Source organism: Synechococcus sp. SYN20 (assembly GCF_014279555.1).
Lineage (GTDB): Bacteria > Cyanobacteriota > Cyanobacteriia > PCC-6307 > Cyanobiaceae > Synechococcus_C.
The window spans coordinates 1,521,124-1,576,682 of sequence record NZ_CP047959.1 but is presented as its reverse complement, the minus strand read 5'-3'; the positions used below and the strand labels follow the sequence as shown (position 1 = coordinate 1,576,682).

Sequence of the window (55,559 nt, the reverse complement as noted above, 5' to 3'; positions counted from 1 at the left end):
CTGTTGATTGTGGATCACGATGCAGAAACCCGTGATCTCATCTGTGGCGTTCTTTCGGAAGAAGACTTTGACGTTAAAGCTCTGGACAATGGACTACTTGCATGGGAGCTGCTACAGGATGAAGAGTTTGAATTGATTGTTCTTGATCGAAAGCTTCCTGGGGTTAGTGGCTTTGATCTTTGCAGAAAACTCAGAATGCAAAATAATCAATCTCTTGTTTTAATGATTAGTCGTTTGGATACAGAAGCTGATCGTGTCATGGGCCTTGAAGTTGGTGCCGATGACTACTTAGTGAAGCCATTTGGGAGTCGAGAGTTTTTGGCTCGTTGTAGAGCCCTTTTGCGGCGTCACCCATTAAGTGGAGCGGCACCTGTTTTTGAAAAATTTGAGTGTTGCGATTTGAAGCTCTTTTCTGATGAATGTAGAGCTTCTCGTGATGGCTTTGATATTAAATTATCGCCTAAGGAGTTTAAACTCCTTGAGCTATTTATGCAACATCCTAAGAGAGTCTGGAGCAGAGACGAGTTGCTAGATCAGATATGGGGAGTCGACTATATCGGCGACAAAAAAACTGTTGATGTTCATATTCGTTGGTTACGTGAAAAAATTGAAGTCAATCCTTCTACTCCAACAAAAATATTCACTGTTCGCGGATTTGGCTACCGATTCTGTTGATAGGTTCCTGTATTAGACGCAATTGATAGTCATCTTTATGGTTATATATTTGCTCCGTATCTGCGTTAAGGACTTCGTTTAAGCCAAGATCTTTTTGTTTTCGATTGTATTTCTACTCGGAAGGTGGCTTACGATGATCTTTTGTTTGCTGTCATATTGAAGCCAACCACTCTCTTTGAGTTGTCCTAGCACCTTTGTGATTGTGACTCGGGTTGTGCTTACAGCACTTGCGATTTCTTGATGGGTTAGGCGTAAATTTAGTTTGAGGCCTTGATCGCAAGGTTGACCATAATCTTCTGCCATCAGCTCCAAAAAGCTTTTTACACGATTTTCAACACCACGCAGGCCCAATAGGGCGATCAGAGCTTCCGACTGACGGGTTCTATGCATCATTGCCTTCATCAAATTGTTGCTCAGATGAGGCGTAGTATTCACATCTTGAATGGACAAACCCAGCAAGTCGCAGTGATCAAGAGTTGTGGCCTCGAACAGGTCCAAATGCGTTAATGGCTCTCCAAAGGGCTCATTGGGTCCTGCAATTGCAAGCAAAACATCATCACCTTGCTCGTTGAGGCAACTTAATTTAACAATGCCTCGTACAACGATCCAAATGTGATCTGGGAGTAAGGGTACCTTCACTCCTGAATCGAAATGAATGGAGCGACGTCGATAACTGTTTTCTAGATCTCCGAGGAATCCGCTGGAGCTGCTAGGCGTGCAAACCATTTCTCGATATACGAGTGGTATGTGGTAACCCTATGGAGCCTGATTCAGCACTGAGCAAAGAGCTGGTAATGGTTTGTTTAAGGATTTTTGTCTTCAGCGCTGATGTCTCGCTTTTTGCCATCTCGACGTGTTGTGCTGGATATCTTTACCTATCCTGTCGAATGCTTTAACCCTTTCTAAACACAGCGCCTCCAACTGTTGAGTATTAGTAGTGTCATCTATTGCTCAACTTCGATGCGCATTGGCATCAATGGTTTTGGCCGGATTGGTCGGCTCGTTTTTCGTGCTCTATGGGGCCGACCCGGAATTGATATCGTTCATGTGAACGATTGCGCTGGTGATGCTGCAGCTGCAGCCCATCTGCTTCACTTCGATTCTGTTCATGGACGCTGGCAACATGAGGTTCGCCCCCATGCAACGGGCTTCCTCGTTGGCGACCAGGAGGTGCGATTCAGCTCAGAGAGTGATCCTACAAAAGCAGGCTGGAGTGACTCTGGCGTGGAGATGTTGCTTGAGTGCAGTGGGAAGTTCAAATCATCAGAATTGCTTCAATCATTTTTAAATATCCTTAACCTAAAAAGAATACTTGTTGCATGTCCAGTTAAGGGGTCTGTTGATGATGTCGAAATCCTTAATATCGTTTATGGGATTAATCATCATCTCTATGATCCCAGTCGGAATAGGGTCGTAACGGCTGCATCTTGTACAACCAATTGTCTTGCACCCATTGTGCAGGTTATTCATAATAGCTTTGGGATTAAGCATGGTTCGATTACTACATTGCACGATGTCACCAATACTCAGGTTGTTGTAGATGGGTTTCACAACGACTTGCGACGTGCTCGATCCTGTCTCCAAAGCGTGATCCCAACCACGACAGGATCAGCAAAAGCTATCGGTCTTATCTTTCCTGAATTAGAGGGAAAGTTGAATGGTCATGCGGTGAGGATTCCACTCTTGAATGCATCGCTCACTGATGCAGTGTTTGAGCTTGAGAAGGAAGTATGCGTTGAGGATGTTAATGGAGCCTTTGAGGCTGCTGCCAATGGAGACCTTCATGGCATTCTTGGCTATGAAACTCGACCGTTGGTGTCAGTGGATTATGTCAATGACAATCGCAGCACCATTGTTGATGCGTTGTCGACCATGGTTATCAACGGCACTCAAGTCAAGATTTATGCCTGGTATGACAATGAGTGGGGGTACAGCTCACGAATGGCAGATCTGGCATGCCATGTGGTCTCCCTCGAGGAATGAGGCTCTCTTCGCTGCAGCAATACAGCGTCGTGACCGCCAATTACTGGGCGTTCACGCTTACCGATGGTGCCTTGCGCATGTTGGTGTTGTTTCACTTCCATGAACTTGGTTATTCCACCCTTGAGATTGCGTTTCTATTTCTCTTTTATGAATTTTTTGGCATCCTGACCAATCTCTATGGTGGTTTGATAGGTGCTCGTTATGGGTTACGTCTTACGCTTTGGGTTGGCACGTTGCTGCAGATCTTTGCGTTGTTGATGTTGATACCTGTGGCTGCTAGTTGGCCCAAGTTGTTGAGTGTGAGCTATGTGATGGTGGCTCAGGCAATCAGTGGCATTGCAAAGGACCTCAATAAAATGAGCGCCAAAAGTGCAATTAAGGTGGTTGTTCCCGTGAATGCAGATGAGGCAGAAACGGGTGAATCACAACTATTTAAATGGGTTGCGATTCTTACTGGCTCTAAAAATGCACTGAAGGGAGTCGGTTTTTTTCTGGGAGGGGTTCTTCTCACATCCTTTGGATTCAATCTTGCAGTTGGCTGGATGGCGGCAGGTTTGGCATTTGCATTTCTGCCAACGTTGGTTTTGCCAGCTGATTTCGGCAAGATGAAGGACAAGCCTTCGATCTCGTCACTGTTCTCTAAATCTGAGGGGATCAACGTTTTGTCCTTGGCTCGTTTCTTCTTGTTTGGGGCTAGGGATGTCTGGTTTGTGGTGGCTCTGCCTGTTTTTCTAGAGGCGTCTTTGGGTTGGAGCTTCTGGGAGATCGGTGGTTTTCTGGGCCTTTGGGTGATTGGATACGGCCTCGTCCAGGGGGCAGCCCCTGCTTTACGTCGTCTTTGGGGTAAGACCACTCCACCTGGGGTTTCATCCCTGCAGTTTTGGAGTGCCTTGTTAACTGCGGTCCCTGCCCTCATCGCTGTTGCCCTATGGCGAGAAGTCGATGTGTCGATTGCGATCACTGCAGGACTGGCTGTTTTTGGAGTGGTGTTTGCAATGAACTCCTCTATTCATTCCTACATGGTTCTGTCGTACACCGATTCCGAGAACGTTAGTCTTAACGTTGGTTTTTATTACATGGCGAATGCTGCTGGCCGTTTAACGGGCACCTTGTTGTCTGGAGCTATTTTCTTTGTAGGGGGAATGGAGGCTTGTTTGTGGATGTCCTCCGTTCTTGTAGGTTTGGCATTTTTGAGCAGTTGTCAATTACCGCCACCTCCTAGACATTGCGTTAATACCATCCAGTCTGTGTGATTCTCTATATTAATTTTTCTCTATAGATTTTTTTGTGTGTGTACTATTTAGGCGAGTTTTTTTTGCGCTTCTATGATGTATTTGCGATGACTTTGTAGCGGGCAGGGCGTCCTGCGGCTCTTCATGTGGCTAACTTTTACTCATAAAAATAGGGGGGAGAATTTGTTCTCCCCCCTGTCTGTTTTACCTTTTGTCGTTATTCGACGAAGGATTACTCTTTGATTGTGTTGACAGCTTCTTTGGCTTTGCTAACCACTTCCGGCGGAAGTGAAACGTAGCCAAGTTCTGGAGCTATGGACTGGGCCTCGTCAGAGAGCATGTAGTTGAAGGTCTTCTGAAGCAGAGGCAGCTTTTCAGCATTGCCGTTGGCGTAGGCCAGCACCCACGTGAACGTCACGATTGGATATCCACCCATAGGATTGGGGTTCCCACCGATCAGATCTGGTCCAAGATCGATGGATCCCAATGCTTCACTGGCAGTTTTGTTGGTGGGAACAACTTGCTTCCCTGAGCCGTTTTGAACAGCTGCTGCTTGCAAGTCTCCTTTCACATAGGCCAGTTCGACGTAGCCAATGCCGCCATCGATTTGTTGAAGTTGAGCAGAAACACCTTCGTTTCCTTTGGCTCCAATTCCAGATGGCCACTGCACAGATTTGTCTGCGCCCACATTATCTTTCCATTCAGGACTAATTGCTGAAAGGTGCTTGGTGAAGTTGTATGTGGTTCCAGATCCATCGGATCGATGCACAATCTTGATGGCTTTTGGATCGCAACCCAGTTCGCTGTAGTTTTTAATCGTGCCTAAAAAGATGCCGGATAATTGATCTTGCGTTAGCTTCAGTTCACAGTCTGAGTTGTTGTAAGCAACGGCGATTGCACCAGCTGTCATCGGGATCTGAACAACACCTCGACTTACTTTGTCAATGGCTTCGGGTTTCATTGGCTTGTCAGAAGCCCCGAAGTCGACCGTTCCTGCAGTGAATTGGCGTACTCCTGCTCCAGAACCTACAGATTGATAATTGACTTCCATCCCTTGTGGCGCTAGATCCGAAAACCAGCGTTGATAAATCGCAGCGGGAAAGGATGCACCTGCTGCAGAGAGTGTCCCTTCAATGTTTTTGTTGCTGTTTTCTGTACTTGTACACGCTGCAAGGCTGAGGCCTGCAGCCACACCCATGAGAGTGAGGGATGAGCGAATCATGAAAGGACGACGCATGCTGCGAAATCACTGCTCGCTTGTTTTAAGAGCTGATCTTCATAAGCAATTAAAGTGAGCATTAAGAAATGGTTATCAGTTTGGTTTCCCCAGCCTCTCAGGATCTTTGGGATCTCCATATCTGAATCGTCTGATCATGTGCTGTGGCTGTCTTGTAGGGGGTCGGGTTTGTAGTTTTGAGTGCAAATCAAACGCGTTGCAACGGCATAGCGATTGAGCCAGCGGTTCACTCGGGTGCGCTGGATGGGAGGAACCTCCTCCACCAATTGTGAAAGTTCAATCGCCCCGAGCCGTCTTAACTCGCGAACATCCACGTGCCAAAGGGATTCTGCTTCTCGGATTAAACGCGCCCAAGTGCGCGCTTGTTGCCAGCGCCTCAAACGACGCCGTAGGGGGTCAAAGGTCCTGAATTCGCAGTGGCTGAGTGGTCTCTGCACGCTGGGACGAAGGTAGAGAACAACCGTACTGACAGCCTGATGCCGCGGACCTTCTCCGTGAAAAATCCCCTACCTGCCTTCGGATTGCTGAAACAAAACCAGGTGGTTGACGTCAAATTTCCTCTTGTTGCACGACTGGAAATGGCAGTTCTTCCACTTCACGGGTGCTGAGACGCCTTGTCCAGGCTCCTTTCACAGGATCATTCCAGCGGAAGCCTGCATCTCGAGCAAGCTGGCGATCGTCGTAGGAGACCTGAGCTCGCATGAGGGAACGGGGTTCGCGCCCATGTTCAATGAGTTGTTCCAATTGACTGCAACGGCGGAACACTTCGGCCAAATAAATGCAATCGCTGAGAGCGCGATGGGCTGCCCAAACCGGAATCTCGTAGGCCAATGCCAAATCTCGGACGGAAGGGCGTGACCGCAGTTGTTTTTCTTTCGGCCAACGCATGTCCTCCATGCTGCAGAGCCAGGGCAGATCTGTTGCAGGAAGATGGCCCCTGCCAAACCATTGCCGATCGAAGGCCGCATTGTGTGCCACTAAAAGATCAGCAGCGTTCAGCAGCTCTTGGAAGTAATCCAATCCTGGTTTCCAGGGTTGCGGCAAGCGCGTCACTGCTGCGGGGATGCGATTGATGGCCTCAGCTCCATTGGTCGCAACGGGTAACAAGCAAGACATCTGGGCCAGGATCTGCCGGCTTGGGACATCGAACAAAATCGCCCCAATCTCAAGGCAGTGATGCGCTTCAGGTTCGAGGCCAGAGGTTTCGGTATCAATGATCAGCAGGGTGCGCGCTGCCGATGTGTTGCGCTCTTGCTTTGCTTGCTTCGGTAAAGGTTGCGGCTCTTCAACCTGGAATTCACCCAGAAGATTCAATTGACCAGGAACAGCGCCTGACTCCATCACTCCAGCTCGCTCGTTCTTAAAACCATTCTCCCGTCTCGCCCTAGGTGCTTCCTAGGGTGCCGCCAATTCTTGATTTCCTTTATGGCTCTCACGATCGGAGACCGGGCACCAGAGATTGCCCTCGAAGATCAAGACGGCGTGCTGCGTCGTCGTGATGAGCTGCAAGACAAGGTGTTGGTGCTGTTTTTTTACCCTAAGGACGACACTCCCGGCTGCACTGCTGAAGCGTGTGCCTTCCGCGATACCTATTCCTCTTTCGAGGCTCTCGGTGCTGTTGTGTGGGGTGTGAGTAGCGACGATGCTGTGAGCCATCGAAAATTTGCCCAGCGTTATCAATTGCCCTTTCCTCTCCTCAGTGATCGAGGGCAACGCCTACGTACAAGTTTTGGCGTTCCCAAAGTTCTTGGCTTGCTTCCAGGACGGGTGACCTATGTGATTGATGCCGAAGGCACCATTCGCCATATCTTCAACAACATGCTCGATGGGCCAGCGCACGTGCGTGAAGCGGAACGGATCGTGAAGGAGTTGTCCAAAGGATGAGCCGCTGGCAGCGACAACACGGCTGTTGGTGCCTCTGGCCTGCTTCAGCGCAAGGTCTCGTTGAATTTATTGGCGGGAGCTATTTAGCAACTAATCCCCAGATCAGTTACCGACGCCTATTGGAAGGTTTGGCTGCCCGTCAGCTTGCGGTTCACGCTTGGAGCTATGTGCCAGGTTTCGACCATCAGCTGCAGGCCAGAGAAGCTTGGCAGGCCTTACGCGCCTGTCGTTCAGTCCTCAACCAACGCTTGGGTAAGGATCTCGTTCCGGTGCGTGTGGGTCACAGCTTGGGCTGCAAGTTGCATTTGCTGGCCCCGGATGGAGGTCGCAACAGTCTTGCGATGGCCGCCTTGAGCTTCAACAACTTCACCGCTGAACGCTCGATTCCCCTACTGGGCACATTGGCGCCAAGCCTTGGTGTGGTCACGGAATTCAGCCCTGGACCTGAGGAAACACTGCGCTTGATCGAACGCTATTACCTCCAGCCTCACAACCTGGTGATTCGTTTTGGCTCTGATCAGCTCGATCAAAGCCAGGATTTGATGCAGGCGCTCAGCAAGCGCTCCGGCGACCAAAGTCAGTTTGTTCCTATGAAGGGAGATCACCTCACCCCTGCGAGTGCTGGACTTAGACAAGGGCTCTTAGGAGATTGGGCCGATGATCCATCAAGAGCCAGGGTGATCGGCAACTTGATTGAATCCATTCGCAATCTTGGACTCGGCCTTGAACGTCAGCGATGATTGAAGAAGCCCTGTTTAGACCGTTGTGAGCGCCAACCCACAAAAAGTACTTCTGCAGATTGCAAGGTGTATCGCGCTGAGTGATGGCACCATCTCAGACGAGGAAGATCGTTTGCTCAAAGACTTGCCTGAGCGCTTATATCTCGAGGAGAGCACACCTGATGACAGGCCCAATCAGCCTCAAAGTTTGACTGAGCTCGCCAAATTGCTCACCAATCACACCGATCAATGCACAGCGGTCAGGGTGGCTTGTTTGGTGGCGGGTGTGTCGCGGAATCCAGGCGATAACGCTGATATCAATGCAAAAGAACGAACGGCTTATCGAGAGTTAATCGCTGCGCTTCAAGTTTCGGATGAGGAATTAAACGAAATCCAATGGGCTGCCAAAGAGGAGCTTCAGCAGAAACCCTCTCTTCTCAACATGATTTTGGATGCCATTTATGGCAAAGATGGCTGGCCCGATCAAGCGCTGCTCCCACCCGACTTTCCAATGATTTGAGATCGACCGATGCAGCAGCAGCTCTCGCCGCTGATGCTGCATCGGATGTCTGGACTTAGCCGCGTAGACGATCAAGAACGGAGCGGTCTTCCAGCGTGCTGGTATCGCCTGTGACCTCTTCACCGGCAGCAAGAGCGCGGAGAATCCGGCGCATGATCTTGCCACTACGCGTTTTTGGCAACGCATCGCTGCAGCGAATCTCGTCGGGCCTGGCGATCGGTCCGATCTCCTTGCCGACATGGGCGCGCAGTTCGGCAACGAGGGCGTCGTTGGACTCTCGTCCCAGTTCCAGCGTCACGAAGGCAACGATGCCCTCACCTTTGAGATCATCGGGTCGACCGACGACAGCCGCTTCGGCTACGGCGGGATGGCTCACCAAGGCCGACTCGATTTCCATCGTGCCAAGACGATGACCCGAGACATTGATCACGTCATCCACTCGCCCCATCACCCAGAAATATCCGTCGGTATCACGGCGTGCCCCATCACCTGCAAAGTAGAGGTATGAGCCATCTGCAGGGCGAATGGCTTCCCAGTAGCTCTCCCGGTACCGCTGCGGATTTCCATGAACGGTGCGCATCATTCCTGGCCAAGGGGCTCGCACCGCTAGGTATCCGCCCTCGTTTGGTCCGCAGCTCTTGCCTTCGGCATCGATGATGTCGGCTTGGATTCCAGGCAAGGGCAAGGTGGCAGAGCCTGGCTTGGTGGGGGTCGCTCCAGGGAGGGGGCTGATCATCACGCCACCGGTTTCGGTTTGCCACCAGGTGTCAACGATTGGGCAGCGTTCACCGCCCACCACATCGCGATACCACATCCAGGCTTCAGGGTTGATCGGCTCACCGACGGTGCCGAGCAGGCGCAGGCTGCTCATGTCGTACTGATCAGGCACCGCACGTCCACTCCTCATAAAGGCACGAATGGCTGTTGGAGCGGTGTAGAAAATGCTCACTTTGTGCTTCTGGATCATTTCCCAGAACGCCCCTGGCTTGGAGGGTCGAGGAGCTCCCTCGTACATCACTGTGGTGGCGCCGTTCGACAGAGGCCCATAGACGATGTAGCTGTGTCCGGTGATCCAGCCCACATCGGCCGTGCACCAAAACACATCGTCGTCACGGATGTCGAAGATCCATTGAAAGGTCAAATGGGCCCAGAGGTTGTACCCCGCGGTGGTGTGGACCACACCTTTGGGTTTTCCTGTTGATCCAGAGGTGTAAAGCACAAACAAGCGGTCTTCGCTCGCCATGGGCTCAGCGACGCATGCATCCTCTTGATTGGCGACAAGGTCATGCCACCACTGATCTCTCCCATCCACCATCTCCACCGGTTGATCGGTGCGCTTCACAACCAGCACGGAGTGCACCGTTGGGCATGCACCATCGGCAAGCGCTGCATTTACAGCCGGCTTTAGCGACACAGGCTTGTCCTTGCGGAAACCGCCATCGGCGGTGATCACCGCTTTCACTTCACCGTCGATCAGGCGATCACGCAGGGCTTCTGCAGAGAACCCACCAAACACCACAGAGTGAGGAGCGCCAATGCGCGCACAGGCGAGCATCGCGATGGCGGCCTCAGGCACCATCGGCATGTACAGAGCGACAAGGTCACCTTTGCCAATTCCGATGGCCTTGAGGGCGTTGGCGGCACGGCATACCTCGGCATGCAGCTCTTGGTAGGTGAAGGTGCGCACATCCCCGGGTTCTCCCTCCCAGATCAGGGCTGTCTTGTTGGCCTTGGGGCCATTCAGATGACGGTCAAGACAGTTGTAGGAGAGGTTGGTTGTTCCCCCTTCAAACCAGCGCGCAAAGGGTGGGTTGTCCCAGTCGAGAACGGTGTGAAACGGTTCGAACCAATGCAATTCACGACGGGCTGCTTCTCCCCAGAACGTGTCTGGATCGGATTTCGCTGCTTCAGCTAGAGCGCGATAAGACTCCATCCCAGAAATACGCGCATCCCTGGCGAGGTCCGCTGGTGGATCAAAGACACGCTGTTCTTGAAGCACGCTCTCAATGGTGGAACCCTCACTCATCGCTTGCTGCTCAAATGCACTGATAGGACAACACTATCGATGCTTTCAGCATCCTGACCAGTCGCGTTGTCAGAATCCACAGAAGAGTGATGCGGCAACGATGCCAAAGGCAGGATCCTTGTCAGCGCCAAAAGCATGCCTGTTTGATCTTGATGGTCTCCTGCTTGATACCGAACCTTTACAGGCAAAGGCTTGGAAGGAAGCGGCAGCATGCTTCAACGGATCCTTGTCGCGTCAGCAACTTCAACAGCTCAAGGGACGTCGCCGGGAGGACAATGCCAACTTGGTTTGCTCATGGTTGCAGCAGTCCGTTTCAGCGGAGCAACTCCTGAAAGCGCGGGAGCCCATTGCCAAGCGTTTAGTCGCTGAGGCTCCAGCGGTTCCGGGCGCTGAGCAACTGATCCGGTTTTGCAGTTCCCAGCATTTGCCCATGGTGCTGGTCACCAGCAGCAAGGAGGCATCCCTGCTCTACAAAATCTCCGGCCACCCTTGGTTGGATTTAATTCAAAGCCGTGTGTTGGGCGATGACATGGACCTGCGTGCAGGAAAACCAGCTCCTGATCCCTATCTGCTGGCAACCCAAAGGCTGGGGTTGTCTCCCCGTGAATGCTGGGTCTTTGAGGATTCACATGCTGGCTGTCAGTCGGCCTTAGCGGCAGGCTGTTGGGTCTGGCAGTTGGTCGAAACACTCAGTGAAACCGCTGTCATCCAACCCCCTGCGATGCAACATCCTCGTTTAATGCTCATCACCAGCTTGGGGCAGGGAGAGGAGCAACTCCGGCACAGCCTCAGTACAGACGGCTAAGAACAAAATCTGGTAACTCCTGCAAGGCTGCCCGTGATGGAGATTCGGGCATCCAATCCAGGGCTTCGCGTGCTTCGCGTGCAAACGTTTTGGCGAGTTCACGGGTGCGAGGAATGGCTTCCGACTCACGAACCAACGCCAAAGCGATTTCAAGATCACCCTCTCCACTGAATTCGCGTTCAATCAAACCCGACAAAGCAGGTCGTTCCTCAAGGGCGTAAAGAGCGGGAGCTGTGAGATAACCGCTGGATAAATCACTGGCTGCCGGCTTGCCGAGCTGTTGATCACTGCCGGTGAAATCAAGGATGTCATCCACAACCTGGAAGGCCAGACCCAGCTGCCGGCCGTAGTGATACAGAGACTCAAGCTGAGGCTCCGACAAGTCGCTTAAAACACCAGCCGCTTTGGCGCTATTAGCAATGAGTGAAGCGGTTTTGCAGTAGCTCTTCTCGAAATAGGTTTCGAATGACTGGCCTGTATCGAAGCGAAACAAGCCCTGTTTCACCTCTCCATCGGCGAGATCCATGATCACGCGGCTGAGCAATTTCACTACATCGAGATTGTCGAGATTGGCCAGGTGCCAACTCGCCTGGGCAAACAAGAAGTCACCGGCGAGAACGGCCACTCTGTAATTGAATCGGCTGTGGACGGTTTCAACGCCCCGTCGTGTTGAGGCTTCATCCACAACATCGTCGTGAACGAGCGAGGCGGTGTGGATCATCTCCGAGATCTCTGCCAGACGTCGATGGCGTGAGCTCAACTCTCCGTCTGCGGAAAGCGCCCTCGAAATCAGCAACACGATTCCAGGTCTGAGGCGCTTCCCTCCAGCGCTGAAAAGATGTTCAGCAGCTGCCTGGAGAATCGGATGACCAGCTCCTATCAAGCTGCGGAGGTCGCTTAGCAGGATCTCAAGATCCGCCTCGACCGGCTGCAGCAACTCGGTGACGGTGGCCATGAATCCCCTCGGTGCAGAGATCCTAGGAAATGCAGACCTATGGCTGCAGATTCACCAGATCAACGCAAGGCCTTTGCCCCAGCCAAGCCGTGGCTCTCTCGGCAAACCCTGCGGGGTCTTTTGTGACGCAAATATGCGTTGCGGCCAGTGATACCGGCTGATTTTGACTTCCAGGCAAGGGTTGGCCAAGAAAGGCATCGAGTTGGGTGGCGACGGCGACAGCTGGGTCGATCAGACGCATATGAGGGGGCAATAAGTTCGCGAGCAGTGGCACCAGCAGGGGGTAATGGGTGCAACCAAGCACCACCGAATCAACCGAGGCTTCAAGCAAGGGCTGGAGGTATCGAATCGCCGCTGCACGCAGTGCATCGGAACCGAGATCTCCGGTCTCGATCAGCGGAACAAAATCAGGACAGGCCTGTTGAACCACCAAGGTTCCTGGATGGAGCGCCTCGATGCTCTCCCGATAGGCGCCAGAAGCCACCGTTGCTGGAGTCGCGAGAACGCCCACTCTCGACTCTTTCACGAGGGCAGCGGCAGCGCCAATCAGCCCTACAACGGGAACGCCGGCTTGCCCCTCGGTGACATCTCTGGCGAGAGCATTGGTGGTGTTGCAGGCCATCACAACGGTGGAGACCTCTTGGACTCGCAACCAGGCCACCACTTCAGCGGCAATCGAACGGATTTCTGAAGGAGACCGACTTCCGTAGGGAACACGGGCGGTGTCGCCTAAGTAGGTCACCGGCACGGCACCGTGACGCTCCAGGATTCTGCGCAAGACGGTGAGCCCGCCAATGCCACTGTCAAACAGTCCGAGACGAATGGTCAACGCACTCCTTTCAGATAGTCCAGGATGCCGGTGGCAAGAGCTAAAGCCAGCCTCTGACGGTGGGACGAGGTGGCCAGGCGTGGAGAATCAATGTTGCCAGTGACGAATCCCATCTCCACGAGAGCTGCTGGCATTGTCGTGCGCCTAATCACAAAAAAGCGACCTCGCTTAACACCTCGATTCGGGCTGCCGGGAGACACATTTAGCATTTGCTGCTGAAGGTGAGCGGCCAAGCGGGCGGAACGACGGTCGGAGTAGAAAAACGTCTCGATCCCGTTCACATCAGGCCTCGCCATGCTGAGCGCATTGGCATGAATGCTGACGAAAGCATCCGCACCAGCCCGATTGGCAATTGAAACCCGAGGCGGAAGATCAACATCCACTTCAGTTGTTCGCGTCATGATCACCTGGACCCCCTTGGCTTCCAGTAATCGAGCGACTTGCAGGGAGATATCGAGAACGATTTCACTTTCCCTGATCCCTCGGATTCCCACAGCGCCGGGATCGGGACCACCATGGCCTGGGTCGATCACGACGCGGTATTTGCCTCGGGTCACGGTGGGTAAGCCCGCCGCATTCACTGGAGTTTTGCTGGGTTGGATGCGCAGGCCACCCGCCCAGGACCCAGAGGATGCACGGTTGAGATCTCCTTCCCCGATCGCCCTTAACCCTGTGGTGGAAAGCCCTTGAAAGCTGAGCTTCCAGCGATTGGAAGCGGTACCGATCAATTTCAATTGACTGGGATCGAGATCGACCCCTGGCTGAAACTCGATCACCAATCGGGTTTCACCTGCGCTCGGTTTGCCAAGCCGAATTTCGCGAATGGGGCCGGACCCGGGCAGGCTCCTCGATCGACTGAGCTCACCTGGAAAATCGATCCACACCCTTGGACCGCGGTTGCGATCCCCGGCTTCGAAGAAGGCTTGAAGTCGCGCACCCGCCGCGGTGCGCAGCAGGAGCTCCCCTGAAGAACTGAGTTTCCAGGCTGCCAGGGCACTGGCGGCTTGGGCCGGCAGGCTGAGAAGCAGGGATGACGCTTGGACAGCCGCCGCAAGAATGAGCGCACTGAAGCGGAAGGTCAGCGGAGCCATGCCCTTCAGAACAGCGAGGGTTGGCGGTGCTGCAGGCTCGGCATCTGCCCGCGAATGCGCTGGAGATGGCTGGGGTCAATGGGAGCGATGGCGGCCCCTGGAGCCACCCCGGCATCGGACAACACCGTGCCCCAAGGATCCACAATCAGGGAATGCCCGTGGCTCTGTCGTCGCTTGTAGTGCACGCCTGTCTGGGCTGGAGCCAGCACGTAGGCCGTGTTTTCGATCGCCCGTGATTGGAGCAAAACTTGCCAATGGTCCTTCCCTGTGAAGGCTGTGAAGGCAGCGGGAATCATTAACAACTCAGCTCCGGCTCCAACGAGGTGGCGATAGAGCTCAGGGAAGCGCACGTCGTAGCAAATGGACAGCCCCACCCGACAGAGTCCAGGCACATCCACGACGGGAGGGGGGGATGTCCCCGGGCTGAAGCTCGCTGATTCCCGATAGGAGCTCCCGTCTGGGAGATCCACATCAAAGAGGTGGATCTTGTCGTAACTAGCCAGCACTTGACCGTCACGGCCTACCAGTTGTGACCGTTGAAAGTGGCGTTGGCCATCACCGACGGGAACGGGGAAGCCACCACCCAGGATCACGACCTGATAGCGACGGGCCATGGTGACCAGAAAGCGCGCCGCCTGGTCAGCCAATGCCGGTGCCAGTTCGAGTCGCTGCGCGTCGTCACCCATAAAGGCAAAGTTTTCGGGCAAAGCGATCAGCTCTGCGCCACGACGCGCCGCCAAATCGATCTGTTCTTCAGCGGCCGCAAAATTGCTTTCAGGGTCAGTTGTGCTGGTGAGTTGCAGGGCCGCAGCCAAAAAGTCACTCACGTGCGTCCTTTCCGATTGGCAAATGGTATTGGCTTATTGCCGTCCGGCTACCCAGAAACGGCACGAAGCACGCCTGGTTCAGCCTGTGTTGGCACCACCGAGAGCTGATCAAGACCAGCACAGCGTTGGAAATCAGCGTCGTGATCCCCCAGGCGAATCAAGCGCTGTCCATGGGATGCGATCCGTAAACAGGCCTCGGGATTGTCTTTCCATTGAGCCCACAGAGCGAGTGCCGCCTGCATTTCGTCGTTAGCCACGCTGGCCCCTGCTGCCAGGAGGGAGTCGGCGAGGGCGCCGGCTGCCAACGAATCCTCCAAGGAATAGGTCCCTTCCCAGCCGCTTCCCACCATCCATACCTGCTGGGGCTGATCGCGGATCAGTCGTTGTGCCACCGCTTCACGGTTTGGTAAAGCCACCGTGAGCACGCAGGCCACCTCTCGAACCCGGTGCAAGGAGCGGGTGCCATTGGTGGTGCTCATGAACAGGCGCTTGCCCTTCACGGTCTCGGGCACCACGGAAACGGGGGAATTGCCGAGATCAAATCCATCCAGCTTGGAACCTCCCCTCTCGCCCACCAGCAGACGCTTTGCCTCGGGCCAAGCATTGGCTTCTGCTCGAAGTTCATCGAGATCAGCAAAGGTTTGAACGGCTTCCGCTCCGTTGTGCAAGGCCCAGGCAATGGTGGTGGTGGCGCGCAGGACATCGATGACAACAGCGGCGTCAGGACCGTCTGAACCGTTGATGGTGTCTGGCACGTCACCAGCAACGTGGAAATAGGCAACCTTCATGGCCACGATCTCGATCAGCGTGCGTCACAGTAACCAGATTGCTTCCTGATCACCCTTTCGACTCCATGGCTTTGATTGGACCCGGCCCTGGAACGAGAGATTTGCGGGACTTCCTCAAGCTGCTGGAAGAGCGCGGGCAGCTGCGGCGGATTACAGCGCCAGTTGATCCAGATCTTGAACTCGCAGCCATTGCTGATCGGGTTCTTGCTGCTGGTGGACCAGCCCTGCTGTTTGAGAACGTGATTGGCTCCAGCATGCCCGTAGCCGTCAACACGCTCGGCACTGTCGAGCGTGTGGTGTGGAGCATGGGTTTGGAGCGGGCTGAACAGCTCGAGGAGCTTGGATCCAGACTCGCCATCCTGCAGCAACCAAGGCCTCCAAAAGACCTCAAGGAGACCAAGCAATTTGCAAGGGTGTTTTGGGATCTGGTGAAGGCACGACCAGACCGCGATCTTGTCCCTCCCTGCCGTCAGCAGATCTTTTTGGGAGATGACGTCAATCTTGATCAAATCCCGCTGATCAGGCCTTGGCCGGGTGATGCCGGTGGTGTGATCACGCTGGGTCTTGTGATCACGAAAGATCCTGAAACCGGAGTCCCAAACGTGGGGGTCTATCGGTTGCAGCGTCAATCGGTCAACACCATGACCGTGCATTGGTTGAGCGTTCGTGGAGGTGCTCGTCATCTACGTAAGGCGGCGGCAATGGGCAAAAAGCTGGAGGTCGCCATCGCTATTGGTGTTCACCCTTTGCTTGTGATGGCAGCAGCAACTCCAATCCCTGTGCAACTCAGTGAATGGCTGTTTGCGGGAATTTATGCAGGGGAGGGCGTGCGTCTCACCCCTTGCAAAACAATTGATCTGCAGGTGCCAAGTTGCAGTGAGGTGGTGTTAGAGGGAACGATCACCCCTGGAGAGGTAAGCCCGGACGGTCCGTTTGGCGACCACATGGGTTTTTACGGTGGTGTGGAAGATTCACCTTTGGTGCGTTTTCACTGCATGACGCAACGGCGGTCGCCGATCTTTCTCACCACGTTCAGTGGCCGGCCACCGAAAGAAGAGGCGATGTTGGCTATTGCTTTAAACAGAATTTATACACCAATACTGCGTCAACAAATTCCAGAAATCAAAGATTTCTTTTTGCCAATGGAGGCACTAAGTTATAAATTAGCAGTTATTTCGATCGACAAAGCCTATCCTGGGCAGGCAAAGAGAGCTGCGATGGCTTTCTGGAGTGCGCTTCCCCAGTTTACTTATACGAAGTTCGTTGTTGTTGTTGACAAGCACATCAATGTGCGTGATCCACGTCAGGTTGTCTGGGCGATTGCAGCGCAAGTTGATCCACAGCGGGATCTATTTGTCTTAGAAAATACACCCTTTGACACCCTTGACTTTGCTAGCGAACAACTAGGCCTGGGTGGAAGGATGGCCATTGATGCCACGACCAAAATTGGACCAGAAAAAAATCATGAGTGGGGTGAGCCACTGAGCCGTCCAGCGGACTTAGAGAAAAAAGTTACTGACCGGCTCGAGGAGCTTGGATTGTCAGATCTTGAAGATGCTGAACCAGATCCTGCACTCTTTGGTTATGTCTTAGATAAGCTTATTTCCATCCAGCCTCGGTCATAAGACGAATCGCCTCTTTGTTGTAGCGACTCAGTTGCGAAATAGTGACGCGATCAGGAGTGAATTTCGTCATTCCTTTGAGGTAGGTTGAGCCGCCAACCCCTTTTAAGGGGAACTCATAGGTTGGCCCTGCAAGTCCAGCGCTTCCTTGAGGGGATGAGAGATATTCGATCAATTTAACTGCATTTTTCTTGTTCTTAGAATAATGTGAAACTGCTGCAGCACTGATATTGACGTGAGCAGGTTTAGGCATCACGATTTTTACTTTGTTAGCAAATTGCTGATCTTTTTTTCCGTTGACTCCCGCTCTCATGCGAGCTAGATAATAGTGATTCACAACTCCAACGCCACACTGGCCTTGGGCAACAGCCCGAATGAGGCCAATGTCACCACCAAAATAGGGTTGACTAACATTATTAGTAAGACCTTTCAGCCAGGTTTTAACCTTAGCTGTTCCCTTTAGCGCAAGTTGATCGGCAACAAGTGATTGATTGTAGACATTTTTTCTCTTTCTAAGACAAACTTTCCCCTTTAGGGCTGGGCTCGCCAGTTGTGAATATGACGTGACTGAAGATGGTGAAACAAGTGCTGGATTAACAATAATCGCGCGCACGCGTCGGGTTAAGCCAAACCACCTTTTCTTGGGATCGCGATAGCGAGATGGTACAGATTGATCCAAAGATGAGGATTGAATGCTGCCAAAGAGTCCTGCATTGGCTGCATTATTGATGCGTGCAGCATCAACTAAGATGATGACATCAGCTTTTGTATTCTTACCTTCGCTCTTTAATCTTTGAACTAATGAAATCCCTGAGGCTTCAACTAGGCGAACTTTGATTCCGGTTTGATCTGAAAACTTTTTATAAACTTGACGGTCAGTATTGTAATGACGACCAGAGTATACTCTGACTTCTTCTGCCGCAAAAGCTGGCGCAAATAGTGCTAGAGGCAAAAGAGATGTGAGAAATAAAAAAGGTTTCATCTCAATAAAGCATTTTCTTTTATTATAGAAGCCTGTTGGGACGCAAATGAATCATTTGTCACAGGGCTATGCTTCGTCGATTTTTCCAGAGATACAAGGGCTGAACAATGAATCACTTGCAATTGCAAATACTTGACCCAATAACCTGTGAACGCTTTCTTGAGAGGCTTGCTCATGAAGCGGAATGGCAGGATGGTTCGCTGACCGCTGGTGCTCACGCTAAGGGGGGGAAACGAAATTCACAACTTAACGATGAGTCTCCATTGCGAAAAGAGATTCATGAGTTCGTAGAACATGCCATGTGGAATCATCCTGTCGTTAAGGGATTTTGTCTTCCTCGTAAGCTCCACCGATTCTTAATTTCTAAAACAGAAAAGGACGGTGGGTATGAAACGCATGTTGACAATGCCTATATGAGTAGTGGAAGAAGTGATTTATCTTTTACTCTCTCTTTAACTGATGAGACAAGATATGAGGGTGGTGAATTGGAAATCGATAGTATTTCTGAGTCTTTTCCTATCAATCTGAAGCAGGGAGAAATTGTGATCTATCCCAGTACATCGTTGCATCGCGTTTGTACTGTAATGAGTGGTGTTCGTACTGTTTGTGTGGGTTGGATTGAGAGCTATGTTCAAGCCGAAAATGATCGTCTTTGTTTGTTTCAACTAGAAAGTGGTGCGCGAGCAATTTTGGCAAAGCACGGCCGTAGTGATGAACTTGATTTGATCTTTTTGGCCTATACAAATCTGTTACGACGCTTGGGCGGCTAGGCATGTATAAAAAGATTCGTTCCTTCGCGTTGTATTCAGTAAAATAAAAGCAAGTGCTCAAATTTCATGAAAAAGACATCTGCTCTTTCAATCTTTCTTGCTAGTGCAGCTGCATTGTCAGGTCAGCTAGCCATAGTGGACCCTGTTCAAGCTGATCAAGCACCGACGGGTGGCCTTCAAGAATGGTCGACAGATCAAGATCTCGATGCTGCAGCTAAGAAAGATGCTGATGCCAAGGCTGCAGCTAAAAAAGCAGCAGAGCAGGATATTTGCATTCCGATTGGCGAGGGTGAGAATTGCTGGTAAGAGAAAGACTCTTCAGGCTTTTAAGGAGGGACTTATTAGCCCCTCCTTTTTTAATGCAATTTGAATTGAGAATAAAAAAGGAGGGTTAAACCCTCCTCAATCATGATCCTAAATGGATTTAGGTTCTAGAACTTGAATGTAGTCTGCACAAGACCACCAAGGGTACTAAAGGTGTCTGCACCTGCACCACCTGTTTTGAAACTAGATCCAGTCTCTTGACCGAAAGGACGGCTCAAGTAGAACAGCGCAGGAGTCACAGTAATGTTGTCGGTGACTTGGAAATCGTAATACAGTTCCATGGCATAGTTGCCATCGTCTGCATAACCATTGCCATCTTTACCCTGATTCTTCAGAGCAGTCGCAAACTGTGGTTGTCCAATTGCGAAACCTAAACGGTTACCGCGCATGAAAGCATCTTGCCAGTTCAGACCAACAAGCCAACCTTGTGATTGGGTGACATCGCCGTCAGTAAATCCATCTTTTTCGTTGAAGCTTGTGATGCTCCAACCAACACTCACGCTAGGCATCCAACCGCTATCTAGGGGCTGGTAATAAGCGTTCAGGTTGAACTGATTGGCGTCTGAATATCCTCCTTTGTTAAGACCAGCGGGAGTACCTGCTCCACCAACTGTCATATCAGCCTGTGAGTAAGCATAGGCTGCTGATACTTGCCACTGAGGTGATCCATAAGCGATTTGGCTCAGGAACTTACCTTTGGAACGATCACCAGCGATACCACCATTATTGGGGTCACTATTTGGACCGTTTTTAGCGACATAGTTGGCACTAATTTTCAGTTTGGCATCACCGTAATCAGCATTTCTGTTACTGATCCAGTTGATACCTGCACCTGGTGAGGTACTTGCGCCGTAGGCACCGTAGTAACCACCAAGTTTGAACTGTTTCAACACATGCTTATAGACGCTGGGTGTGGCGGCCAACATGTAGTAGTTTTCGATCAGGGGACCAGCAAACACTTGGAAATCATTTCCGAGTGGGAACTGATACCAAAGCTTGTCAACTTCCAGGCTGTTAGCACTACTCTTGGAGGCCTCGATTTGAGATTGACTTCCGGTGTAACCCTTACCCGAGAAAGCGTTGGTGTTGAAATTACCTGTTCTAAGGCGGGTGTAGAGCAGATCTTTACCGGTGAAGCTCGTATTGAGGTTGAGGGTGGTGCGGTACGAGAAAGATGTTCCCGTGTCGCCTACATAATTGCCATCTTCATCCTTGAGATTATTCGTCTCGTCACCGCTATAAGAGGTGGCACCAAGGGTCATCACGGCTTTACCGCTCAACTTGGTGGTGGTGGAGAACTGAGTTGCTTCCAGTTCGCCAACTCGGGCTTCCAAACCGTCCACACGGCCCTTGAGGATGGCGAGTTCTTTTTCGAACTCTTTCATCAAGCGCTTCAGCTCGTCGGTCACTTCAGTGACGCGATCGAGACAGGCGTTCAACAGAGCAGCCGCTTCAAAGCGGGTCATGGCCCTGTTACCGCGGTAGGTGCCGTTGGGGTAACCAGCCACACAGCCGTAGCGCTCGATCAGGTTGCTCAGTGCCTGATAAGCCCAGTCGGTTGGGTAAACGTCTGAAAACTGAGTGATGCTGGTGACTTGCTCGAGGCTGCTCGATGCAGAGGAAGCGTCGTAGTCAGACACACCGTTGATGTTCAGCTCAGCTGCGTTGAAGTCAGTGGCGTTCGCAGCCACAGGTGCTAAAAGGCCCAGGGCAGCTGGGGCCACCAGCAGTTGATGGAAAAGTTTCAAATTGATCCTCACACAAGATGACGCAAAATGCGTCGACGCAAATTTAATTGTTCTTTGCCGAAGTTGCGACGTAAAAAAGACACTTTGGTGCTCCTGTACAATACAATTTTTTTTTACATAAAGCACATTAAGGTGCGTCATTTGATACAAGCAAATTCAATTCTGTTTTTGTCGCTAGACAATGGCCTCGAAATTAACTCGAGACTTGGACACTACAAAATTCATACTTAGAGCATCTTTGTTCGCTCTCGCAGCGCTTGTAGCGGTTGCGTTCGTTCTTGTTCGACGTGACTCCATCGGTGGCAGGGATGGATTTGTTGGCGATCAGACGCAAAGTCAGTCGTTTTCGACCAAAAAGGGTCGAGATCGCACACGATCCCCTTCAACAAGCAATGGCTATTGAGAATCGATTGCAGAAAGGCTCTGCTTCGGCTATGTTGCTATCAATTCTCATTAGCGTTAAAACCACTCCGTGAGCTTCCGCTTCCTGCCTGACGACCCCACGTCCTCGATCCAAATCCCGACGGGGCAAACCGTGCTTGTCGACACCCACGGGCGTAGTGATTGCATGAAATTAAATGTGCTCGAAGGCATTGCCAGGGTGTATTGCCCTTGCGAAGAAACAGAAGGGATGACGCTTGCCTTCCTACAGACGGGTGACCAGCTGAGAACTGATTGTTTGTGCAGTGATGGCATTTGCGTTGAAGCGATGACTCCACTGAGAATCGAAACGAAATCAATGGAGCCATCCCCAAATGGGTATGACTCAGTGAATGAGTGGACGCTGCAACTTCTGAGAATCCGTCACTTAGGACAAGCAGAACAGAGACTTCACGCCTTGCTGAGTCTGTTAGTGAATCGCTTGGGTAAGCGCTATGGAGAGTGGTGCAATCTTCCCTTTCGACTTACACACGACCGAATTGGTGAATTGATCGGCTCTACCAGAGTGACGTCTACGCGCTTGATCTCCAAACTTCGCAATGGTGAAATGTTGGTGACCAACTCTGGTGAAGCTTCTATGAAACTCTCTCCTAGATTGATTGAATCGAGTCCGCTCGGATTTTAGGTGATTACGTGGAAGGAATGGCTAGTGAAAGTCTGGTTCTGACCTTGAGTCAGGAGGTTGAATATTTAACGAGTTATCAGTGCATCGCCATTGAAAGAACAATTAAATCGATCAGCCCACTGCTGAAGAAGCGTTTAACAGACGATTTGGAATCGATTCACATCAGGCTCGTGGAAATTTATGATACTTTTGACGTCCTTAAGCTTGAGCAGCTCACGATTAGTGCTCGTTTGCTCTACGAACAAAGCAAACGAGCAATGCTGAGGTCAACCTCGCTGCGTTTGACCTGCTCTTAATTCGTTATCGATGACAAGCAGCGCTGTGGGGTCACCATTCGCGAACTTCACCCGCCCGAGCAAGTACGCGAATTGATCTTCGGATTGAATTTGGGCTTCAATGAGTGGATCTAGGAATACGGTAGTTCTGGTATCGCTGTTTCTTTCAGCCATGGCATACACGCTTTGGATCGAAGACGTTGTATCAGCTTCCATTTGAAAGGCTGTTGCCATTAATGCAGCCAAATTGTCCCAGTTTTGCCTAGGAGCATCCAAGGTTTGCAAGTCGTTGGATTGACTGCGTGCTATCAAATACTGGGTGAAGTGCACGGCATGGGACTGCTCGCTTTTCGCTTCACCATCGAAAAATTGATAGAAACCAGCAAGTTCACATTCAGCACACCAGATGGACATTGCCAAATAGGTGATTGAGGCATGCCTTTCGATTGAAATGTGTTGCTGGATTGCACTGAGCAAATCTGGATTCATGGATTCTGCCAGTGCCCTTCCATTAGGTCCCTGTGCAACGTTCGTTGCAATCTGCGTTGACGAATCTGAAGTCGTCATATTGAACACTCCTCTGAATCAAAAATCACTTATTAATTATTGACTTCTTCCACTGTTTCGTCAAGCAACATTGTTTATTTTGTGCGCTTTCGACCATGTATAATGAGAGTCAATCTCAAGATGACTCAAATGGCACGACTTCAGGGTTCACAAGAAAGCCTTGGGATCGATAAAATGACGAAAAGACTTTCAGTTTGGAGCTTTTTTAGTAAGAAAAAAGGCTGTAAAAAATCAAAGTGTTCGAAGTGGAAAGGTGGTCATTGTAAATGCGGTCGTGGTTAATCAAGTGAATTGCAAATACTCTACAAATGTTGATTCCTGTGCGATTAGTTTCTCGCTAACTAAGATTCCAAACTGGTATTTGTCAGAGCAGATTAATCCCTTCTCTTTCATGAAGCCAATTTGACGCGTTACAGTTGATCGGGTGCAGCCAACTAAGAGGGCGATTTGTGAATGGCTTAATTCGAATGGGAGTGTATAACTCTCCTTATTCCTTCTTCCAAACGAAAATACTAAAATCGCGATTAAACGACAGATTCTGATCTCAACTTGAGTGGATGATTTTATCATGCACAATATTAGTAGCCAGTGATTGTGAAAGATGGAATCCACTTCGTTTGCGCAATCATGGGTGGATGTTATTTTAAACTTTACTTCATTTAATGCTTCTAGGCGCAGATCAAAATTTCTAAGTCTGTTTTTCTCAAGCCTCAACCACTCTGAACCAAAAAAACCAATTGGAATTAGTTCGGAATTGATTGTTGAGACGAGGCAGACGCGTAAGACCCCTTCTTCTATGGCTAAAAATTTGCAAGTTTTGGCTTCATCAAGATCCAAGAATGTGATGTCTAAACTCTGACCCCTTTTGAGGCAATGCAATTGATGCTGGCTAATGTTCTGGCTAGCTTACCTAAATCTCCTGACATCATGGTCGTCATATGAATCATCAGATTGTATAAAATGATATATCAACTCACAGTTATTTCGCCGGGTTTGTTCGGAGGTTTTGGCGGCCTAATCATCGCTTGGATGTGATCTCTATTCTCCTGTTAATTGTTTTTTATGAGCATATTGGAATGATTAAGTTTGTATTTTCAGGGCTATTTCTTTGTTGATGTGATCGTTATTGCTTTTTTTCTAGGTTGTTAGCGAAGGTTTTTGCTTTTACAGCAGGAGTTGGTGACAACTTTAACGACAAGCCTGAGCCTTTGAAGATCGGGCTAATAGGATTGTTTTCATCAACCACAGGCTGTTCAACGGTGTCGGGATCAAATGGCTCCCCTAGGGATCTGAAGGCAGGTGGCAGCCTCCATGGCCGGGTCCGTGTTCCAGGCGATAAATCTATTTCTCATCGGGCACTGCTCTTTGGTGCCATCGCTGAGGGCACAACCACAATCGAAGGTCTTCTACCAGCAGAGGATCCGATTAGTACAGCTGCTTGCCTGCGCTCGATGGGGACAATGATTTCGCCGATTCAGAGCGGTGAAATGGTGACCATTGAGGGCGTTGGTCTTGATGGTTTGCAAGAGCCTTCGGAGATTCTCGATTGCGGTAATTCGGGCACAACCATGCGGTTGATGCTTGGTCTTCTTGCTGGACGCGAGGGGCGCCATTTTGTTTTGACCGGTGATGCTTCTCTTTGTCGCCGGCCGATGAACAGGGTTGGTCAACCCCTCTCCCTCTTAGGGGCAGATGTGCGTGGTCGCGATCGAGGAAATTTGGCTCCGCTGGCTGTCCAGGGGCAAAGGTTGAGGGGTGCTGTTGTGGGGACCCCTGTTGCCAGTGCTCAAGTGAAATCCGCCATTCTCTTGGCTGCTCTCACTGCGGATGGGGCAACGAGTGTGATCGAACCTGCCCATTCTCGTGATCACAGCGAGCGCATGCTCAGAGCCTTTGGTGCTGACCTTGAAGTTGGTGGTGAGATGGGACGACATATTTTGGTGCGTCCCGGTGCCACATTGAAAGGTCAGCATGTTGTGGTGCCGGGAGATATCAGTTCAGCGGCTTTCTGGCTTGTGGCAGGTGCCCTCGTTCCTGGCGCTCAGATTACGGTGGAAAATGTGGGTTTAAATCCCACGCGTACTGGGATTCTGGACGTGTTGGAGATGATGGGCGCTTCGATCAACGTGTTGAATCGCCGCGATGTTGCGGGTGAACCTGTTGGCGATCTGCAGGTGAGTCATGGTCCCCTCAAGGCCTTTCAGTTTGGAGAGGAGATCATGCCGCGTTTGGTGGATGAAGTTCCAATCCTGAGTGTCGCGGCCTGTTTTTGTGATGGAGAAAGTCGTATTCGTGGTGCAGCTGAGTTGCGTGTGAAAGAAACGGATCGACTTGCTGTAATGGCGCGGCAACTTAAAGCCATGGGTGCCGACATTGATGAACATCCGGATGGTCTCACCATTCGTGGTGGCCGCTCTCTGAAAGGTGCGGAATTGGATAGTGAGACAGACCACCGTGTGGCGATGAGTCTTGCTGTTGCTGGCTTAATGGCCGAGGGTGATTCAAGAATTACCCGCAGCGAAGCAGCGGCTGTGAGTTACCCCACCTTCTGGGACGATCTTGAGAGATTGCGTCGCTGATTCCTCTGTGCTGAGTACGCGCTTCACAGCAGACGGAAGCTTCAGTTTGCATAGCGATCGTTTTGCTGAAGGCTTCCATAGTTCTGGCGGTGCACTTCAAGAAGCCAATAGTAAGTTTGTGCTGCCGGCTCAGCTTGATCGCTTTCCCAGCGGTGGTTGTTTACGTGTTTTAGATGTCTGTTTTGGGTTGGGTTACAACACGGCTGCCCTGATGGCGGCCCTTCCTAATGCGGGCGGGCCAAGTTTGGAATGTTGGGGGTTAGAACTTGATCGATCGCCTCTAAGACTTGCCCTTGCTGAGCCGAGATTTATAGACCTTTGGCCTAAGCATGTTGTTGCTGCCTTAGGGGCAGTTGCTACTGATGGTTATTGGCAGGATTCGCTCCGGCAGCATTCGGTGCAGATGCTTTGGGGTGATGCGCGTCAGCAGCTGCAGAACCTACCCAAGGAATTACAACTGGATTTGATCCTGTTGGATGCTTTTTCTCCTGGAAAATGTCCCCAGCTCTGGAGTGAGGAATTTCTGCAGAGCCTTGCCTCCTTACTCGCACCTGGGGGGCGGTTGTTGACCTATTGCAGAGCAGCAGCAGTAAGAAATAGTTTGCGCCATGCCGGTCTCGAGTTGCGCTCGCTGCTTCCAAAGGCAGGAGAAAAATCAGAGTGGAGCTCTGGAACTCTGGCGTTATGTTCTAAAGATCGCGATCAGACTCCACCTGAAACGGGCCCTGGTTGGTGTGGCTTGAGCGTGATGGAAGAGGAACATCTTCAGACGAGGGCGGGTGTGCCCTACCGAGACCCGTCAGGCACCGACTTGGCCGCTTCGATCTTGAAGCGACGCCAACAAGAACAGGCTTTAACTGAACGGCCTAGCACCAGCGCTTGGCAGCGAAAGTGGAAAGTCCATTGAATTGGCGCTTTCATACTTTGGGATTTGATGGATTCAGTTTGCGCAAGCTCTTATCACTGGTTGCTGCAACGTTTTTGCTCACGGCCACTCCATCGATTGCCACTCCTGCTCTCGACGGTATCGAGATCAAGTTGCGCGGAGAGGCCCAAGGTTGGCTGAATGCCACTTGCACGTATTACGGGCTCGGTTGGCTACAGCCTGATCAGGGTCGTCAGGCTTTAAAACGTTTAATGCTGTTGATTGCTGCCCACCAAATCGGAAATTTGGAGGTGGATGATGTGAAGGCTGCCGCATTAGCCCGAGACCCAGGCTGTGAGGCAATCTGGCCGGAAGCGTTTTATGAAGGCGATTAAGTCTGTTTTTTAGGGAGAAATATCAGAGCCAATACCATCTGAATCGTGATCAGACTGTTGGCTCAGCCTCCTCCCCGCTGATCAAGTTTCAAGTGGAGATCCGAGTCCCGCAGTTGCCTGTTGGTGTTCCCAGAATCTGCTTCCACCGGTAGATTTCGCCGGTCTTGCTCCCGTTCCATGCTCGCCGTTGCCGTTCTTGCTGCTGGGAAAGGCACGCGTATGAAAAGTGCGCTTCCGAAAGTGCTTCAACCCCTAGCGGGGGCCACTTTGGTGGAACGCGTGCTCGCCAGTGCCCGGAACCTTGCGCCAGAGCGCCGGCTGTTGATCGTTGGCCATCAAGCGGAGCGTGTGGAAGAGCAGCTCAGCTCCAATGGCGGCTTGGAATTTGTGCTGCAACAGCCACAGAATGGAACTGGGCATGCTGTCCAACAGTTGTTGGCGCCTCTCCAGGGCTTTCAAGGCGAATTATTAGTGCTGAACGGTGATGTTCCACTTCTGCGAGCCGAGACCATTGATGCATTGGTGAGCACGCACCGCAGCAGCAAGGCAGATGTGACCTTGTTAACGGCAAGGCTCGACGATCCCACTGGATATGGCCGGGTGTTTGCCGATGCCAATGGCCGGGTGAGCGGAATTATTGAACATCGCGATTGCAGCGACGAGCAACGGGCCAACAACCTCACCAATGCGGGCATTTATTGCTTCAACTGGGAAAAGTTGGCAGAGGTGTTGCCGAAATTGAGCACCGACAACGATCAGGGCGAGCTCTATCTCACCGATACGGTGCAGCTCCTAGGCGTGGCGATGCAGATGGAGGTGAGTGATCCCGATGAGGTGAATGGAATCAATAACCGCAGACAACTCGCTCAGTGTGAGGGTGTCTTGCAACAGCGCTTGCGTGATCACTGGATGGATGAGGGTGTGACCTTTGTGGATCCCGCCAGTTGCACCCTGAGTGAGGACTGCAGCTTTGGCTGTGACGTGGTGATCGAACCCCAAACTCATCTGCGAGGCACCTGCCGAATTGGCGATAACTGCCGCCTAGGCCCAGGCAGTTTGCTTGACAATGCCGAACTCGGTTGTGATGTCTCGGTTGTGCAATCCGTCGTGCGTAATGCACGTGTTGGTAACGATGTTGCGATTGGCCCCTTCGCCCATATCCGACCTGCCACCACCGTTGGTGATTCCTGCAAGATTGGTAATTTTGTGGAGATTAAAAAGAGTGTGATCGCTTCTGGTAGCAAGGTGAATCACCTCAGTTACATCGGAGATGCAGAGTTAGGCGCCAATGTGAATGTGGGAGCGGGCACGATTACGGCCAATTTCGATGGCAAGAATAAGCATCTCACCGTGATTGGTGCGGGCAGCAAGACTGGGGCTAACTCCGTATTGGTTGCACCTGTTGTGATCGGAAAAAATGTCACGATCGCTGCGGGGTCGACGATCACCAAAGCTGTTCCTGATGGATCCCTTGCGATCGGTCGTGCGAAGCAATTGATCAAGGAAGGCTGGGATCGCAACGCCGAGTGAGCTGAATCAACAGACTTTTTTCACAGCATGCCCTTGGCCTGCGTTCGTTGATGCGTAAGCGTGGGGCGACAGGTTGATACTTCCATGTCCGATCAAAAGCGTTTCACTGTTCGCTATCGCGATGCCACCAGTGATCATCAAGAAGAATGTTTTTATGCGGGAGATGCCTTTGAAGCAAGGGTGTTGGCGATGGAGGAAATTCGCTACATCCATGACCATCCCCATGCGATCGATTTGATTCGCTGCGAAGACCCAGCGGACGCGCTGAGAGCCGCCTGACCTAAAGCTGTGGCAATAACGGAAGCAATCGTTCCAGTGCAATCCCTCGACTGGCTTTTAAGAGCACGGTGTCTCCAGGCCTGAGCCACTCGATTAAAGGTTCAGCGGCCTGTTCGGGTGTTTCCACCTGCCGAAACAGTGGCAATGCTGCACTTGCGTTGCTCATGGCCTTGGCCTCCAAGCCAGTGGCCACAGCCACCAGTCCATCAAGCTTCAAGGCTGCGGCGTGATCGATCACCGCCTTGTGTAAGCGTTCACTGTCTGGTCCGAGCTCCAGCATGGTGCCGAGTACTGCAAACCGTCGACCTGGCTGAGCTGCTAATAAATCCAACGCCGCAAACACTGCTTCCGGTGAAGCGTTATACGTCTCATCGAGAACCGTTAAGGCACCGATTTGTTGGCGGCGATTGCGACCTCCCGGTACCTCGACATCGAGCTGTTGTAGGTCTGAGGGTGCAACGCCGAGGGTGTTGGCAACGGCGAGTGCCAACATGAAATTGCGTGCATTGTGTCTCCCTTCTAGGGGGCAGCGATAGCTGTGATTCCTTAGTTGAATCTGTCCCGTTGCAGGGTTGTAGTCGCCGAGATCATCAGCTGCTTGACCAGAGTTGTTGGTATCGCCTACAAGCGCCACACGCCGCACACGACCACTCCAGCATCGTTCGAGGGAGGCATCCAAAAGAGGATCTCCAGCTGGAATCACCACAAGGCCATCGGCTGAAAGCGCTGCAGTGATTTCACATTTTGCAGCGGCAATTGCTTCGCGACTGCCCAAGCGGCCAATGTGCGCCGTGCCGATATTGGTGATCACGGCAATCTCAGGTTCCGCACAACGCGATAAGCGTTCAATTTCACCAGGGCCGCGCATTCCCATCTCCACCACCACAGCAGCGTGCTGCTCGTCTACACCAAGCAAGGTGAGTGGTACGCCAACGTCGTTGTTGTTGTTGCCAATACTGGCTTGAACGCCTCCAAGGGGTGTTAACGCGGCGCGAATCAGTTCTCTTGTTGTGGTTTTGCCGGCGGACCCGGTGACGGCTACAACAGTGCTGTTGAAGTTGCGCCGCACCAAGCAGGCGATCTGTTGGTAGGCCTCCAGCGTGTCGTTCACGGACCAGTGCAGCAAGCTTGGCGGTATTGGAATGTCACAATCACGGGCCACCACGGCGCCCTGCACGCCTTGCTCCGTTGCAGTGGCGAGGAAGCGATGACCATCAAAGCGCTCACCGCGTAACGGCACAAAAAAGGCGTTTGCCGTGAGCAGTCGGCTGTCTGTGCAGACAGGGCCTAAGCGTTGCTGGAGGTTGGGTGCAGCGCCATCGCCACGTTGTGGCGGCCCCCAGAGCGAAACGAGATCAGCTAGATCCAGCACGTTTAAACCCTCTTTGGATCGAACACGATCATGCCGCCACCGATCCTGGCGGGTCGAGCCAAGAGCTCTTGTTGTTCATTCACAAGACGCAGATCGGCATAGCCCTGGTCTTCCAGTCGGGTCCACCAGGTTTCGGCTAGGTGTTGGCGTTGGTCAGGAGACCGTTGCATCCAAGCGGCAGCATCGATTTGCAACGTCACGGCGTTGCGCTCTGGCTGAGGTTGGGCCGAAACAATCAGGGCTAGTCCTGGGTTGCTCTCTGTGCCTTCCTCATCTGCCAGCAGCTCGAGAAGGGGAGCAAAGCGCAATAAGTCGCTCTCTTTGTCTTCCTCTGTGTCTACTGATGTTGCTTTGAGCTCCTGGTCACTCACCCCTGGGGTTGGTTCATCAGCAGCTGCAGGCGCGTCTGACTCCTTGGGGTTGATGGGATCGGCGTCGACGCTGGGGCTGATCGGCAGGGGACGGGCCTCGGGGAAGGGGGTGGTGCGGACACGTTCCACCTCTGGAGCTGCTGGTGGCGACTGCCCTTGAAGGGCCTGACGCAATTGAATGCCGCCCAGGATCAGGACTGCGAGGCCGAATCCCAGTAGCACAGGCCAAAACAACGCTGCGAATGGCTCTGGCCAAAACGCTGGAACCGACAGATCTCCCTCGCGGTTACGGCGCCACAGCTCTTGGCTGCGAAGACGCAGATCGGCGCTCACGGCCCTCAGATCTTGGCCAAGGGCCTTCCAGGGGCTGTTGTAAGGAGCTGGAAGGGCGCTGTCGTTGTCAGATGGCTGCGGTTCGAAGGAATCCTGCATTCGTGGTTGCCTGCAGCATTAGCGTCGCTGACCGCCAAACAGTCTGGCTAGCGGGTTGCGTGAGCCAGGTTCCTTGGGCGAGTCGTCTGTGGGTTGTTCGGGGGGGCTGGTGGGGGCTCCGCGTTGGCCTGGGTCCAAGGAGGGATCGGCACTCTGGCCTTGGGAAAACTGTTCAACGGCAGCGGCATCGGGACCTGGCTCCTTGAGGCCACAGACCTCCCGGTACATCTGGTCGTATTCCAAGGCTGAACGCGCCCAGCTGTAGTCCTGCTGCATGCCCCTGCGCTGCAGTTCACGCCAGCTGTCTTGATGGCGGAAGGCTTCCCAGGAGCGCACGAGGGCGGTGTAGAAGTCCACGGGATCGAACCGATCGAAGCAGAACCCTGTGCCGCTGTGCTGGGCAGGATCATGCGGTGGAACCGTATCGACCAAACCACCTACCTTTCTCACCACGGGCACGCATCCGTAGCGCATGGCGAGCAATTGGCTGATGCCGCAGGGCTCAAACCGACTGGGCATCAGGAAGGCGTCACTGCCGGCGTAAATCAAGCGTGAGAGGTCGTCGTCGTAGGTAAGAAAAACAGAAACGCGACCTGGATAGCGGGAGGCCATCTGCCAAAGACCGGACTCCAAGCCCCGATCACCGGTGCCAAGCACCACGATCTGGGTGTCGGTGTAGGCGAGTAAACGATCCGCCACTTGCAACAGCAGATCAACGCCTTTTTGATCCACCAGACGGCTCACCATGCCCAGCAGATAGGCATCGGATCTGACCTCGAGACCCATGCGTTCCTGGAGCACCTGCTTGTTGCGGGAGCGACCCGACAAATCATCGGCACTGAAGGTGGCGGGTAAGGCCCGATCGGTGGCTGGATTCCAGGCCTCCAGATCAATCCCGTTCAGGATCCCGCGCAGTTTGCCGGAGATGTAATTGAGCAACCCATCTAGCTTTACGCCGTATTCCGAGGTGCGGATCTCTCTGGAATAGGTGGGTGACACCGCATTCACGCCATCGGCATAGAGCAGGGCGGCAGCCATGGTGTGGTCGCCTTGCATGTACCAAGGGCACCAGGTCATCTTGTCCAGCTTCCAGCGCCAGGGCCCCTGATATTTGAGGTTGTGGATCGTGTAAACGGTGCTGATCTCTGGGTCTTGGTGCATCCAGACCGGAATCATGCCGGTGTGCCAGTCATGGCAATGGAGAACATTCGGCTTCCAGACGTTCCAGGAAAATTCAGCCGCAGCACTGGCAAAAAAGGTGAAGCGCCAATCTTCATCTTCTCCGCCATAAATCCGTTCTGGATCAAAGACGGGGTGACCAACCAGGTAGATGGTAAGGCCATTGGTGGGATGACGGGTCTCAAAGACCGCAAAATCGGTGCCCATGGTCTGGCCTCGCCAGATCGGTTCCGTAGGGATCTCCAATCGGGACCAGAGCTTGCCGTATCCCGGCATGATCAAGCGAACGTCGTGCCCCAAAGCCTTCAGGGCAGGGGGAAGGGATCCCACCACATCGCCCATCCCACCGACTTTCACCATGGGGGCGCATTCGGCGGCGGCAAAGAGCACGCGCATGGACGATCAAACCTGCAAGCCGCGAGACTGTAGACGCATTACTGCGTTGGCATCACTTTCACGGGACCACGGTCACCTGAGTTCCAACCCTGACGAGATCGAACACCTCCTGAACGTTCTCCTCGTACAGGCGTACGCAGCCGTGGGAAACAGCCCGGCCAACAGTCCAGCGATAGGGGGTTCCGTGGAACCCGGCCACGGTGCAGCCATTGATATCCAGGTATTGCTCGCCGTCCCAACCCGAGCGTCCATTGCAGTCGCGGTAGAAGCCAATCCAGCGTGAACCCAAGGGATTTCCTTCACTTTCCGCATCCACAAGATCACCGCTCACCGGATGGGTCCACACCGGTTTTTTCACTTTTTCAAAGACCCTGAAGCGTCCGGCAGGGGTCTCCCAGCCTGCGGTGCCCACCGCGGCTGGAAACCGGCGCGTCATCCGGCCATCCCTCAGAACGAGAAGTTGATGGTGCTTGCGGTCGAGCACAAGCTGCAGCCCATCACGCTCCATCACATCGCTCGGAACACGGGCCAGGGAGGCGGCATCGCTCAAGGGGATCGCCAGGGGCGGGATCGGATCGGATTTGCGTTTAGGACCCTCCTCTGGAGCCTCCACCAAAATCTCGCCCTTCACCTCTGTTAGGAGGGTTTCGCCAACCTCTTGTGCTGAGGCCACTCCTGCCGCTGCGGCGAGCAGCGAGGCGGTGAGCAGCGCAGTAGGCATCAACTGAGCAGGCTTTTGAAACCGCATCCGAAGGGGCGCAACAGCTTTCTTTTTTTAGCGACTTTTGTGGCTAAGGCAGCCATGGGGTGTCGGAAAAATCTGGATTGCGCTTCTCCAGGAAGGCATTGCGGCCCTCCTGGCCCTCTTCGGTTCGATAGAAGAGGTGGGTGGCCTGTCCGGCCAATTCCTGGATGCCAGCTAAGCCATCGGTTTCTGCATTGAACGCTGCTTTGAGGCAGCGAATCGCCGTTGGGCTGTGTTGCAGCACCTCTCTGGCCCAACGCACTCCTTCGGCTTCGAGAGCCTCTAAGGGAACAACCGCATTCACAAGGCCCATGCCTAGGGCCTCGTCGGCGCCGTATTGACGGCAGAGAAACCAGATCTCCTTGGCTTTGCGCTGGCCCACCACGCGAGCCAGATAGCCGGCACCAAAGCCGCCATCAAAACTGCCAACCCGTGGCCCGGTTTGACCAAACACAGCGTTCTCCGCCGCCAGGCTGAGGTCGCAGAGCAGGTGCAGCACCTGACCGCCACCGATCGCATACCCCGCCACCAGAGCGATCACCACCTTGGGCAGGCTGCGAATGATGCGTTGAAGGTCGAGCACGTTGAGGCGGGGCAGGCCTGTTTCGTCGAGATAGCCCCCATCGCCGCGCACGCTTTGATCACCACCTGAACAAAAGGCGTAGCCCCCATCGGCGGCGGGGCCCACACCGGTGAGCATCACCACGCCGATGCGGCTGTCATCGCGGATCCGGGCAAAGGCGTCACAGAGCTCCGACACCGTTCGAGGCCGGAAGGCATTGCGCTTGGTGGGTCGATTGATCGCTAAACGGGCAATGCCCTCATCACAGCGATCCAGCAGCACATCCTCGTAGGTTCCCCAGGGCTGCCAGTTCACTCCGCTGGATCCAGGGAGCACCTGCCGGATGACGGGCTCTGGCATGGCGATTAGGAAAGGCTGGAATCCTGTTGTAACGCCTCACGCAGATTGCGGCGAAGCTGGGCGTCGTTGCGGCGATCGGTGCACACCCGCAGGAGTGCTGGTCCAGATCTATCCAACCCCCATTCCAGGGCGGTAGGCAGATCGTCTAGGCAGGCGAGCTGACGCACGGGGATGGAATGGGCTGAGGCCAGAGCGAGGGGGTCCACCCGTTGGGGCATGGCAAACAGCTGATCAAAGCCATCGCTGGGGGTGGTTTCTATGGGCAGTTGTTCGAAAATGCCGCCGCCGGCGTTGTCGATCAACAGCACGAACAAGGGCAGTTGGTTAGCGCTGGCCAGGAGCCAGCCGTTGCTGTCATGCAACAGCGCTAAATCACCTGTGATCAACACCGTTGGACCGAGCTCGGCCGCTAGACCCAGGGCCAGGGAGAGGGTGCCATCGATGCCGGAGGCACCCCGAAAGCTGAAACAGCGCCGGCTCCCGGTATCGCCTGCGGCAAAGGCTTGCCAATCACGCACCGGACTGCTGGCAGCGAGCATCACAGGCAGCGCAGCTGGCAACAGCTGCGCTAGGGCCAGCATCAAGGCGGGTTCATTGGCTGCTCCCTGGATCGGCAGCAGGGCCGAGAGGCGCTTGCCAACAGCAGCGTCTGCGTTTTCCCAGCCGTTGAGCAGCGACCGTGTTTGCTGTGCGCCAGCCGAGGCCTCAGCAGGAGAGCGATTGAGCTGGGGGCTGAGCTGTTGCCACCACTGCGTTAGGCCGCTGCTCCATTGCTGGGCGACGTCGAGCGGATCGAGGGGCCGTGGATCACCTTCTGTGATCAGAAGTTGTGGCCCTTGCTGGCTCGCTAGCCAGCCCTCCAGGCGTCGACTGGCCGGCATCGAGCCCAGGCGCAGCACCTCGGCGTTGGCGGGCAGCTGGCTCAAACCGTTGGGGAGCAGCAGATCCCAATAGCGAATCACGCCCCCTAAGCCGTTTGGGATCGCGGCGAGGGGATCGGCGAGTACGGGCCAGCCACTGCGCTGTTGCCAGGCGATTAAGGCGGCTTGATAGGGCGCAAGCGTGGAGCTCAGTCCTCGCCAGGGCCCGGCAACGATCACACCAGGCTGGTCAGGATCGAGTGCTGGCGGGGCGTTGTTGCTCGTTGGCGTCCAGGGTTCAGCGCTGTGGGTGATGGCCTCAGGCTCTGAACGGTTCCACTGGCTCCAAAACGCGTTCTGCTGACTCAGATCCGGGAGCAGGGGCTCTTCAAAGGGAACGTTGAGATGTACAGGTCCGGGCTGCTGATGCAGATGCCGCCAGGCCTTGTGAGCCAGGGCTTGCAGCTCCTGCTCCATCCCTGCGTTGAGGCCATTCAAGGGACCTGATCCACACCAGCGGCACACCGGGGTGAGGAAGGCTTCCTGATTCACGGTTTGATTGGCCCCTTTGTTTTTGAGCCGTAGGGGCCGATCGGCGCTGATCAGCAGCAGCGGCTGGCTGGAGCGATCCGCTTCTACGGCGGCGGGGAGAAGATTGGCCACCGCGGTTCCGGAGGTGGTGATCACGGCCGTGGCAGTACCAGAGGCGCTGGAGCGACCGAGGGCATGAAACCCAGCAGAGCGTTCATCGATCGCCGTGCTGAGCGTGATCAGCCCAGCGCGCTGCAAGCCAGCGGCGGCAAGGGCTAAGGGGCCGGAGCGACTCCCAGGACAAAGCACCACGTGGCGCAGACCCTGTTGCTGCAGGGTCTGGAGCAACAGGACAGCAGCTTGCAGATTGGCGAGGGCCTGCGTCAGGGGAGCGGTGATGGCTAATGCGATCCTCGGCTAACGCAGAACCTGCCATGGCACCCACTCCCAACTCAGAACCCAAGCGCAACAGTTGGATAGGCCTACTGGTGTGGGTGGTGTTGGCCCTGCTCCTGCGTTGGCAGGTGATCGAACCCCGCTGGATTCCCTCCGGTTCGATGTTGCCCACCTTGCAGTTGCAAGACCGGATCCTGGTGGAGAAAATCACGCCCAAATTGAACCGTCAACGGCACAAACCGATTGGCCTGGATCAAATTGTGGTGTTTGCGGTGCCCACCCAGCTCGTAGAGGCTGGCTACGACGCCAATGCCGCTCTGATTAAACGTGTGGTGGGCCGCCCAGGAGACACGATTGAAGTGCGAGATGGCGCGTTGCTGCGCAACAACATCCCTGTGCCAGAAGACTGGAAGCCTGCGGAGATGGATTACGACCAGGGGCCCCTCACTGTTCCCCAGGGGCAGTACTGGGTGCTGGGCGACAACCGCAATGCCAGCCTTGATTCCCATGTATGGGGTGCACTGCCTGATGAGAGGGTGATTGGCACCGCGGTGTGGCGTTATTGGCCCTTGAACCGGTTCGGTCCGATTCGGTTCTCACACCAAGATTCGGAGGTGCCCCAGATCGCAGCTGCGATAGGGTCCAGTGACTGACGACAGGTGGGCAGGATGTTCAATCCAGAGTTCCTAACCACGGACAGCCAGGACGGCCAGCCCGTTAATAGCTTGATCCAATATCTCCAGGACCAATCGCCGGACGTGCTGCAGCGAGTGGCCCGTTCTGCCAGTAACGATATTCAAGACATTATTCGCCACAACGTTCAGGGTTTGCTCGGCATGCTTCCCGGCGAGCAATTTGAGGTCAAGGTCACAGCGAATCGCGACAACTTGGCCAACATGTTGGCGTCCGCGATGATGACGGGATACTTTTTGCGTCAGATGGAGCAGCGCAAAGAACTGGAAGAAACGCTTTTCGCTGACGATGAAATGGCCGTGAATCCAGACGACGATCTCAATCTTTGAGCTCTTTTGCTTTGGTTTAAGAGTGCAATAGCTCTCTTTTTAATGTCTGCCAATTATTTAATCGTAAGACTGATCTTTTGAAAGATCAGTCTTTTTTGATGGATTTTCTGGGACAAATCCAAGCTCTAAAAGCCGCTGATCGATACCACTGAGGAAGGTCCAGTTTCCTTCATTGGGTGCCCAGTTTTTCTGCTGCAGCTCTGATCGCAACGCTGATGCCTGTTGCGCGTTGAAGGCAATCGGCGCGCTGTAATGCGCTGGGATCAACCAGAGCAGATCCGCATGGGATTCCAGTTGCTGAAGCCAGGCGTTGATCGCCTGTTGGGCTCGCGGTAACACCAGCCGTTCCAGTACTGGAGCCACCTGCAATTTGGCGGTTTCCTCCCCCATCAAGGCAGCCGCATCGTCACGCCATCCGGTTTGCCAATCGAACGGATACACCCCGAAATGGGCTTTCCAGCTCCGCAACCCCGGCCGGAAAGCATGGCGTAATAGCTCGGCGATCGGCGGCACCCGCAGGCAATGGGGCCGGAGATAGGAGGCAAACAACACCAACCGGGCCCAGCCACGCCGGCGAGCCTCTGGCGAATCAGTGAGGGGTTGATCACCTCGATCGCGCGCATGAAACAGCAGAGGCGTGGGATCGCGATCAAAGATCGCGGGTGGTGTTGCGTGAATGCCCACCAGGGCATCAGTAATCAACAGGGCGCCGCTGGGTTGATGCAGGCAGCTGATCTCTTGAAAGCGGCCTACACCGAGATCGAGGGGGCCAAGCGAGATCCATTGGCAGATCTCGGGATGGGGCACACCATCCGTAAGCAAAATTTTGGTGCGCGCAGCCGGTACCCCGAGCCAGCTCAGGGGAAGCTGCACCGGAAAACTCCACTGGCCTGGGCACACCCAGACCTCAGCCTTGGGGAAGGCGCGTGCGAGCGGGCCGAGCGGAAGTTTGTGCTCCAGGCCAGATGCGGTGGGCAACACGATCGTGCACACGGGTCCATGCTCAGCTTCCAGGGCCCTAAGGCCTGCGAGCAATTCAGCGGTGGGAGGCAGCGGATTCACCAGCATCAAGCCGCCGGGCACCTTCACCACGCTGAGCCGGATCGGCACGGCGACGTAATACACGCCCTGGAGCTGCTCAAAGCTCCAGACCTGGCCAGGAATCAGCTCTTCAACGTGGGTGGCGCGCTTGCCGTAGGGATACAGCGGCAGCAGCGGCCAGAAATTCCAGCGTTGATCAGCAGGATTCACACCAGCTTCAGCCACCACGCTCCCCATCAATGCAGTGATTCTGCAGAGGAATGGATCAGGCCAGGGGGAATGCACCAACCGCGGCACAAAACAGCACCACTCTCTACGCAAGTGGTGCGTTTGTCTGTATGTATTTACAGCTTGACAATTGTCTTGCTATTTAACTGATTCGAAGTCGCCGGGCATCCAGGTTTTTGCAAACCATGGTTCAAGCGGTCCGTAGAGACGAAGGATCGCGTTGTATCCCTTGCCAGGCATGGTCTGCACCCAATTGCCTTCTTGTCCTTCCGGTGCCTTGGGGCCGAAATAAATGGTCGCAGACCCATCATCATTCAGTTTCACGTCTTTTGAGTTGCTATCCAAACCACCGGTGACCTGATCGGTCTCGAGGATCGAACGAGTCTGATTGTCATAGACCATGAAAGACCAGAAGTCTTTGGCCGGAATCGGCGCTGGCAACGTCACCTTGTAGGTCATCGCTCCATTCAGAGGCACGCCATTGCCATCAGTGGTTGTCATCGCATAGACCGAACCCTTGCCAACCATTGGCTTGACCATCATCGGGGTGCTGCCTGTGGCGTAGTAGTAAAAGATCAGGCGATCATCCAACACTCGCTCGCCATTGTTGAGAAACTCATGGCTCCCTCCAGCCAGAGGTGAATACCACTGACGCTTCCCCGGGTAAAAGTAAACCTCTTGATTGCGAGGGCTGAAGACGACGGTCCGGGCATAGGCATTGGCGATGGTGGAAGCCTCGGTGAGGATCTGCTTCATCCGATCGTCCGGCTTGAACGTCTGTCCTTTTTTGATGCCAATCGCCCCAGCTTGCCCAACTAGCTCAGGATCCCAAGCGGTCGCGGGCTCATACTGAATCACTTCATTGAGCTCGTCGTAGAAGCTCGCGTCATTGGCATGAATGGTGTTGTATTGCTTGTTTGACAGATTGATAAACCCAGTCGGCTCGGGATTGTTGGCGTCGGCAAGTGGGTAAATCTTGAAGGTTTTCTTGAAGGCCTCAATGGCCTCCTTGGTTTCACCGGGCTTGGCGGCGATACGCATCAACGCCCAATGACGGTAGGCCGATGTCTTGGAGACGAAATATCCTTCGGGGATCTCCCCTTCATAGTCAGGGCCCACCAAGAGGTATTTGCCTCCTTTGCCCTTGTCGGCACCGACCAACCCCAGGTCCGTGACATAACGGAAGAAGGCATCATTCACAAAACCGAGCACCGGTGTACCGATCTCGAGCACCACGGGTCCGTCTTTCACATCGATTTCCGCATGCACGTAAGGCGTGGTCGTCTGTGGCGTGAGCCACAGAGAACGGGCATTCATCAACTCCTCAGTGATCCCTACTGAGTGGTTGGGCTCGAGACCGATTTTGACGTGCCCGTTAAGCATTCCATACATCGAAGCGGCTGGCGTTCCATTGATGAACAGTTCGACCGCACGGGAGATGTCTACGAAGTTGCTCACTTTGGAGGCAGTTTCCTTCGTTGGAAAACCGTCTTGGAATCTCAGTTCACCGAGATAGCTGCTCTCCATCTTGTCGGGAGTTAGCAATACCTCGGGAACCTTCGCTTTATAGGTTGGACTCTCCTGCGCTTGAAGGGGTGAAACGGCAATTGATCCTGCAAGAACAGCGGCGGTGAGGATGAAGTGCTTGGTTTTCATTTTCTTATCTCCTTAATGTTGAGTTGGATTGTCTGAAGACATTGATGTAACAGGAAGGACTGATCTCGCGCCCCGAGTAGCACTTCTGGTAGCAGCCCCTTGGTGGGGCTTTCTCATGCAATCGTTAGTTCACAGGCATGATGTCCTGCAAGGGATAGGTCTGATCGAAATAGGCCTGAGTCGGTCCGTAAAAGCGCAGATAGGAGAACCAGCTCTCCTTGGGATTGGTTTGAATCCAATTGGCTTTATCAACGCCGGCCGGCAATTCAGGGCTGAAGTGCATCGTCACTGAACCATCGTCGTTCTCAATCAGACCCGTTCTCGAGCTCAGTGCAGCCCTATTTTCATCGTTGAGAATCAGCGTGCGCGAATTGACGTCATAAACCACAATCGACCAGAACACTTCTGCAGGCGCGTTTGGCGGCATCGTCAGCTTGTAGTGCTTGTCGCCTTCCAAAAAATTGCCATTGCCATCCTTGTAGGCCGTCCGGTATTGCTGTCCGATGCCTGCCTTCTCGATGTAATAAGCCTTGCCCCTTGAAACTGCCTCCCAGGTAAAGGCTGCCCTGCGATACAGCTGGTCCATATCACCATCTCGGTCATCCACCGTGACCACCATCAGCTGATCCCAGTGCGTGCCCTTGTAAAGATCATTGTTCGAGAAGGGCTTGTCAAAGGTGATCGACTTGAGCATGGCCTCACCGATCACGGCAGCTTCTTTCAAGACCTCAGCCTGAGTCGCCGTGGGCTGTAATGGTTGGCCCTTCTCCAGACCAAGCGAGGCGAGCATGCTCAAAAAGAAGCGATCGCGATCTTCAAAAACTTCGCGATCCATGATTTTTTTCAATGCCTTCCAGTAGGCCATCCCATGGGGCTGCCATTGCCCCCACTCCGTGCTTTCATCCACATCAATGATCGGATTCAGGGTGGGATTGGCACGTTCTGCATAGGGAAAGATGCGGAAACTTGATAACAGCTGATCCGCCTCAGCAGGATCAGGCATCAGAGCCCTGATCCCAAAAAACGCAATGTTCGAGCCATTGCGAATGACGGTGTACTCATTGGTATCCAAACCATCGGGGATGGCCATCTGAGGCGCAAGGACGAGCAGCTTCGCGCCATTGCCCTGATCCGGACCAGACATCCCGAAATCATGAATGCCACGCTGCCAGATGTCATTGACAACCCCTGCTGACAGTCCTTTGGGAATGTCAAAAACCAGTGGCCCTGTTCTAGAGAGATCGGCAAAGGCAACCGCATATGGAGTTGTGGCATTTGCCGTCAGAATTCCCTGCTTCGCCTTTGGAGAGGTGAGCCGCACAATCTGGCCATCTTTGGCACCGAAAAGCTCTTCATGGGACTCAAGCCATCGGGCATAACTGACAATCGGAGCGGCCCAGATGTACGCCTGTGTTGCCTTTTGAAAATCGAGCTCATTCTTAAGAGTATCGATGGTCTCAAGACTGGGGTAACCGCCTGCAAAACCGCCCTTGGTGAATGTGAGTTCACCAAGGCGAGATTTCAGTTTCTTAGGTGAACTTTCTCCATAGGCCCTGAATTCACTGGGGCTAAGTTCATCTTTGATGGTTGTGACATCAACGGATTGAGCTTGGGCGATCTGTCCTCGCTCAGCCAATCCCCCAAACAAAAGGCCCAAGGTCAAAGCGATCGGGAGAGCACGCATGAAGATGTAAAAACTCTGGTTTGAGTCGTTTTTATTTGACTTCGACGATATTCGAACTACAAATAAATTTGGTCCTGATCGTGCATTCTTTTTTTTCTCGAGGCGTGCAGCGTTATTTATTCCAGAACTACCTGGAGAATCGAGGCTCACGTTGAGCTAGTGCTGCGCCTGAAAATCCCCTGAGTGGGGGATCTAAAAAGCCGAAACCTGCTGCATGCTTTTGCAAGCACCAGTGAGATTCATATGACTACATCGTTCCCTTCAACAGGGACGTTTCCATCAGAACCGGCTGAGCTGCAACGGGACGAGCTTGATGCGGCTTATCTCGAACTGTGCAAGAGCTACCGGAGCCTGATGGTGAGCAGAGGGCTCTACAGGGGTAAGGCCGATCGCAACCGAGCAGCCATGCAGAAGCTTGAAACGAAGCTGAGGGAGATTGCCAACCGGGAAGCATCGATCAGGCAGGAGGCCTACGAGATGCTTGAGATCGTGACAAACGTGGTGGGCGAACTGGAAGACGCTGGCGATGACCTGGTGAATGAATTCGGGGCTTATCAGATGGGCCGCCGCAGCTACCAGGGAGGAGGCTTTCTTGGTGGTTTGATCAAAGCGATCGCTCGCTTTATTCGCCGCTGGACCTCGACGAAGCAGCAACTCGAAGCGATCGTGGAGAAGCAACAAACCATGCAGGCCACGCTCGAGGACGGAACCGATGGGACGACTCGCTGAAGCCCTGCGGGCCAACCTGAAATCTGTAGCTGCGTCTGACGCCAGAGCCCTGCGCGAGATCGACCAGGAACTCAAGGCTGCAACGTTTGGAGTGGTATCTGCTGAGGCTCAACTCACAGGTCAGATGGATGCGAAAGCACTGCTGGGCAAGGGCTGTTTTAAGCAGCAGACGGTGACCACGCTCAAGCGCCTCTGCAAGGAAAACGGCATCAAGGGCTTTTCCAAGCACAAGAAAGCAGAGCTATGCCAAACCCTGGAAGCTCAGGGGATTCAGGCACCACCTCCACCGCTCGAAAGCTTCAGCAAAAAGGAGCTGGTGGCGATGCTCAAAACTTTTTTGGAACTGAAATGACAATCACTCCCCGCTATGGACAAGCCCTGCTCTGGGCAGACGCATTGCATCGCAAGCAACGGCGCAAAGGGAAGGTTGTGCCTTAGATCTCCCATCTGATCAGCGTCAGCGCGCTGGTGTGGGAAGACGGCGGCACTGAAGATCAGGCGATTGCTGCGCTGCCGCCTGTTTGCATGGCGTGTCAGCACTTCAGGCGTGGAGTGGATCAGCACTGCCACACCTTGGTGGCTTGCAATATCAGGCAGCAGCAATTGCAGCAGGGTCAGCACCTGACCAAGACCTGCAAGCTCTGGGCACCCACCTGGCAAAGCACTGCTGGCTGGGCTCCAGAGATGGGGTGAACCATTACGTCTCGAAGGATGGATTAACGCTCGAACTCTTGAGCGGGCATCCCGTTCTGAAAGACGAAGAGGCTGTATTTGCCGAGGCAATGGAACGATAGTGGATTGGAATTGATCCGCACATAAGTCTTGCCCTGATCAACTGCCAGGAATTCAAAGTTCCAGTTCTTACTCCAGATCTGCGCGTTGCCAGCGGACTGACGAAATTCACATGGAAAGATTTCAGTACGGGGAGTATCTCCATACTTGGAGAGCTTGCACTCAGCCTTGACGATTTCAGCTTGCACTGGTGCTGACGTGAAGGCTGCAGCGAAGGCGAGCGCTGCGGTGGTGAATGTCGTGCGGATCATGGATTCATCGTATTCATTAATTACTTGCAAAGCACTGCTGGCTGGGCACCCGAGAGGGGGTAAGCCAAGGCATAAAAAAAGAAGGTGACGAAGCCTTCTTCGGGGGGTGTGAGGAGCCAAACCTTGTGAGGAGTTGGCCGTGCACATCCTGAGAAGATTCCAATGAACAGTCAACCAACTGATCCGTAGAGGCTTGCTCAGCGAGATTTCTGAGGCATTATTTAATCGTGAGGAGGGCTTCTTCACGGAGTGGAAACTAGGCAACACGCCCAACGAGAAGCCGAGAGACCCTGCCTTTGGCGGGGTTTTCTTTTGCCTGTGCATAAAAAAAGAGCGGTTTCTCACTCCGCCCCCAATGTCATCTGTCCTTGTGTGAGCAGCCCGTCGCCGCTGAAGCAATAATCATGTATCGCAAGGAACATGTTTATTGCGATACATGTAAAGGCGAACATTGCTTGGGGCAGGCTGTTATCAACTATTGAGTGTGCTGGCCTGCTACATCAGACGGCAGCAGCTGCAGCAAGGGGCATTCGGGTCGGGGACAGTTAGATCTCTATGAACCTGATATGCCTTGGTCATATCAATGCGTCTGATCACCCCGAGCCAGCTGTCGCTGTTTTCGATCAGCCCGGTGATCGGGGCTTGGTGGCAGGAGCTGGAAGCACGCAAGCTGTTTGAAGGCAGCAAGCCAGAGGTGAGTGAGCTGGATCAGCAGCTGTTTGCCGATGGCCTGCGCCATGAACAGGTGTTGCTCACCAAGCTGGAGAAGGAAGGGCACCGGATTGCCCGATTACCGGGGAAGCAAAGCGACGCCGATTACGCCGCCACACGTGAGGCGATGGCAGACGGGTTCGACTTCATCCATCAGGCCTCGCTGTGCCATGGCGGCATGCGCGGCAGTGCTGATCTGTTGCGCAAGACCGAGCAGCCATCCGCACTGGGCGATTGGAGCTACATCCCCATCGAATGCAAGTTGGCGAGTAAACCAAATACCACCTTCCTGGTGCAGGCCTCGGCCTACTGCGAACTGCTCACCCCGCTTCTCGGTCGTCGGCCGGACCAGTTCGATCTGTATCTGGGTGGCGGCAGGTTTCAGCGCTACAACACGGATCAGTTCTGGGCCTGGTATCGGCATCTGCGCCAACGCTTCTCAGCTTTTCAGGAACGTTTTGACCCCAGCCAAGCGCCTGAGGATGCACCGGGTGATCACAGCAACTGGACAGCGTTCATTGAGGAACGGCTCGAGCAGCAGCGCGATCTGATGCTGGTGGCGGGCATGCGCCAGAGCCAACGCCAGAAACTGCGCGCCGAAGATCAGCACAATCGAGCCGCTGGCGGTGTTGCCGGCTGGCAGCAACGTGAAAGGGCTGTCGGGCGAGGCCTTGCATGAGCTGCGCCAGCAGGCCGAACTGCAACTCACTGCTGTGGATGCCGACGGCCGGCCGGCCGTCGGCTGCGGCTGCTGGTGGAGGGAAAAGGTTTGGGAGCACTGCCGGCAGCGGATCCCGGCGACATCTGGTTCGACATGGAGGGCATCCAGGATTCCGTGGCGGGAACCAAGCTCGAATACCTGTTTGGCGCTTGCTATCGCGAAGCACCAGAGGGCAAGCCCCGCTTCAAGGGCTGGTGGGCCCACAACGAAACGGAAGAAAAAACCGCCTTTGCTGCCTGGGTGGATTGGGTGGAAGCACGGCGCCGGAGCCATCCGGGCCTGCACGTCTATCACTACGCGGCCTATGAGAAAACAGCGATGCGGCGGCTGGCGCAGCAGCACGCCACGCGGGAAGCGGAGATCGACAACTGGCTGCGCAGCGGCCTGCTGGTGGACCTGCTGCCGGTGGTGACCAGCGCGATCGTGCTGGGTGAGCCGAGCTACTCGATCAAGAAGGTGGAGCTTTTATATGGAGCAGCGCCAGGCGGGGGTGACCAACGCCGGCGATTCGGTGGTGGCCTACTTGCACTGGCAGCTCTCCGGTGAGCCGGAGGTACCGGGCGAAGCGCCTGGCGCCAGCCCGAAGCTGCAGGCCATTGAGGACTACAACCGCGAAGACTGCGAAAGCACTGCGCTTTTGCACGACTGGCTGCTGAAGTTCAGGCGTGAGCAAGGCCTGCCGGAGCAACCCCTGCAGTTGCCTCTAAATGACGCTGATCAGGAGCCACGGGAACCGCAACAGTCGGAGCTGCTCAGCCAACAGCTGCTCGAAGAGATTCCCGATCACCTGGCGGATGAACGTGCACTGGGGCCGCGCGGGATGAGCTGGCAGGCCCACAGGCTGCTGGCTCAGCTGCTGCCCTTCCACCACCGCGAAGCCAAGGTGGGCTGGTGGGCCTATTTCGATCGCCGCTCCAAAGCTGAACTCAGCCCGGCAGATCTGATCGACGACGGCGAAGCGATCGCAGGTGCCCAATGGGTGGGGATGGACGAACGCCCCAGTGCCCGCACGGGCGCCGACATCCACCACTTCCGCTTTGATCCCAGCCAACCGTTGAAATTGCATGCCGGCGATGGCGACGGCCGGCTCACTGTTGAATTACCCGCCACCGACTTGAAGCTGGATGTGGATGCGCTGGATGCCGAACGAGGAACACTGAGCCTGCAGCCGCAGCAGTAGCCATAGCCATCAACGCCAGATTCCATGATTCTGTAAAAGCAACATCAAGAGAAAATCAAGCCCCCCACCAAGGCACAAAACAGCACAACTCTCCATGCCGGTTGCTTCCAGCAGATCAACATCAGAAAGGCCGTGATTGCAAGGCTGAACTCCGCACTACCGCGAATCGCTGATTGCCAAACAGGTTGAAAGAATGCGGCCAGCAGGATGCCAACAACAGCTGCATTGATGCCAACAAGAGCTCGACGCATCATGCCCAGACGGCCAAGGTCACTCCAGAACGGCAAGATGCCACCAATGAGCAAAAAAGAAGGAAGGAAGAGCGCCGTTATGGCCAGCAAAGCGCCACCGAGGCCATGAAGCCCCGCCTGTAGGTCAAAACCAAGGAATGCCGCAAAGCTGAACATCGGCCCCGGTAGGGCTTGGGCAAATCCATAACCCGTCAAAAATTGATCAATCCCGATCCAACCGTGGGGAACAAGGGTTTGCTCCAAGAGGGGCAGCACCACGTGCCCACCCCCGAAAACCAGCGCACCGGTCCGTAAAAATCCACTGAGCTGTTGCACAACGATTGGTCTATCCGCCGCCGAAAGCCAAGGCAGAGCCAGCAACAACACCCACAGAAATCCCAACATCACCAGAGCAAGCCACCGACTGAGTGGAACCACAAGCCGGGTCGACTGCAAGGACGCGTTCTCTGGAGGAGCAATGACCACAAGTCCCACCAGTCCGCCAACAGCCAAGGTCAGTAGCTGCGCCCAAGCATGCGGAATCATCAGAACCAGAACGGCAGATAAAGCCATCAAGGTGGCCCGCTCTCGATCTGGGGCAAGTTTCTGCTGGAGCGAAACAACTGCCTGGGCCACAACAGCCACTGCAGCCACCAGCAGGCCATGCACCCAGCCATCTGCGAACCAGCTTGGTTGAGATGAGAGCAAGGCTGCGGCTACCACCATCAACACTGCCGACGGCAGAGTGAAACCAACCCAGGCTGCTAACCCTCCTAACCATCCAGCCCTGATCAAGCCAATGCCCATCCCTACCTGGGAACTCGATGGTCCTGGCAGCAATTGACATAGCGCGACAAGATCGCTGTAGGCATCTGCCTTGAGCCAATGCTCGCGCAGCACAAAGCGCTCATGAAAATAGCCAAGGTGGGCCACAGGGCCTCCAAAGGACGTGCAACCCAATACAAAAAACTGAAGGAATACCTCCAGCAAGGAAGACATAGCGGAGGAAACGTCTCCTTAAGAGGCTAGTAAGTCTTTAAAGCTTCATTGGATACGTAGAACACATCGCGCTACTCCTAAGTCCATGGGCAATAAAAAACCCCGCTGCTGGCGGGGCTAGGGATTTAGACGCAAATTGTTGACAACAATCAATCCAAATTGAATGGGCTCAATCTTTCTTGATTATTTGCCAATCTTTTTCACCGCAGCTTTGGACTTCGCCAAAATGTTGCCCTTCAATGGAACAAAACCAAGAGAAGGTGCAACTTTCTGAGCTTTGCTGCTCAGCATGTAGTTCAACGTGTCTTGAACTGTCTTGGCCTTGGCACCGTTACCAGTCTTATAAGCCAGGACCCATGTCAAGGTTGCAATGGGGTAGGCACCTTTTGCAGATGGATTGGGGTTTTTACCTGCTAAGTCCTTATCGAGGCTGATCCCATTGAGTGCCTTGGCTCCAGCTGAAACCGAGGGCTTCAGGTACTCGCCAGATTTGTTCTGTAGTGCTGCAGCGACGACTTTGCCCCTGATATAGGACTGGTTGACGTAGCCAATGGCGCCAACTTTGTTTTGAATCACGGCTGAAACGCCTTCGTTGCCTTTGGCGCCTACAGCATTCTTGCCAGGCCACTTCACAGACTTACCAGTTCCTAACTTCCATTCAGGAGAAAAAGCCTGCATGGAGTTTGTGAAAGCCTTGGTGGTGCCAGAGCCGTCTGAGCGATGCACCCAAGTAATCGTGCCGCCGGAACAACCAAGATCCTTCCAGTTGGTGATCTTGCCTGTTGCAACGCGCACAGCCTGAGTCTGAGTCAGCTTCAGGTTGCAGCCAGGCTTGTTGTAGCCGAACGCAATCGTGCCACCCACCATGGGGATTTGGACCACGCCGCGCTTCACCTTGGCCATGTCCTTCTTTTTCATCGGATCATCCGATGCACCGAAGTCAACCGTGTTTGCCATGAACTGACGACGGCCAGAACCAGATCCAACGGATTGGTAGTTCACCTGTGGCCCCCCAGAATTGGCTAAATCTGCAAGCCAGCGTGTGTAGATCTTGGCTGGGAAAGAAGCGCCAGCTCCTGTCAATCGAGGAGCTGCATGTGTAGAGACTCCAGCTCCAAATGCAACCAAAATAGTAGCAATTGAAAGCTTCTTAAATGAGTTCATGAGTAATGCTTGGTGATGCCATTTTTGACACCTTTGAAAACTAGTTCCGGATAGATGCAGCCACTGATAAGAAAAGTTCAAGGTATTGTTAACTTTCGATTAAGTCATCAATGTCATGTCAAAAATACCACACCACGATGTTGTTTGGAACACATGAACGTTCATTATTTGCATGGTCCTCGTGAATACCAACTTGGCTCATGACTGCAGCATCGCCAAGCCAAGGGGTGGTCACCAATGTCAAGAGCTTCTCTGGTAACTGGCCGTCTTTCATGCGTTTTTATCTAACCAGGCGCCTAGACGTTATTGATTACGGATTGGATTGCAAAGAAAGAGCTGTCAATGTCTGATGAGCCTTTCTGCGTTTGCATCGCTTCCTCCGCGACATTAAACAATCTGCGTATAGAATTATACTAAAACAATGTCGTGATCCATACACCCAAAACTCTGATACTTGATCAAGTAATCCCTGACACAGCAAAAGAGCTTGTCATCAGCTGAAACTGAACAGGCCTTTAGTCATCACCAATGACTATGACTATAAAGCCAAAAACAATTGCAGATCTGGAAAGTGGTTTCCCTTCCTACTGCAAAGCCTTGAGACTGTTGGTTGAGGCAGGTAGCAGCCTTGAAAAGGTTAAACGAACAATCTGTTGGGATTGCCTTCAGCGATTGCACTCTTCGCTTCCCAAGATTTATCATTCGCCTGAATACCTTTTTTATAAATTTATTCGTACAAGGTTGATTCTCAAAGAGATTTAATTTATTTGGTGCTATGTCTTAGATGTTCAAGCTTTAGGCTATAGTAGATTTGCAGTCATTGAACTCGCATGTAGATGTTTTATATATGAGTTCTACATGTTTTATTCCTTCCCTGGTTGCTGACTTTTAGCTGATCATTCTGTGGTTTTTAGCATACTTCGCTTGGTCTAATCCAGTTGTGTCAATATCTCAAGGTCTTTTTTTAATTGAGACCTGCACCCTTGTTGGGATATTCAGGATGTCGACCGCGCGCTGGGATGGAGAAACGTTTCCGTACGATTTCAATGGGATCGGCGAAATGAGCCCATGCATCGATGTCTTTAATCAGATTGCAGCAGTCATGTCGAAACACAGGTGGAGGGAGACCACTTGGAAGTCCGTTGCTGTTTGCTCCAACAGCGCAAGAGCTTCCGGACTTGGGGAACCGTCGAACATGGCAACCAGTGTCATCCCTCGCAGAATGCGTTCTCTCCATTCGGGATCCGGATCGCAGCGCATCACAGCTGCAGCGATGGCGTCTGGTTGCAGGCTTGGCAGAGCGTTGAGATCAACATCCACCTTGAGAAGGTGGTCACGGATTTCCCGGATGCCAGCAAGGGCTGAGTTCATGCGAGAGCTATCCACTGGGGTGAATCGTCATGGCTTCTCGCAATCGTCAACCCAAGAGATAGCGATGGATTCATCCGTTGTTTTCTGGCACTACGGGGGCTTGCATAACTTTGAGATCGCGGTTCTATAGCGAAACCCGTTCCCTGGCTGATGTCCTTGCTTCTACAGCGTCAGATTGAGCGGTTGGAAACCGCTATTGAATTGTCTACGGACTGGCTCGAGATTCACTATCTGATGGCCGAATTGGATCAGCTCAAACACTTGTATGAGGAACCAGACGCAGAGGCTGCATGATTCCTTCCGATCCCCATCTTGGTGGATGAACTGAGTTGTCTACGGTGGATAAATGTCTCGCCAAGCTGTGTCGTATTGGCTGCTACCTGGACCAGAGGCGCAGGTCAGGCTGAATCAGCTCTCGCTTCTGGCCTGTGAGGGGATGTCGCATGGGGGAGGGTTTTGCATGTTGCCGTTGCATCTCACGCTTTACAGCCATGCTCTTGATGCTGATCATCCCAAGAGTGAAGGAATGGCGATCGATCGCCTCCAGCAACTCGCCGATGGCCATCAACCCGTTTTGCTCTCCCCAAAAGCGATCGAGGCAATCGAAACATTCACGCAGAGTTTGGTGTTGCGTTTCAACTCCGAAGCTCTCAGAGAACTCCAGCCTTGGTTCCAACAGTTGTGCCTCAGCTCTCCTAACGCACTCGGTTACAAGCTTGATCCGCACGTGAGCTTGCTCTACAGCGAAGCCCCTCTTGCGTTCAGGCGGGAAGCTGCCAAGCGTCTTGCTCTTCCAACAGATCCGCTGTTATTTGAGTGCGTGAGCGCGGTCACGCATCCGCTCACGATCAACAGCCCAGTTGACATAGCTGCTTGTATCACCCTTCAAGAGTGTTCTCTTTTACCGTCATAAATTAATCAAGGCCACACCATCAATCAGCTCTTTGTTCTCAACCTGGCAAGACCTGTCTGAATCCCTTGTGCTCGAGTACGCGTAAGGGAGTATTAAACAGATTGCTTAGTTTGTGGTCTTGTAATAATTGCTCTGGAGTGCCATCTGCGCAAACTCTTCCCTGCTTGACGAATAAAATCCTGCGCATTTCCGGGAGAATGGTGTCAATCCGATGGGTGATCACCAGGAGGGTGGTGCCTTTTTGGCACAGCTCTCGCATTGTGTCCAAGAGTTGATGGCATGCCTTGAGATCAAGTGCTCTACATGGTTCATCAAGAACCAGCACCTTGGGATTGTGGACGAGCGCCCTGGCAATCATCAACCGGCGACGCTGGCCGTCTGACAGCTGTCCATAGGGCTTCTCTGCGAAGGCCTCAAGATTTAGTTGGTTCAGGAGCATGTCGCTTTTAGCGATTTGATCCAGGCTGGGATTCTGGTCACGCCCTAGCCGTGTTGAACCAAAAAAGGCACTTTGAATCAATTCTTTTGCAAGAATTGATGGACGAAATCTTGTTTCTAAATCACTATTGACGATCCCAATAGAGGAGCGTAATTCCCAAATATTGATGGTGCTCGTTCCAAAAATCGCCAGATGAGAATCCTGTTTAACGATTGGGTAAAGACTGCGATTAATCAGGTTAACGATTGTGCTTTTGCCAGCCCCGTTTGGCCCCAGTATTGTTGTTGACTCTCCAATTTTTAATTTTAAGCAAAGGTCGTGGATTACGGGCTGTCCGCCAAGCCAGGCTTCGAGATGATTGGCGTCAAACCAGATATCGCCCATGACAATCAACTTGATGCAGATTCAATCCTAGCAAGGGTGTTACGTCATCTTCAGGCTTCAAAGAAATCAAACCGATGTGAGTTTTAGAGGTTTCATTATTTTGTTTCCTTAGGAGGATCGATGCGATTGCGGCTTAAGGATTGCGAATACAGGCGCCCTGTCCTTGAATGATCAGTTGATGGCTAGAACTATTGCCTTGATGTGCAGATATGTTTTTTATGAATAGTGCTTGCTGTCCAGCATATTTGTTTCTTGTCGGAGAATCTTTCATTTACAAAGCACTCAGGCAGAAGGGATGTTGTTATTAAGGCAAATATTTGTAATTTGAAGCTCTCATCCAGGATTAAAGGTTTGATTTTGAATCAGATCCCAGGCTTCAGTAGCCGTGTCTGCAAACTGGATTAGTTTGAGATCTTCATCATCAATCAGTCCTGAATCAGCCATAAACTCAAAATCAATCAGTCGTGACCAATAGTCTTTGCCGAAGAGCACAATAGGCATGGCATGTTGTGTTCCCACCTGCCGCAGCGTCAATAACTCAAAAAGCTCATCGAGGGTGCCGTAACCACCTGGAAACAAAACAGCACCTACGGCACGCATCACAAAGTGAAATTTACGCAGTGCAAAATAATTAAATTTAAAGCAGAGATTTGGCGTGATGTATGGATTAGGATTTTGTTCATGGGGCAGTTCAATATTCAGTCCGATTGAACGGCAACCAGCATCAAAAGCACCACGATTAGCTGCTTCCATGATTCCAGGACCACCTCCTGTCACAATCACATGGGTAGAACAACTAGGCCCTGAGATTGGTCCTGATTGACCAAAATGGGAGGCTAGAAAAGCAAATTCCCTTGCTGCGTCGTAATACGAAGAGAGTTCCACCATCTTTCTGGCTCGACTCACCTTTCGCTTCCATTCTGCTGAATCTGGATTTGCATCCAGCTCTTTGATCGCTTCCTTAAGACTCGCTTCTGCAGCTAACTTTTCCTGTAAGCGTGCACCTCCAAACACAATGATTGTTGAGGTGATGCCAGCCTCCTCCAAGAAAAGCTCAGGCTTTCTGATTTCCAGCAACATCCTTACGCCACGCATTGAGGAACGATTGAGAAGATCAAGATCCTGATGCGCGAGTCGATAGTTGTCCGAGTGAATAATCTGCTCAAGGTTGTGAGCCACTCGGGCTGGATTTTCACTTGGCAAGCCTGAATCCATGAAATTTGAAACCATGGGCTGCTCCTTCACAACATGTTGGCTGCTAGTTCAGCCAATGCACTTCGTTCCCCCCGCGTCAAGGTCATATGACCCACGAGGGTCTGACCTTTTAAGCGCTCTGCGAGCCAAGTGAGTCCGTTGCTCTCCGCATCCACGTAGGGGTTATCAATCTGATAAGGGTCACCGGTGAACACGATCTTCGTTCCTTCACCCACACGAGTCACGATTGTTTTCACCTCATGAGGGGTGAGATTTTGTGCCTCGTCGACCACCATGAATTGATGAGGAATCGATCGTCCACGTATGTAATTGATGGCTTCTACTTCTAGAAGTCCCATCTCGCGGAGATCAGACCAGGAGCTTTTTGGACCACCACCATGGCGGCGGCGATCATCCTTTTGCTCATTGCTCATGGCATCACCCGTCAGGAAATCCAGGTTGTCCACGATCGGTTGCATCCAAGGAGCAAGTTTCTCGTCCAGAGTTCCCGGCAGAAAGCCGATCTCTTTGCCGAGTGAGATTGGCGGACGGGTCACCAGCAGCCGGGCATAACGATGCTCATCCGCCACCTGATGCAAGCCGGCTGCAATCGCTAGCAAGGTTTTGCCGGTTCCGGCTTTACCCACAAGGGTGACGAGTTCCACAGATGGATCCAGCAGCAAATCGAGGGCAAAGTTCTGTTCGCGGTTGCGTGGCTTTAGGCGACCGAGGCGGGCGCGTTTCAGCCAAACCAGAGGTTCTAGTTCTCCCGAATCGCCGTGTTGACGTGCCAGGAAGGTGTGGTCTGAGCTGTCTCGATCAATCAGCGTCACCCCCTCATTGGGTTGCAATGACGCCACCGCTTCAGCGGGCAGGGCCTTCAAGGAAAGACGTCCATTTTGACGCAGCTCATCGATGAGATCAGCTGAGACCTTCACGCCTCTTGCCCCCGGATAGAGGTCGGAGATCGCCACTTTGTCGTTGGCGTAATCCTGCGCAGCTAGGCCTACGGCATCAGCTTTGATGCGCAAATTGGTGTCTTTGGTGATCAACACCACCTCTGGAGCTTCGCTTAGGCCCTTAGCCCGCATCTGTTCCAGAGCTACAGCCAGGATGTTGTTGTCGCCGCCGCCACCGCGCAGTTCCGGTGGCAACTGGGCCAAGGTCTCAGCCCGGCAGAACGCCACCTCGAGGGTGCCGTCACCATCAGGCGTTAATGGAACACCGTCTGCGAGATTTCCCCGCTCCCGCAGACCATCAAGCAACCGGGCGACCCGACGGGAGTTGCGACCCTTTTCAGAGGGATCCCGCTTGAAACGATCAATTTCCTCGATCACCTGAATCGGGAGAACAATGCGATCAGATCCAAAGCTGCTCGGAGCTTCTGGATCATGCAGAAGAACATTGGTATCGAGTACAACCACCTTCTTCACAACCACCTTCTTGTTCATGACAAACCCTCTCTCTTCTCTGTTTGTAATTTAGAACGCAAAAAACACGGTGATTTCCTTCTGTACCAGGACTTCACTCATTGCCTTATTTAATTCTCTAAAAACGTTGGATGCGCCGTCTGCCCTCAAAAACGCAGCTGATTAAAGCGATAGCTTGATGGCTTCTTAGCGCTTGGGCCCATGACTGCAAAGCCTTTGCCCAGCACCGCTGCCGTGACCGGACTCAAGGAGACCCTTGATTTCTTCAATGATCCGTCGTTTGCCCAGCGGCGATTTGACGCCTATGGAGATGTGTTCGCCACCAAGTTGCTGGCGCAGCGCATCGTGTTCATCCGCGGAGAACGAGCGATTACGGAGTTGCTCAATCAAGGCGACTCCTTAGAGGGCTGGTGGCCCGAAAGTGTGAAGCAGTTGCTTGGGAGCCGCTCTTTGGCCAATCGCAGCGGACCTGGCCATAAAGCCCGGCGCAGGGTTGTTGGGCAGTTGTTTTCAAGCGCTGCGTTGGTCCGCTACACCCCATCGATTACCGGGCTGATCGATGAGCTCGCCAATGATCTGATCCAAAGCCCTGGTTGCGTGTCGTTATCAGCGATGATGCGCCGCTTTGCTTTTGCGGTGATCGCCACCACTGTTCTGGGGCTGGATCGAGAAAGCCGCGAGGTGCTCTTCGCTGATTTTGAGATCTGGACCAAGGCCCTGTTTTCACTTCCTCTGGCGATCCCCGGTACTCCCTTCGCTCGTGCCATGGCCGCACGCCAGCGTTTGCTTAAGCGCATCAAGCAGGTGTTGCAACAGGGCAGCAATCGGGGGGGGCTTGATCTGATTAGTGGTGGTCTTGATGAAGCTGGGATTCCGCTGGATGACGATGACCTGGCGGAACAATTGTTGCTTTTGCTGTTCGCCGGCTATGAGACCACAGCTTCATCGCTGAGCTGCCTGTTTCGGGCCCTGCTGATCCAGCCGGAGGTGATGCAATGGTTGCTTCCTGAGCTGATGGAGTCTCCGTGGCCAGCCAGCTCAATACCGCAATCAGCTCGTCTTGATGCCACGGTATTGGAGGTCATGCGCCAGACCCCACCTGTGGGTGGGGTCTTCCGCCGCAGCCTGCGCAAGATTGAGTTAGCGGATGTGGAGGTGCCAGAGAACAGTGTGATCCAGGTGGCCCTTAGCCCCTCCGGGCAAATGGATAGCAGCGATCTGTCCCACTTCCGCCCCCAACGCCATCTTGATGGTTCCTTTGATCAAACTCTGCTCCCTTTTGGAGGAGGAGAGAGGGTGTGCCTCGGCAAGGCCCTGGCGGAACTGGAGATTCGTTTGATGGTGGTAGGTCTGCTCCAGAAGGTAAAGCTGCAGCTGGAACCGGATCAGGACCTTTCCTTGCAGCTGGTGCCCAGCCCCTCGCCCCGCAGCGGCCTGATGGTGAGAGCTATGCCAACCACTGATCGGCATCCATGATTTTTTTGCTCAGCAAGCCAAGGCGCTTGAACTCAGCAAAGTTCAGATCTTTCACCGCCTGATCGATTCCGCAATCGAGCCATTGGCCATCGCGCTTTTCATAAATAGTGAAGTCCTGCTCCAGCGTGTCGCGGCGGATGCAGTAGGTGATGCCGTCCTCATGGAGG

Annotated in this window: 58 protein-coding genes and 1 pseudogene (2 of these 59 only partly in view); 28 read left to right on the top strand and 31 right to left on the bottom strand. The window is 53.4% G+C overall.

Annotation, left to right across the window (positions count from 1 at the left end; translation table 11 throughout):
• Window positions 1–675 carry the 3' portion of a response regulator transcription factor gene (locus tag SynSYN20_RS08185; RefSeq protein WP_186522879.1) on the top strand. The gene continues 39 nt to the left of window position 1, outside the view, so only the last 675 of its 714 coding nucleotides appear in the window; its start codon lies off the left edge, out of view; the stop codon is at window positions 673–675.
• Window positions 676–753: 78 nt separating this feature from the next.
• Here the strand turns inward: SynSYN20_RS08185 and SynSYN20_RS08180 are convergent, their stop codons facing one another.
• Entirely contained in the window at window positions 754–1,314 is a 561-nt protein-coding gene (locus SynSYN20_RS08180) for a Crp/Fnr family transcriptional regulator (RefSeq protein ID WP_370586656.1), read from the bottom strand.
• Window positions 1,315–1,635: 321 nt separating this feature from the next.
• Here SynSYN20_RS08180 and SynSYN20_RS08175 point away from each other — a divergent pair, with 321 nt between their 5' ends.
• Entirely contained in the window at window positions 1,636–2,658 is a 1,023-nt protein-coding gene (locus tag SynSYN20_RS08175) for an ArsJ-associated glyceraldehyde-3-phosphate dehydrogenase (protein ID WP_186522875.1), read from the top strand.
• On the top strand, window positions 2,655–3,911 hold the full coding sequence (gene arsJ, locus SynSYN20_RS08170) for an organoarsenical effux MFS transporter ArsJ (protein WP_186522874.1): 1,257 nt from the start codon (window positions 2,655–2,657) through the stop codon (window positions 3,909–3,911). The genes SynSYN20_RS08175 and arsJ overlap by 4 nt, the downstream gene beginning before the upstream one ends.
• Window positions 3,912–4,122: 211 nt before the next feature.
• Here the strand turns inward: arsJ and pstS (SynSYN20_RS08165) are convergent, their stop codons facing one another.
• The 3 genes from pstS (SynSYN20_RS08165) to SynSYN20_RS08155 form a co-directional block, all read right to left on the bottom strand.
• The gene (gene pstS / locus SynSYN20_RS08165) at window positions 4,123–5,127 is read right to left on the bottom strand and encodes a phosphate ABC transporter substrate-binding protein PstS (protein ID WP_186522873.1); all 1,005 of its coding nucleotides are present in this window, start codon (window positions 5,125–5,127) and stop codon (window positions 4,123–4,125) included.
• Window positions 5,128–5,261: 134 nt separating this feature from the next.
• Window positions 5,262–5,564: a hypothetical protein gene (locus SynSYN20_RS08160; protein ID WP_186522872.1), complete on the bottom strand. Its 303-nt coding sequence runs from the start codon at window positions 5,562–5,564 to the stop codon at window positions 5,262–5,264.
• A gap of 112 nt (window positions 5,565–5,676) precedes the next feature.
• Window positions 5,677–6,468: a 3'-5' exonuclease gene (locus SynSYN20_RS08155; RefSeq protein WP_186522871.1), complete on the bottom strand. Its 792-nt coding sequence runs from the start codon at window positions 6,466–6,468 to the stop codon at window positions 5,677–5,679.
• Window positions 6,469–6,552: 84 nt separating this feature from the next.
• Here SynSYN20_RS08155 and SynSYN20_RS08150 point away from each other — a divergent pair, with 84 nt between their 5' ends.
• The 3 genes from SynSYN20_RS08150 to SynSYN20_RS08140 are packed head-to-tail and all read left to right on the top strand — an operon-like array spanning window position 6,553 to window position 8,250.
• Entirely contained in the window at window positions 6,553–7,011 is a 459-nt protein-coding gene (locus SynSYN20_RS08150) for a peroxiredoxin (RefSeq protein ID WP_186522869.1), read from the top strand.
• Complete coding sequence (locus tag SynSYN20_RS08145) at window positions 7,008–7,751, top strand: DUF1350 family protein (protein ID WP_186522867.1); 744 nt, start codon at window positions 7,008–7,010, stop codon at window positions 7,749–7,751. The genes SynSYN20_RS08150 and SynSYN20_RS08145 overlap by 4 nt, the downstream gene beginning before the upstream one ends.
• 25 nt (window positions 7,752–7,776) lie before the next feature.
• A complete protein-coding gene (locus SynSYN20_RS08140) occupies window positions 7,777–8,250 on the top strand; it encodes a TerB family tellurite resistance protein (protein ID WP_186522865.1) in 474 nt (157 codons plus the stop codon).
• Window positions 8,251–8,305: 55 nt separating this feature from the next.
• On the opposite strand, the gene acs is transcribed toward SynSYN20_RS08140, so the two are convergent.
• Window positions 8,306–10,276: an acetate--CoA ligase gene (gene acs, locus SynSYN20_RS08135; RefSeq protein ID WP_186522864.1), complete on the bottom strand. Its 1,971-nt coding sequence runs from the start codon at window positions 10,274–10,276 to the stop codon at window positions 8,306–8,308.
• A 100-nt stretch (window positions 10,277–10,376) separates the two neighbouring features.
• Here acs and SynSYN20_RS08130 point away from each other — a divergent pair, with 100 nt between their 5' ends.
• Window positions 10,377–11,081, top strand: a complete 705-nt coding sequence (locus SynSYN20_RS08130; RefSeq protein ID WP_186522863.1) for an HAD family phosphatase — start codon at window positions 10,377–10,379, stop codon at window positions 11,079–11,081.
• Here the strand turns inward: SynSYN20_RS08130 and sds are convergent.
• From sds to SynSYN20_RS08105, 5 genes are read right to left on the bottom strand one after another with little or no spacing between them, the layout of a single operon-like run.
• Entirely contained in the window at window positions 11,065–12,036 is a 972-nt protein-coding gene (gene sds, locus SynSYN20_RS08125; RefSeq protein ID WP_186522862.1) for a solanesyl diphosphate synthase, read from the bottom strand. The genes SynSYN20_RS08130 and sds overlap by 17 nt on opposite strands.
• A 37-nt stretch (window positions 12,037–12,073) precedes the next feature.
• Window positions 12,074–12,865 carry a glutamate racemase gene (murI, locus tag SynSYN20_RS08120; protein WP_186522858.1) on the bottom strand — a complete coding sequence of 264 codons (792 nt, stop codon included), beginning with the start codon at window positions 12,863–12,865 and terminating at the stop codon, window positions 12,074–12,076.
• A complete protein-coding gene (locus SynSYN20_RS08115) occupies window positions 12,862–13,956 on the bottom strand; it encodes an N-acetylmuramoyl-L-alanine amidase (RefSeq protein ID WP_186522856.1) in 1,095 nt (364 codons plus the stop codon). Before SynSYN20_RS08115 ends, murI begins: the two co-directional genes overlap by 4 nt.
• Before the next feature lie 5 nt (window positions 13,957–13,961).
• Window positions 13,962–14,783, bottom strand: coding sequence for a carbon-nitrogen hydrolase family protein (locus SynSYN20_RS08110; RefSeq protein WP_115070266.1), 822 nt, complete (start codon window positions 14,781–14,783; stop codon window positions 13,962–13,964).
• A gap of 47 nt (window positions 14,784–14,830) precedes the next feature.
• Window positions 14,831–15,571, bottom strand: a complete 741-nt coding sequence (locus tag SynSYN20_RS08105) for a 2-phosphosulfolactate phosphatase family protein (RefSeq protein WP_186525530.1) — start codon at window positions 15,569–15,571, stop codon at window positions 14,831–14,833.
• Between the two features lie 65 nt (window positions 15,572–15,636).
• Here SynSYN20_RS08105 and SynSYN20_RS08100 point away from each other — a divergent pair, with 65 nt between their 5' ends.
• Window positions 15,637–17,196 (top strand): UbiD family decarboxylase, encoded by a 1,560-nt coding sequence (locus SynSYN20_RS08100; protein ID WP_186522854.1) that lies wholly within the window; start codon window positions 15,637–15,639, stop codon window positions 17,194–17,196.
• Here the strand turns inward: SynSYN20_RS08100 and SynSYN20_RS08095 are convergent.
• On the bottom strand, window positions 17,171–18,175 hold the full coding sequence (locus tag SynSYN20_RS08095; protein WP_186522852.1) for an extracellular solute-binding protein: 1,005 nt from the start codon (window positions 18,173–18,175) through the stop codon (window positions 17,171–17,173). The genes SynSYN20_RS08100 and SynSYN20_RS08095 overlap by 26 nt on opposite strands.
• 107 nt (window positions 18,176–18,282) lie before the next feature.
• Between SynSYN20_RS08095 and SynSYN20_RS08090 the strand changes: the two genes are divergently transcribed.
• On the top strand, window positions 18,283–18,945 hold the full coding sequence (locus SynSYN20_RS08090) for a Fe2+-dependent dioxygenase (protein WP_186522843.1): 663 nt from the start codon (window positions 18,283–18,285) through the stop codon (window positions 18,943–18,945).
• A gap of 66 nt (window positions 18,946–19,011) precedes the next feature.
• Window positions 19,012–19,251: a hypothetical protein gene (locus SynSYN20_RS08085; protein WP_186522841.1), complete on the top strand. Its 240-nt coding sequence runs from the start codon at window positions 19,012–19,014 to the stop codon at window positions 19,249–19,251.
• A 125-nt stretch (window positions 19,252–19,376) separates the two neighbouring features.
• On the opposite strand, the gene SynSYN20_RS08080 is transcribed toward SynSYN20_RS08085, so the two are convergent.
• A complete protein-coding gene (locus SynSYN20_RS08080) occupies window positions 19,377–21,017 on the bottom strand; it encodes an iron uptake porin (RefSeq protein WP_186525529.1) in 1,641 nt (546 codons plus the stop codon).
• Window positions 21,018–21,489: 472 nt separating this feature from the next.
• On the opposite strand from SynSYN20_RS08080, the gene SynSYN20_RS08075 reads away from it, so the two are divergent.
• On the top strand, window positions 21,490–22,083 hold the full coding sequence (locus SynSYN20_RS08075) for a Crp/Fnr family transcriptional regulator (RefSeq protein ID WP_186522840.1): 594 nt from the start codon (window positions 21,490–21,492) through the stop codon (window positions 22,081–22,083).
• A 266-nt stretch (window positions 22,084–22,349) separates the two neighbouring features.
• Here the strand turns inward: SynSYN20_RS08075 and SynSYN20_RS08070 are convergent, their stop codons facing one another.
• Together SynSYN20_RS08070 and SynSYN20_RS08065 are read right to left on the bottom strand one after the other, a co-directional pair.
• Window positions 22,350–22,847, bottom strand: a complete 498-nt coding sequence (locus SynSYN20_RS08070) for a ferritin (protein WP_255476210.1) — start codon at window positions 22,845–22,847, stop codon at window positions 22,350–22,352.
• 360 nt (window positions 22,848–23,207) lie between these two features.
• Complete coding sequence (locus tag SynSYN20_RS08065; RefSeq protein ID WP_186522836.1) at window positions 23,208–23,762, bottom strand: helix-turn-helix domain-containing protein; 555 nt, start codon at window positions 23,760–23,762, stop codon at window positions 23,208–23,210.
• 422 nt (window positions 23,763–24,184) lie between these two features.
• Between SynSYN20_RS08065 and aroA the strand changes: the two genes are divergently transcribed.
• The 5 genes from aroA (at window position 24,185) to SynSYN20_RS08040 (ending at window position 28,573) form a co-directional block, all read left to right on the top strand.
• Window positions 24,185–25,504 (top strand): 3-phosphoshikimate 1-carboxyvinyltransferase, encoded by a 1,320-nt coding sequence (aroA, locus tag SynSYN20_RS08060; RefSeq protein ID WP_186522834.1) that lies wholly within the window; start codon window positions 24,185–24,187, stop codon window positions 25,502–25,504.
• Window positions 25,485–26,411, top strand: a complete 927-nt coding sequence (locus SynSYN20_RS08055) for a tRNA (5-methylaminomethyl-2-thiouridine)(34)-methyltransferase MnmD (RefSeq protein WP_186522832.1) — start codon at window positions 25,485–25,487, stop codon at window positions 26,409–26,411. Before aroA ends, SynSYN20_RS08055 begins: the two co-directional genes overlap by 20 nt.
• Window positions 26,396–26,764 (top strand): hypothetical protein, encoded by a 369-nt coding sequence (locus SynSYN20_RS08050; RefSeq protein WP_255476209.1) that lies wholly within the window; start codon window positions 26,396–26,398, stop codon window positions 26,762–26,764. The genes SynSYN20_RS08055 and SynSYN20_RS08050 overlap by 16 nt, the downstream gene beginning before the upstream one ends.
• A gap of 177 nt (window positions 26,765–26,941) precedes the next feature.
• Window positions 26,942–28,294 carry a bifunctional UDP-N-acetylglucosamine diphosphorylase/glucosamine-1-phosphate N-acetyltransferase GlmU gene (gene glmU, locus SynSYN20_RS08045; protein ID WP_186522830.1) on the top strand — a complete coding sequence of 451 codons (1,353 nt, stop codon included), beginning with the start codon at window positions 26,942–26,944 and terminating at the stop codon, window positions 28,292–28,294.
• Window positions 28,295–28,378: 84 nt separating this feature from the next.
• Complete coding sequence (locus SynSYN20_RS08040) at window positions 28,379–28,573, top strand: hypothetical protein (protein WP_186522828.1); 195 nt, start codon at window positions 28,379–28,381, stop codon at window positions 28,571–28,573.
• Window position 28,574: 1 nt separating this feature from the next.
• Here SynSYN20_RS08040 and murF read toward each other — a convergent pair whose 3' ends face one another.
• From murF to menD, 6 genes are all read right to left on the bottom strand, one after another.
• Entirely contained in the window at window positions 28,575–29,945 is a 1,371-nt protein-coding gene (gene murF / locus SynSYN20_RS08035; protein ID WP_186522827.1) for a UDP-N-acetylmuramoyl-tripeptide--D-alanyl-D-alanine ligase, read from the bottom strand.
• Between the two features lie 2 nt (window positions 29,946–29,947).
• On the bottom strand, window positions 29,948–30,748 hold the full coding sequence (locus SynSYN20_RS08030; protein ID WP_186522826.1) for a hypothetical protein: 801 nt from the start codon (window positions 30,746–30,748) through the stop codon (window positions 29,948–29,950).
• A gap of 18 nt (window positions 30,749–30,766) precedes the next feature.
• Window positions 30,767–32,323, bottom strand: coding sequence for a glycogen synthase GlgA (gene glgA, locus SynSYN20_RS08025; protein WP_186522825.1), 1,557 nt, complete (start codon window positions 32,321–32,323; stop codon window positions 30,767–30,769).
• A gap of 58 nt (window positions 32,324–32,381) precedes the next feature.
• Window positions 32,382–33,044, bottom strand: coding sequence for a L,D-transpeptidase (locus SynSYN20_RS08020; RefSeq protein ID WP_186522824.1), 663 nt, complete (start codon window positions 33,042–33,044; stop codon window positions 32,382–32,384).
• 70 nt (window positions 33,045–33,114) lie between these two features.
• A complete protein-coding gene (gene menB, locus SynSYN20_RS08015) occupies window positions 33,115–33,990 on the bottom strand; it encodes a 1,4-dihydroxy-2-naphthoyl-CoA synthase (RefSeq protein ID WP_186522823.1) in 876 nt (291 codons plus the stop codon).
• Window positions 33,991–33,995: 5 nt separating this feature from the next.
• The gene (menD, locus tag SynSYN20_RS08010) at window positions 33,996–35,729 is read right to left on the bottom strand and encodes a 2-succinyl-5-enolpyruvyl-6-hydroxy-3-cyclohexene-1-carboxylic-acid synthase (RefSeq protein WP_186522822.1); all 1,734 of its coding nucleotides are present in this window, start codon (window positions 35,727–35,729) and stop codon (window positions 33,996–33,998) included.
• A gap of 86 nt (window positions 35,730–35,815) precedes the next feature.
• Between menD and lepB the strand changes: the two genes are divergently transcribed.
• Together lepB and SynSYN20_RS08000 are read left to right on the top strand one after the other, a co-directional pair.
• Complete coding sequence (gene lepB / locus SynSYN20_RS08005; protein ID WP_186522821.1) at window positions 35,816–36,430, top strand: signal peptidase I; 615 nt, start codon at window positions 35,816–35,818, stop codon at window positions 36,428–36,430.
• A 15-nt stretch (window positions 36,431–36,445) separates the two neighbouring features.
• On the top strand, window positions 36,446–36,799 hold the full coding sequence (locus tag SynSYN20_RS08000; RefSeq protein ID WP_006852777.1) for a DUF760 domain-containing protein: 354 nt from the start codon (window positions 36,446–36,448) through the stop codon (window positions 36,797–36,799).
• Between the two features lie 57 nt (window positions 36,800–36,856).
• On the opposite strand, the gene SynSYN20_RS07995 is transcribed toward SynSYN20_RS08000, so the two are convergent.
• From SynSYN20_RS07995 to SynSYN20_RS07985, 3 genes are all read right to left on the bottom strand, one after another.
• Window positions 36,857–38,077 carry a DUF4336 domain-containing protein gene (locus SynSYN20_RS07995; RefSeq protein ID WP_186525527.1) on the bottom strand — a complete coding sequence of 407 codons (1,221 nt, stop codon included), beginning with the start codon at window positions 38,075–38,077 and terminating at the stop codon, window positions 36,857–36,859.
• A gap of 129 nt (window positions 38,078–38,206) precedes the next feature.
• Entirely contained in the window at window positions 38,207–39,724 is a 1,518-nt protein-coding gene (locus SynSYN20_RS07990) for a DUF1254 domain-containing protein (protein ID WP_186522820.1), read from the bottom strand.
• A gap of 124 nt (window positions 39,725–39,848) precedes the next feature.
• Window positions 39,849–41,408, bottom strand: a complete 1,560-nt coding sequence (locus tag SynSYN20_RS07985) for a DUF1214 domain-containing protein (RefSeq protein ID WP_186522818.1) — start codon at window positions 41,406–41,408, stop codon at window positions 39,849–39,851.
• A gap of 243 nt (window positions 41,409–41,651) precedes the next feature.
• On the opposite strand from SynSYN20_RS07985, the gene SynSYN20_RS07980 reads away from it, so the two are divergent.
• From SynSYN20_RS07980 to SynSYN20_RS14520, 3 genes and pseudogenes are all read left to right on the top strand, one after another.
• Window positions 41,652–42,137: a hypothetical protein gene (locus tag SynSYN20_RS07980; protein WP_186522816.1), complete on the top strand. Its 486-nt coding sequence runs from the start codon at window positions 41,652–41,654 to the stop codon at window positions 42,135–42,137.
• A complete protein-coding gene (locus SynSYN20_RS07975; protein WP_186522814.1) occupies window positions 42,121–42,489 on the top strand; it encodes a hypothetical protein in 369 nt (122 codons plus the stop codon). Before SynSYN20_RS07980 ends, SynSYN20_RS07975 begins: the two co-directional genes overlap by 17 nt.
• Window positions 42,486–42,650: pseudogene (locus SynSYN20_RS14520) on the top strand (phosphohydrolase); the annotation flags it as partial. The gene SynSYN20_RS07975 and the pseudogene SynSYN20_RS14520, both read left to right, overlap by 4 nt.
• Window positions 42,651–42,853: 203 nt before the next feature.
• Here SynSYN20_RS14520 and SynSYN20_RS07965 read toward each other — a convergent pair.
• The gene (locus SynSYN20_RS07965) at window positions 42,854–43,180 is read right to left on the bottom strand and encodes a hypothetical protein (protein WP_186522812.1); all 327 of its coding nucleotides are present in this window, start codon (window positions 43,178–43,180) and stop codon (window positions 42,854–42,856) included.
• Between the two features lie 583 nt (window positions 43,181–43,763).
• On the opposite strand from SynSYN20_RS07965, the gene SynSYN20_RS14515 reads away from it, so the two are divergent.
• From SynSYN20_RS14515 to SynSYN20_RS14505, 3 genes are all read left to right on the top strand, one after another.
• Window positions 43,764–44,570 carry a hypothetical protein gene (locus SynSYN20_RS14515; protein ID WP_255476208.1) on the top strand — a complete coding sequence of 269 codons (807 nt, stop codon included), beginning with the start codon at window positions 43,764–43,766 and terminating at the stop codon, window positions 44,568–44,570.
• 135 nt (window positions 44,571–44,705) lie between these two features.
• Entirely contained in the window at window positions 44,706–45,158 is a 453-nt protein-coding gene (locus SynSYN20_RS14510; protein WP_255476207.1) for a ribonuclease H-like domain-containing protein, read from the top strand.
• On the top strand, window positions 45,103–45,792 hold the full coding sequence (locus tag SynSYN20_RS14505; RefSeq protein WP_255476206.1) for a ribonuclease H-like domain-containing protein: 690 nt from the start codon (window positions 45,103–45,105) through the stop codon (window positions 45,790–45,792). The genes SynSYN20_RS14510 and SynSYN20_RS14505 overlap by 56 nt, the downstream gene beginning before the upstream one ends.
• Before the next feature lie 44 nt (window positions 45,793–45,836).
• On the opposite strand, the gene chrA is transcribed toward SynSYN20_RS14505, so the two are convergent.
• A complete protein-coding gene (chrA, locus tag SynSYN20_RS07955; protein ID WP_186522810.1) occupies window positions 45,837–47,021 on the bottom strand; it encodes a chromate efflux transporter in 1,185 nt (394 codons plus the stop codon).
• A gap of 183 nt (window positions 47,022–47,204) precedes the next feature.
• A complete protein-coding gene (gene pstS, locus SynSYN20_RS07950) occupies window positions 47,205–48,185 on the bottom strand; it encodes a phosphate ABC transporter substrate-binding protein PstS (RefSeq protein ID WP_186522808.1) in 981 nt (326 codons plus the stop codon).
• A 528-nt stretch (window positions 48,186–48,713) separates the two neighbouring features.
• Here pstS (SynSYN20_RS07950) and SynSYN20_RS07945 point away from each other — a divergent pair.
• Window positions 48,714–48,947 (top strand): DUF3136 domain-containing protein, encoded by a 234-nt coding sequence (locus SynSYN20_RS07945; protein WP_186522806.1) that lies wholly within the window; start codon window positions 48,714–48,716, stop codon window positions 48,945–48,947.
• 324 nt (window positions 48,948–49,271) lie between these two features.
• Here the strand turns inward: SynSYN20_RS07945 and SynSYN20_RS07940 are convergent, their stop codons facing one another.
• Window positions 49,272–49,556 carry a hypothetical protein gene (locus SynSYN20_RS07940; protein ID WP_255476205.1) on the bottom strand — a complete coding sequence of 95 codons (285 nt, stop codon included), beginning with the start codon at window positions 49,554–49,556 and terminating at the stop codon, window positions 49,272–49,274.
• A 150-nt stretch (window positions 49,557–49,706) separates the two neighbouring features.
• Between SynSYN20_RS07940 and SynSYN20_RS07935 the strand changes: the two genes are divergently transcribed.
• Together SynSYN20_RS07935 and SynSYN20_RS07930 are read left to right on the top strand one after the other, a co-directional pair.
• Window positions 49,707–49,850, top strand: coding sequence for a hypothetical protein (locus SynSYN20_RS07935; RefSeq protein ID WP_186522804.1), 144 nt, complete (start codon window positions 49,707–49,709; stop codon window positions 49,848–49,850).
• Window positions 49,851–49,902: 52 nt separating this feature from the next.
• Entirely contained in the window at window positions 49,903–50,469 is a 567-nt protein-coding gene (locus SynSYN20_RS07930; RefSeq protein WP_186522802.1) for a hypothetical protein, read from the top strand.
• 37 nt (window positions 50,470–50,506) lie between these two features.
• Here SynSYN20_RS07930 and SynSYN20_RS07925 read toward each other — a convergent pair whose 3' ends face one another.
• From SynSYN20_RS07925 to SynSYN20_RS07915, 3 genes are all read right to left on the bottom strand, one after another.
• Entirely contained in the window at window positions 50,507–51,292 is a 786-nt protein-coding gene (locus SynSYN20_RS07925; protein ID WP_186522800.1) for an ABC transporter ATP-binding protein, read from the bottom strand.
• A 333-nt stretch (window positions 51,293–51,625) separates the two neighbouring features.
• On the bottom strand, window positions 51,626–52,522 hold the full coding sequence (locus tag SynSYN20_RS07920) for an LOG family protein (RefSeq protein WP_255476204.1): 897 nt from the start codon (window positions 52,520–52,522) through the stop codon (window positions 51,626–51,628).
• 11 nt (window positions 52,523–52,533) lie between these two features.
• Window positions 52,534–53,937: a PhoH family protein gene (locus SynSYN20_RS07915; RefSeq protein WP_186522798.1), complete on the bottom strand. Its 1,404-nt coding sequence runs from the start codon at window positions 53,935–53,937 to the stop codon at window positions 52,534–52,536.
• 180 nt (window positions 53,938–54,117) lie between these two features.
• Here SynSYN20_RS07915 and SynSYN20_RS07910 point away from each other — a divergent pair, with 180 nt between their 5' ends.
• Entirely contained in the window at window positions 54,118–55,392 is a 1,275-nt protein-coding gene (locus tag SynSYN20_RS07910) for a cytochrome P450 (RefSeq protein WP_186522796.1), read from the top strand.
• On the opposite strand, the gene SynSYN20_RS07905 is transcribed toward SynSYN20_RS07910, so the two are convergent.
• A protein-coding gene (locus SynSYN20_RS07905) for a hypothetical protein (RefSeq protein ID WP_186525524.1) crosses the window boundary here: on the bottom strand, window positions 55,364–55,559 show its 3' portion. Its footprint extends 29 nt past the window's final position; only the last 196 of its 225 coding nucleotides appear in the window; the start codon falls outside the window, past its right edge; the stop codon is at window positions 55,364–55,366. The two genes, SynSYN20_RS07910 and SynSYN20_RS07905, sit on opposite strands and share 29 nt — an antisense overlap.

Bases quoted from the DNA above. Each gene is read 5' to 3' on its own strand.
- SynSYN20_RS08175 (WP_186522875.1), top strand. From the start codon at position 1,636: ATGCGCATTGGCATCAATGGTTTTGGCCGGATTGGTCGGCTCGTTTTT.
- arsJ (WP_186522874.1), top strand. From the start codon at position 2,655: ATGAGGCTCTCTTCGCTGCAGCAATACAGCGTCGTGACCGCCAATTAC.
- pstS (WP_186522873.1), bottom strand. From the start codon at position 5,127: ATGCGTCGTCCTTTCATGATTCGCTCATCCCTCACTCTCATGGGTGTG.
- SynSYN20_RS08155 (WP_186522871.1), bottom strand. From the start codon at position 6,468: ATGGAGTCAGGCGCTGTTCCTGGTCAATTGAATCTTCTGGGTGAATTC.
- SynSYN20_RS08150 (WP_186522869.1), top strand. From the start codon at position 6,553: ATGGCTCTCACGATCGGAGACCGGGCACCAGAGATTGCCCTCGAAGAT.
- SynSYN20_RS08145 (WP_186522867.1), top strand. From the start codon at position 7,008: ATGAGCCGCTGGCAGCGACAACACGGCTGTTGGTGCCTCTGGCCTGCT.
- acs (WP_186522864.1), bottom strand. From the start codon at position 10,276: ATGAGTGAGGGTTCCACCATTGAGAGCGTGCTTCAAGAACAGCGTGTC.
- SynSYN20_RS08130 (WP_186522863.1), top strand. From the start codon at position 10,377: ATGCCAAAGGCAGGATCCTTGTCAGCGCCAAAAGCATGCCTGTTTGAT.
- sds (WP_186522862.1), bottom strand. From the start codon at position 12,036: ATGGCCACCGTCACCGAGTTGCTGCAGCCGGTCGAGGCGGATCTTGAG.
- SynSYN20_RS08115 (WP_186522856.1), bottom strand. From the start codon at position 13,956: ATGGCTCCGCTGACCTTCCGCTTCAGTGCGCTCATTCTTGCGGCGGCT.
- SynSYN20_RS08105 (WP_186525530.1), bottom strand. From the start codon at position 15,571: ATGAAGGTTGCCTATTTCCACGTTGCTGGTGACGTGCCAGACACCATC.
- SynSYN20_RS08100 (WP_186522854.1), top strand. From the start codon at position 15,637: ATGGCTTTGATTGGACCCGGCCCTGGAACGAGAGATTTGCGGGACTTC.
- SynSYN20_RS08095 (WP_186522852.1), bottom strand. From the start codon at position 18,175: ATGAAACCTTTTTTATTTCTCACATCTCTTTTGCCTCTAGCACTATTT.
- SynSYN20_RS08090 (WP_186522843.1), top strand. From the start codon at position 18,283: ATGAATCACTTGCAATTGCAAATACTTGACCCAATAACCTGTGAACGC.
- SynSYN20_RS08085 (WP_186522841.1), top strand. From the start codon at position 19,012: ATGAAAAAGACATCTGCTCTTTCAATCTTTCTTGCTAGTGCAGCTGCA.
- SynSYN20_RS08070 (WP_255476210.1), bottom strand. From the start codon at position 22,847: ATGAATCCAGATTTGCTCAGTGCAATCCAGCAACACATTTCAATCGAA.
- glmU (WP_186522830.1), top strand. From the start codon at position 26,942: ATGCTCGCCGTTGCCGTTCTTGCTGCTGGGAAAGGCACGCGTATGAAA.
- SynSYN20_RS08040 (WP_186522828.1), top strand. From the start codon at position 28,379: ATGTCCGATCAAAAGCGTTTCACTGTTCGCTATCGCGATGCCACCAGT.
- SynSYN20_RS08030 (WP_186522826.1), bottom strand. From the start codon at position 30,748: ATGCAGGATTCCTTCGAACCGCAGCCATCTGACAACGACAGCGCCCTT.
- glgA (WP_186522825.1), bottom strand. From the start codon at position 32,323: ATGCGCGTGCTCTTTGCCGCCGCCGAATGCGCCCCCATGGTGAAAGTC.
- SynSYN20_RS08020 (WP_186522824.1), bottom strand. From the start codon at position 33,044: ATGCCTACTGCGCTGCTCACCGCCTCGCTGCTCGCCGCAGCGGCAGGA.
- menB (WP_186522823.1), bottom strand. From the start codon at position 33,990: ATGCCAGAGCCCGTCATCCGGCAGGTGCTCCCTGGATCCAGCGGAGTG.
- lepB (WP_186522821.1), top strand. From the start codon at position 35,816: ATGGCACCCACTCCCAACTCAGAACCCAAGCGCAACAGTTGGATAGGC.
- SynSYN20_RS08000 (WP_006852777.1), top strand. From the start codon at position 36,446: ATGTTCAATCCAGAGTTCCTAACCACGGACAGCCAGGACGGCCAGCCC.
- SynSYN20_RS07995 (WP_186525527.1), bottom strand. From the start codon at position 38,077: ATGGGGAGCGTGGTGGCTGAAGCTGGTGTGAATCCTGCTGATCAACGC.
- SynSYN20_RS07990 (WP_186522820.1), bottom strand. From the start codon at position 39,724: ATGAAAACCAAGCACTTCATCCTCACCGCCGCTGTTCTTGCAGGATCA.
- SynSYN20_RS07985 (WP_186522818.1), bottom strand. From the start codon at position 41,408: ATGCGTGCTCTCCCGATCGCTTTGACCTTGGGCCTTTTGTTTGGGGGA.
- SynSYN20_RS07980 (WP_186522816.1), top strand. From the start codon at position 41,652: ATGACTACATCGTTCCCTTCAACAGGGACGTTTCCATCAGAACCGGCT.
- SynSYN20_RS07975 (WP_186522814.1), top strand. From the start codon at position 42,121: ATGGGACGACTCGCTGAAGCCCTGCGGGCCAACCTGAAATCTGTAGCT.
- SynSYN20_RS07965 (WP_186522812.1), bottom strand. From the start codon at position 43,180: ATGATCCGCACGACATTCACCACCGCAGCGCTCGCCTTCGCTGCAGCC.
- SynSYN20_RS14515 (WP_255476208.1), top strand. From the start codon at position 43,764: ATGCGTCTGATCACCCCGAGCCAGCTGTCGCTGTTTTCGATCAGCCCG.
- SynSYN20_RS14510 (WP_255476207.1), top strand. From the start codon at position 44,706: ATGGAGGGCATCCAGGATTCCGTGGCGGGAACCAAGCTCGAATACCTG.
- chrA (WP_186522810.1), bottom strand. From the start codon at position 47,021: ATGTCTTCCTTGCTGGAGGTATTCCTTCAGTTTTTTGTATTGGGTTGC.
- pstS (WP_186522808.1), bottom strand. From the start codon at position 48,185: ATGAACTCATTTAAGAAGCTTTCAATTGCTACTATTTTGGTTGCATTT.
- SynSYN20_RS07945 (WP_186522806.1), top strand. From the start codon at position 48,714: ATGACTATGACTATAAAGCCAAAAACAATTGCAGATCTGGAAAGTGGT.
- SynSYN20_RS07940 (WP_255476205.1), bottom strand. From the start codon at position 49,556: ATGAACTCAGCCCTTGCTGGCATCCGGGAAATCCGTGACCACCTTCTC.
- SynSYN20_RS07935 (WP_186522804.1), top strand. From the start codon at position 49,707: ATGTCCTTGCTTCTACAGCGTCAGATTGAGCGGTTGGAAACCGCTATT.
- SynSYN20_RS07930 (WP_186522802.1), top strand. From the start codon at position 49,903: ATGTCTCGCCAAGCTGTGTCGTATTGGCTGCTACCTGGACCAGAGGCG.
- SynSYN20_RS07925 (WP_186522800.1), bottom strand. From the start codon at position 51,292: ATGGGCGATATCTGGTTTGACGCCAATCATCTCGAAGCCTGGCTTGGC.
- SynSYN20_RS07920 (WP_255476204.1), bottom strand. From the start codon at position 52,522: ATGGTTTCAAATTTCATGGATTCAGGCTTGCCAAGTGAAAATCCAGCC.
- SynSYN20_RS07915 (WP_186522798.1), bottom strand. From the start codon at position 53,937: ATGAACAAGAAGGTGGTTGTGAAGAAGGTGGTTGTACTCGATACCAAT.
- SynSYN20_RS07910 (WP_186522796.1), top strand. From the start codon at position 54,118: ATGACTGCAAAGCCTTTGCCCAGCACCGCTGCCGTGACCGGACTCAAG.